This is a genomic window from Comamonas nitrativorans (assembly GCF_042654765.1).
GTDB lineage: Bacteria > Pseudomonadota > Gammaproteobacteria > Burkholderiales > Burkholderiaceae_C > Comamonas > Comamonas nitrativorans.
This window is the reverse complement of sequence record NZ_JBHSEW010000001.1, coordinates 201972-254729: the sequence shown is the minus strand read 5'-3', so window position 1 is coordinate 254729 and position 52758 is coordinate 201972. Positions and strand designations below refer to the sequence as shown.

Sequence of the window (52758 nt, the reverse complement as noted above, 5' to 3'; positions counted from 1 at the left end):
AGACGCCGAGAGCTTGCAGGGTTTCGTAGTGGCAGACACGGTTGCGTCCGTTTTCCTTGGCGTAGTACAGCGCCTCGTCGGCCTGGCTCAACAACTGTGTGGGCGAGGGGGCGTGCATGTGGGCGCCTGAAAAACCCAGGCTCACGGTGATTTTGCCGATTTGCGGAAATTCGTAGTTTTGCACCGCCTGACGGAAGTGTTCCAGGGCAGTAAAAGCGGCGTCCAGCGTCATCGCCTGCAGCAGAATGACAAATTCTTCGCCACCGAAGCGGAACACCCGGTGCTGCGAGCCGAAGCTGGAACGCAGCAGATTGGCCACCAGGATCAGCACCTCGTCGCCAAAAAGGTGGCCATAGCGGTCATTGACCTGCTTGAAATGGTCGATATCGATCACCACCAGCCAGGGTTGCTGTCCCTTGTCCGTGTGCTTGCTGGCGTTGGACAGCCGCAGCAGGTGCTCGTCGAAGGTCTTGCGGTTGAGCAGACCGGTCAGGGCATCGCGCTCGCTGTAATCGAGCAGGCTCTGGTAGTTGCGGTAGACCTGAAAAATGGCCAGCAGGATATCCAGGTCGTGGCTGGAAAATTCGGCCGACTGGGTGATTTCGATGCACACCCGGGCCTGTTCGCGCATCCAGACCGGCAGCCACAGAATGTATTGCCCGGTGCAGGCCTGCCAGGCAATGCGTTCACGTTTGGCGGCCAGCCCTTCCTGCAAGGCGGGCAGGGTGTTGAGTGCCACGCGCTGCGGGTCGTGCAGAAAATCGACATCGGTATTGACCAGCTGCCCCTCTTCCAGCCAGGTACGAGGGCGCACCCAGTACTGGTCTTCGAAGGGATGAATCTCCAAAGCACGCACTTGCGTGATATCCGGCAGTTGCAAGAGGGTGGATAGGACAGAAAATTCCAGGCGCAAATGGTCACGCTGGCCTGTCATGTGTACCAAGTTCTGCAGAATATCCATGGCAAGAATGCTTTCGCTGGTGTCGTTGTAAAGGGTCTAGCGTTTGCGAAACACCAGATCCCATACCCCGTGACCAAGCCGCAGACCACGCTTTTCAAATTTTGTCGTGGGTCGGTAGTGGGGGCGAGGCGCAAATCCGTCGGCGCCATTGGTCAGTTGGGGTTCGGCACTGAGCACTTCCAGCATTTGTTCGGCATACGGCTGCCAGTCGGTTGCGCAGTGAATGTAGCCGCCTTGGGCCAAGCGGGATGCCAGTTTGGCCAAAAACGGTGCCTGAATCAAGCGGCGTTTATTGTGCTTCTTCTTGTGCCACGGGTCGGGGAAGAAGACGTGAATGCCGTCCAGGCTGGCCGGCGGCAGCATATGCTCGATGACCTCGACAGCATCGTGCTGCAGGATACGGATATTGCCGATGCCCTGCTCGCCGATGCGCTTGAGCAAGGCGCCCACGCCGGGCTCGTGTACCTCGCAGCACAGAAAGTTGTCATCCGGGCGAACCTGGGCAATGTGGGCGGTTGCTTCGCCCATGCCGAAGCCGATTTCCAGAATCAAGGGAGCGGTACGGCCAAAGGCAGCTGCCGCATCCAGGGGGGCTGCCTGGTAGGGCAGGACGAACGCTGCGCCCAGTTCGGCAAATGCCTTGGCCTGACCGGTGGTTACGCGCCCGGTGCGGCGCACGAAGCTGCGGATGGTCTGAGGATGCGCCACATGGGCCGGGGCCGCACCGGGCATGGCAGGGGAAGGAGGAAATTGGTTTTCAGTCACTTGACGATTGTATGTAGAGTGCCAGGCGTTGACCCAATGATTGAGGGCGTCGCCAGGGCATAACTGCGATAAATCTCCAGGGGGTGGGGGCAACCCCAGGAAACTGGCGGCTGCCAGCAATGTTGCCATGGCGTTGCCGGTATCGGCAGCCGGCGCACCGTGTTGCTTGGAAAGCTTCTCGCCATTGGCCATGGTGACCAGGGGCGTGTGCAAATAGCCGGGGGTGGGGTAGCCCAGGGCGCTTTGCAGCAGGAGTTGGCGCGGCGTGTTGTCGCTCAGATCGGCGCCGCGCACGATCTGGGTAATGCCCTGGTCGGCATCGTCCACCACGACGGCCAGCTGGTAGGCCCAGAGTCCGTCGGCGCGGCGCACGACGAAATCGCCGCTGACTTCGGCAGGGCGCTGGGTTTGCCAGCCCTGGCGGCGGTCATACCAGTGCAAAAGTCCGTCTGCGTTCAAGAAAAAAGGAGCTGTTTGCGTAGTCTGTATCTGGCGTGATGGCCAGTTTTTTATGAATTTTTCCAGATGAAAGCGCCAACTGCGCGGCGACTTGCCGTGCAAGCCGCTACGGCAGGTCCCGGGGTAGGGGCGCTCCTGGTGGCGTTGGTGGACACGGCCCTGGGTTTGCCACGCCTGTTCCAGGTCCTTGCGCGTGCAGCCGCAGGGGTAGGCCCAGCCTTGGTCGAGCAGAACCGCCAATGCCTGCGCGTACAGCGCATGCCGTCGGGATTGCCAGACGGGGGGCGCATCGGGATGCAGGCCCAGTTGGGCCAGCTGCTGCAGAATGAAACGGTCGGCCCCGGGGGCGCAGCGTGCCGGGTCAATGTCTTCAATACGCACCAGCCAGCGCCCGTGGTGGGCGCGGGCATCCAGCCAGCTGGCCAGTGCCGCAGTGATGGAGCCTGCGTGCAGGGGGCCTGTGGGGGAAGGGGCGAACCGCCCACAGTATGGGGCAGACATGGGGTGGGGAGTTAAACCGCTTCGCGCTTGGCCAGCGTCGATTTCACGCGTGTTGCCAGCTGGGCAATCGCCAGGGCGGCAGGGCAGCCGGGGCTGGCTTGCAGCAGCAACTGGCGGCGCATCACGGCGTCACGTACTGCCGGATCGGCGGGGATGTCCCCCATATGGATCAGGCGCATGGGCAGGCCCGATTCGGTACTCACAAAGCGGTTGAGTACCTGTTGCAGTTGCCCGGTGATGGCCCGCCCGTCGCCAGGACGGGCAGCCTGGTTGATGACCAGGCGCATGTTGTGGCGCTTTTGTTGTGTGGCCAGAACCTTCATGGCGGCATAGGCATCGGTCAGCGAGGTCGGCTCCGGCGTTGCAACCACCAAAATCTCTGTTGCCAGCGAAAGAGAGAAAAGCACCACGTCGGAGATGCCGGCACCCGTATCGAGCAGCACCACGTCATAGTGCGGGGCCAGGGTGTCGATGGTGTGGATGAGCTGGTTGCGCACCTCGGGCGTCAGGCGCGAGTACTCGACCATGCCCGAGCCTGCCAGCAGGGCGTGAAAGCCGCCAGGGGCCGTGACCACGGCTTCCTGCAAGGCGGCCCGCCCCGTAAACACGTCGTGCAGGGTGATTTTGGGATAGAGGTTGAGTACAACGTCCAGGTTGGCCAGTCCCAGGTCGGCATCCAGAACGAGCACGCGCAGTCCCTGGCGGGTCAATGCGGCGGCCAGATTCGCCGAAACGAAAGTCTTGCCCACGCCGCCCTTGCCGCTGGTCACGGCAATGATGTTCGGGTGGGCGCTGGGGCGCTTGATGGTCGCGGTGCTCGCAGGCATATGGTTGGGAGGGGATGCAACGTCACTCATTGGGTTATCGCTTTCACTAGACGTTACCTGGAGACATGCTGGAGATGGACTCGGCAGCGGCACTTGTCGGCATGATCAGGCCGCTGAAGAGCAGGTCTTTTTCTTCGGCGGTGACGGTGCTGTCTGGTTGCGGTTCGATGCACACGCGGTTACGTCCTAGATTTTTGGCTTGGTAGAGTTGCTGGTCGGCGCGTTCTATCCATAGTTCATTGGTGCTGCGGATCCATTGCAGCGCATAGGCCCCGCCAATGCTGACGGTCAGCGGCAAGGCCTGACCCGGACTCGCATAAAACGGCTGGCTGGCCACCATCTGGCGGATGCGGTCGGCAACATTCTTGCCATATGCAGGCTGGCAGGCCGGCAGGACGATGGCGAACTCTTCGCCGCCGTACCGGGCCAGAGTGTCCATCGGGCGCACACATTCTTGGAGCAACTGGGCTACATGCTGCAAGGCCAGATCGCCGACGTTATGACCGTAGGTGTCATTGACGGTCTTGAAGTGATCGATGTCCACCATGAGGAGCAAGGCGGCATCGCCAGAGCGGGCCACGCGGTCAAGCTCACCTTCCAGCACGGTCATCAACTGGCGCCGATTGGCCGTGCCGGTCAGTGGATCGCGCAGCGAGACGTTGCACAGGCCATCGACCACTGCCTGCAAGTAAGCCACGGGATCGCCCTGGGCATCGGGCAATTGTCCGCAGGCATCCCGCCCTAGCAAGGCCAGGGCTTCACCTAGCTGCAGACGGTCAATGCAGGAGGCCAGTGAAGCAGTGGGGAAGGGGGTGGTCACAGGTATCCGAAGTTCAACGGCAAAGATGGCATCAAGTGTAGCAGTCCGCCTTGATTTTTCTAGGGGCCTCAGGCCTGAAAGGCCCAACGCAAGCCCCTGGAAAAGCAGGTGATGGCACGCCTTATGCGCGTATTAGCGGTGCCGGGACTTCATGGCGCGTTCAACTTCACGTTTGCCCTCGCGCTCTTTGATGGTGTCGCGCTTGTCGTGTTCGGCCTTGCCTTTGGCCAGGGCAATTTCGCATTTCACCAGGCCATCCTTCCAATGCAGGTTCAGAGGGACGAGGGTGTAGCCCTTTTGCTCCACTTTGCCGATCAGGCGCCGGATTTCGGCCTTGTGCATGAGCAGCTTCTTGGTGCGGGCCGCATCGGGGCTGACGTGGGTGGAGGCGGTTTTGAGTGGCTGGATCAGGCAGCCGATTAAAAACAACTCGCCGTTTTTGATCACGACGTAACCATCGGTCAGCTGGACTTTGCCGCTGCGCACAGCCTTGACTTCCCAGCCGTGCAGGACAACGCCGGTTTCGTACCGTTCTTCAAAAAAATAGTTGAAAGCCGCTTTTTTGTTCTCGGCAATTCGGGAGGGGGAGTTGGGTTTCTTTGCCATGGTCTTTCCAGCGAAAGTGCTGCAGGTCTCGGGCTCTTTCTACAATCACGCTTTCGCCAAGCTTGCAATTCTAAGTTTCTCCAGCCCTTCCCAAGGGAGGAAAGCCCTTGCGTGATAAAAAGGTCTTCACTCCGTCTGCCCATGAAATCTGTCAATAAGTCGGTACTGATCTGGTACAGCCCCGAGGAAATGTTTGCGCTGGTGCGTGATGTTGCGCACTATCCGGAGTTTTTGCCCTGGTGCTCGCACAGCCAGGTTCTGGAGGAAAGCGAGCAAGGCATGACGGCCGAAGTGGGCATGTCCATGGCGGGTTTGCGCAAGGCCTTTGTCACACGCAACCAGTATGACGGGCACAGCAAAATCAGTATGCGCCTGGTGAAGGGGCCATTTTCCCGGCTGGAGGGCAATTGGCGGTTCCTCCCCGTGGGCGATGGTCAGCAACGGGCGTGCAAGGTTGAGTTGCAGTTGGTGTACGGTTTCGACAGCGTGGCCTTGGCGGCGCTGATCGGGCCGATCTTTGATCGTATCGCCAACAGCATGGTCGATGCCTTTATCCAGCGGGCGGAAAAAGTGTATGGCTGATGCGCAGATACTGCTCTGGCGTTCGCTTCAGGCCGGTCAGGTGGAGGAGCTGGCACTGGCACTGCCCTTGCCGGCCACCGTGGCGGATGCAGTCCGGATAGCGGGCTGGCCTGCCGCTGAAGTGTGCGGTATCTGGGGGCGGGTTTGTGCCGCCAATACGCTTTTGCACGATGGGGACAGAGTGGAGCTGTACCGCCCTCTGACCGTCGACCCCAAGGTTGCCCGGCGGGAGCGCTTTATTCAGCAAGGTGCGCGGGGAGCGGGCTTGTTTGCAGCCCGCCGGCCTCATAGCAAAGCGGGTTACTGATCAGTCTTTGGGCAACGGGCCGCAGTCGCGGGCCATGATTTCCCGTACGCGGCGGATATCTTGCTGGCGTTGCAGATCGCTCATGGTCGTACGCTGACCATCCGGGCTGATTTGGGCCAGTGGCACGTCGGCCTGCAAGGTGCGCAGGGCAGTCTGGGCACGGTTGCAGTTTTCCTGGCGCTGTTGCAGAAGTTTGGCCTGTGCTTCTTTTTTCTGCTTTTCTTCGGCGGCCTGGCGGGCCGCCTCCTGTTTTTGCTGCTGCAGGTCCTGGGGTGTTGCTTCGCTGGGTGCCGGGGGCGTCGTCGCGTCGGGCTCGGCAGGAAGTTCGGCTTTGGGCAAGCTGACCGGGGAAACGGTGTGGGCCCATGCCGGCGCTTTCAGAATGTTTTTCTCTGGAATATGTACCGGCGGCGGGCGGTCGCTGTAGGTGTTGCGGCCATGTTCATCGATCCATTGCCACTGGGCAAAGGCACTGGTGGCAGTGAAGCAGGTCAAGCAGGCAAACAGGGCAAAAGAGACTCGCATTTCCATGCCATCCAGTGTAGCGGGGGATGGTTGTGCCGGTAGTGGTTTTTTGTTTGTTCCATGCAACGGTAAAAACCCACGGCTACAATTTACCTTTTGGAGCCAACCCTATGCGCCTTCTTGGAAAAGCACTGACTTTTGACGACGTCCTGCTCGTTCCCGCCTACTCCGAAGTCCTGCCCAAGGACGTTTCCCTCGCTACCCAGTTTACCCGCGACATCACCTTGAACCTGCCCCTGGTGTCCGCTGCCATGGATACCGTCACCGAGGCCCGCCTGGCGATCGCCATTGCCCAGGAAGGCGGCATCGGGGTGATTCACAAGAACATGACGGCGCAGGAGCAGGCTGCCGAAGTGTCCAAAGTCAAGCGCCACGAGTCCGGCGTGGTGCATGACCCGGTGGTCATCACCCCTGAACATACGGTGCTGCAGGTGTTGCAACTGTCCGAAGAGTTGGGGATCTCCGGCTTTCCGGTCTGCGATGGCGGCAAGGTCGTAGGCATCGTCACCAGCCGCGACGTGCGCTTTGAAACGCGTTACGACGTCAAGGTGCAGCAGATCATGACGCCGCGCGAAAAGCTCATCACCGTCAATGAAAAAGACGGTACCAGCCCGGCAGAAGCCAAGGCGCTGCTCAACAAACACAAGCTCGAACGCCTGCTGGTGGTGAACGACGCTTTCGAACTGAAGGGCCTGATTACCGTCAAGGACATCAACAAACAGACCATTTTCCCGAACGCCGCCCGTGACAACGCGGGTCGTTTGCGCGTGGCTGCCGCCGTCGGTGTCGGGGCTGGCACGGAAGAGCGTGTCGACCTTCTGGTCAAGGCCGGGGTCGATGCCCTGGTCGTCGATACCGCCCATGGTCACAGCAAGGGCGTGCTGGATCGCGTGCGCTGGGTCAAGCAAAACTATCCGCAGGTACAGGTCATCGGCGGCAATATCGCCACCGGCGCGGCAGCGCTGGCCCTGGTGGAAGCAGGCGCCGATGCCGTCAAGGTCGGGATTGGCCCGGGTTCCATCTGCACCACCCGCATCGTTGCGGGGGTGGGCGTGCCGCAGATCATGGCCATCTCCAACGTGGCCCAGGCGCTCAAAGGCACGGGGGTGCCGTTGATTGCCGACGGCGGTATCCGTTTCTCCGGCGATATCGCCAAGGCGCTGGCTGCCGGGGCTTCCGCCATCATGATGGGGGGGATGTTTGCCGGTACGGAAGAAGCACCGGGCGAAGTCATCCTGTACCAAGGCCGTAGCTACAAGAGCTACCGTGGCATGGGGTCGATTGGCGCCATGCAGCAGGGTTCGGCGGACCGCTACTTCCAGGAATCGACCACGGGCAATCCCAATGCCGACAAGCTGGTGCCCGAAGGCATCGAAGGCCGTGTGCCCTACAAGGGTTCGATGGTGTCCATCGTTTACCAAATGGCCGGTGGCGTGCGTGCGGCGATGGGCTACTGCGGTTGCAAGTCCATTGCGGAAATGAACGACAAGGCCGAGTTTGTCGAAATCACTGCGGCCGGTATCCGCGAATCCCACGTACACGACGTGCAGATCACCAAGGAAGCCCCCAACTACCGTGCCGATTGAGCCGGATTGGACTTTTTAATCCAATGGCCCGTTGCCCGTTGTTGGACAACGGGCCATTGCCATTCTTTTCATGATGGATTGCTATGCAACACGACAAAATTCTGATTTTGGACTTTGGCTCCCAGGTCACCCAGTTGATTGCCCGCCGTGTCCGTGAAGCGCATGTGTACTGCGAAGTGCATCCCTGCGATGTCGGCAGCGACTGGGTGCGCCAGTTTGCGGCCGATGGCCGGTTGAAGGGCATCATCCTCTCCGGCAGCCATGCCAGCGTGTACGAGGTGGACGACAAGGCGCCGGACGCCGTGTTCGAGCTGGGCCTGCCCGTGTTGGGCATTTGCTACGGGATGCAGACCATGGCGAACCAGTTGGGCGGCAAAGTGCAGGGCAGCGACAGCCGTGAATTTGGCTATGCCGAAGTGCGTGCCCACGGCCACACGGCCTTGCTGAAAGACATTGCCGACTTCACCACGGCAGAAGGCCACGGCATGCTCAAGGTCTGGATGAGCCACGGCGACAAGGTGACCGAACTGCCCCCGGGCTTCAAGGTCATGGCCTCCACGCCGTCCTGCCCGATTGCCGGCATGGCCGACGAATCGCGCCGTTACTACGCCGTGCAATTCCACCCGGAAGTCACGCACACCGTGCAGGGCACGGCCATGCTCAACCGCTTCGTGCGCGAGATCTGTGCGGCCAATGCCGATTGGGTGATGGGCAATTACATCGACGAAGCGGTGCAGAAAATCCGTGAGCAAGTCGGTGACGAGGAAGTCATCCTGGGCCTGTCCGGCGGGGTCGATTCCAGCGTGGCGGCGGCGCTGATTCACCGCGCCATCGGTGACCAGCTCACCTGCGTGTTTGTCGATCATGGCCTGCTGCGCCTGAACGAAGGCGACATGGTCATGGACATGTTCGAGGGCCAGTTGCACGCCAGGGTGGTGCGTGTCGATGCCAGCGACCTGTTCCTGGGCAAGCTGGCCGGCGTCACCGAACCAGAGGCCAAGCGCAAGATCATCGGCGGACTGTTCGTCGATGTGTTCAAGGAAGAAGCCGCCAAGCTCAAAGCCAGCGGCCAGGGCCACAAGGGCGCAACCTTCCTGGCGCAAGGCACCATTTACCCCGACGTGATCGAATCGGGTGGCAAGAAAGCCGTCACCATCAAAAGCCACCACAACGTTGGCGGCCTGCCCGAACAACTGGGCCTGAAATTGCTGGAGCCGCTGCGCGACCTGTTCAAGGACGAAGTGCGCGAACTGGGCGTGGCCCTGGGCCTGCCGCGCGAGATGGTCTACCGCCACCCCTTCCCCGGCCCCGGTCTGGGTGTGCGCATTCTGGGCGAGGTGAAGAAGGAATACGCCGACCTGCTGCGCCGCGCCGACGCCATCTTCATCGAAGAACTGCGCAGCCATGTGGATGAGGCCACCGGCAAGAACTGGTACGACCTGACCAGCCAGGCGTTTGCCGTCTTCCTGCCCGTGAAAAGCGTGGGCGTGATGGGCGATGGCCGCACATACGACTATGTGGTGGCCTTGCGTGCCGTGCAGACCAGCGACTTCATGACGGCGGATTCGGCGGAGCTGCCCTATCCGCTGCTGAAGAAAGTGGCGGCCAGAATCATCAATGAAGTGCGCGGCATCAACCGTGTGACTTACGACGTATCGACCAAGCCGCCTGCGACGATCGAGTGGGAGTGATTTTGCTTCTAGCAATGTCGCGCAGAACCAAGCAATAAAATCTCGTAACGCCCTGATTCGTCGGGGCTTTTTATTTTTTGTCTGGCATTGGCGGGCAGCGGTAAGCAGATACCAGCAAGTTAAATTGATGGTGCTTTTAATGGTATTGTTTCGTATGTGTACCATCAACGGCGCTTCGTACCATCGGATAGATTTTGCACCGATGATGGTATCAAATTTGACTAACTTTATGATTTTCAAAGGAAAAAACGCCAAAAAAAGGCAGTTTCCAATGATGGTATCAGTGCGCGGGGGGAGTGATGCTTACAGACGCAAAGCTGCGGGCGATAAAGCCAAGTGATAAACCGTACAAACTTTCTGATCGGGATGGTCTGTATGTGACGGTGCTGACCAGTGGCAGCATATCGTTTCGATTCAACTACAGGATCAACGGGCGCCAAGAGACGTTGGTGCTTGGAAAGTACGGGGGGAGAGGGGGGATTTCGTTGTCCGAGGCGCGCGAGTTGCTTGCGGAGGCGAGGAAGTCCCTGGCTGCCGGCAGATCGCCTGCAAGGCAGAAGGCCAGGGAGAAGCAACGGATGGAGGATGCTGGGACGTTTGGCGAGTGGGCGGAGAAGTGGCTTACGGGCTACAAGATGGCCGAATCCACGCGGGACATGCGCCGCTCGGTGTATGAGCGGGATGTCGCCAGTGCTTTTGCCAGGCTGAAGCTGCCAGAAATAACGCCAGAGGATATCAGGCTGCTGTGCGGGAAGATCGTCGATAGGGGAGCACCTGCAACGGCGGTTCATGCGCGCGAGATTGTGTTCCAGGTCTTTCGCTATGCAACTGAGCGCGGGTATGAGCACCGAAACCCAGCGGAAGACATCAGGCCAACTTCCATCGCCAGGTTCCAGCCCAAGGATAGGGCGCTGTCACCTGAAGAAATCAGGCTGATGTACGGATACCTGGAAAGGGTGTCCACGGTGCCCACAAACAAGCTGGCCGTGAAGCTCTTGCTGCTGACCATGCTGCGCAAGTCTGAGCTGATCGAGGCGGTTTGGGATGAATTCAACTTCACCGATGCGACTTGGGTGATACCTGCTGAAAGGATGAAGAGGCGTAACCCGCACGTCGTTTATCTGTCCAGCCAGGCCCTGGACATTCTTGTGGCACTGAAGACATGCGCGGGAGGGTCAAAGTATGTCTTGCCGTCCAGGTATGATGCCGACGCCCCTATCAGCAAGGCAACGCTGAACCAGGTAACGACGCTGGCATACAGGATGGCAGAAAGGGAAGGGAAGCCGCTGGGTAAGTTTGGCCCGCACGATCTTCGGCGCACCGCCTCTACGCTGCTGCACGAGGCTGGCTACAACTCCGACTGGATCGAAAAGTGCCTGGCTCACGAGCAGAAGGGCGTGCGCGCCGTTTACAACAAGGCCGAGTATGCGGAGCAGCGGCGGGCGATGCTACAGGACTGGGCCAACATGATAGACCGCTGGGTTGCTACGCCGGCTGAAGGCGAGGGGCAGCAGGCAAGATAGCGGCCGTCTTTCTGGCTTCTATCCAGCGTTCAACTTCTTCCAGATCCCACGCAACCAGTCGCGGCGTAATGGAGAATCGGCGCGGGAAGTCTCCGCGCTTTTCCATGTCCAGAATGGTGCGCTCGGAGAGCGGGACGATTTCCAGCAATTGTTTGCGGTTGATGAGTTTTTTGCCGGGCGCACGCATGGCGTCGGCGGTAAGTTCGCGTGTTGTCATTTTTGATTTCCTAATTCATGAGAATGCGTGCCAATGCCAATCATTGCAGCTCGAAAGGCACTGGCGGCATGAGAGTTTCCGTATTAGGCGCGGCGCTCCATGAAGACCGCTTCATGTCCGAAATTGGCGGCAACCAGAGCCTCGGCTTGGGCAGGAGCGACGCTGTTGCCGCACATTCGCACCTGAGCCGTGATCGACAGGGGGATGCGGGGGATTAGGCGTGGATCGCCCGGCACCTGCACGCCGTCCTTGAACAGCAACTTCGGGTCGGGGATTTCGTGGATGATGTAGTTGCTGGGGAAGCTCTGCGCGCGGTATAGCTCGCGCGGCTTGAGCATTCGCAGGGTGATGTCCACCAGCACCCAGCAGATGCCGCCGTAGCTCATCAGCACCAGCTCGGCCGCCTCGGGGAACAGGTCGGGCAGGTGTTCATGCAGCAGGGCCGCGCACGCGCGCGCCTTCTCTCGGTGCTCGGGGGAGAGCGCCTCGGCGGGCACCTGGACGGACTGCACCAGCCCCATGCGTGCCTTGGTCGTCACCGTGGGCATGGGCTTGGCGCAGCCCGAATCCTGGCCGCCCTCGCTGTAATACTGGACGAGGTAGGCCGTCACCAGGCGCTGATTGCTGCCCGAGGCGGTGATCGTCGAAATGGGCGCGCTGGCCGGCCGCCCGTCGCCGTCGTAGAACCCGCCGTTCGCCTGCTCGAAGAAAGCCGATGCGAGCGCGCTGGGCACGCTGCTGGCCGTCACCGAGTTGAGCGGGGTTTCCAGGCTACGGACGCCACTGCTCCACCGCTTCGCGCCGGTGCTGCACGATTCCCCGTGCCCCATGTCGATCAGGTTGGCGACGACCAGGGCCTGTTCGCCTCGGTTCGCCCCCGTCACCGTCGGCAGCGGCTCGGCTGGCGTGGTGCCGGCACGGTCGCCGTGGTGCGTGAGGTGGGCCAGGTGCGCGGCAACTAGGGCGTGCTTGTTCGCCGTCACGACGGTGCCCAGCGGCGCCTCGATGTCCTGCGCGCGCGGCTGCTGGCCCTCGCGCTCGCCGTAGCCGATGGTGACAAGGTGTGCGCCTACCATTGCATGATGCGTGCCGCTGGCCGCCACGGTGGAGAGAGGCTGCTCGACGCTATGACCGCCCATGTGGGCGTCGCTGGTGCCGCGCAGCGGGGCCAAGGTCGGGGCCACGACGCTGAAGTGCCCTCCCTTGACCTGGGCGCAGACGGTGCGCAGCGGAGCATCCGCCGGCATCGTGCGCTGGTTGCTCGCGTTGGCGTGCTCCGTGAGGAACGGGGCGAGCGTGGGCGTCACGACCGCGCGGTGGTTCTCCGTGGTCAATGTGCCCATCGGCTGGTTGGCCGCCGTGGGCTTGCCCGAGTACGCCGGCCCGCCGGCACCGACGAGGAACGGCATCGACGGCATGGCGTCGATGGGGTGGATGCCGGCCTCGTTGCCGCAGGTCGGGCACGCGCCAGGGATTCCCTCATCTTCCGGCCGCCAGGACGGGAACGTGTTGCCGCAGGTGGTGCAGCAGAAATCGTGCGGCCGCTCGGCCGTCGCCGGCGGCGTGGGGAAGATCGGCTCGAACGGCCACGGCTCCGGGTTCGCGGCCAGCGGCGCGATCACGGGCTGGCCCAGCATGTGGTGGTTGCCGGTGGTGACGGTCGGCATGGGTTGGTCGATGCCAGCGCCGGGGTGGCCGCTGGTGTTCGTCACGATGAAGGGCCGCGCACTGCTCAGGACGTGGCGCCACAGGCCCTTGGCGACGCGCCGGCGGGTATTGGCCGCCAGCGGCTTCGGCCGGTCGAAGATGCTGGTCGCGGGCAGCCCGAAGTCGATGCACTCGGCCGCCGTTCTGTAGGGAGCCAGCATCCCGGACAGCACCTCGCGCGAGGTCGGATCGCCGTGCGTCGCATCCGGCCAGATGATCGGCAGGCCGTCGCGGCGCGCCACCAGGAACAGCCGCTTTCGGATAGTCGGTGCGCCGTTGTCGCACGCGCGCAGCTCGCGCCAATCCACCTTGTAGCCGTGCCGGCGGAGTTGCCGGACGAAGCTCTCGAAGGTCTTGCCCTTCTTCGCCGGATCGGGGTAGAGGTTGCCGTCGGCGCCGACGATGACCGGCCCCCAGGTTTGAAATTCCTCGACGTTCTCCAGCATCAGCACCCTGGGTTTCGTGAGCGCCACCCAGCGCATCCCCACCCAGGCCAGTCCCCGGATGTGCTTGGAAACCGGCGTGCCGCCCTTCGCCTTCGAGAAGTGCTTGCAATCGGGACTGAGCCACACCAGGCCAACCGGGCGGTTTCCCGTCACTTCGATGGGGTCGATGTCCCACACGCTTTCGCACAGGTGCTTGGTGTAGGGGTGGTTCAGCGCGTGCATCGCAAGCGCCTCGGGGTCGTGGTTGATGGCGATGTCTACGGGGCGCCCGAACGCGGCTTCCAGCCCGGTCGAGGTTCCGCCGCCGCCGGCGAAGTTGTCGATGATGAGTTCGCCGGGGAACGGCAAGGCGAGTTGCGGGCGCTGCATCTGGGCGGCTCCTTCAAAAACAAGGGGCGCTCGGTGGCGCCCCTGGGGTGTTGGAATTGACGGGATAGGCCCTGCGGGCCTGCACGTTGATGAAGCGGACGTGCGCCGCTCAATCAAAAGGGATGTCGTCGTCCATGTCGGCGAAGTCACCGGACGGCGGGGCCGACTGGGCCGGGCGCTGCGCCGGCGGCGCGTTGCGCGTGGCCGACCTGGCGGATTGACGGCTGCCGCCCTGTTGGCGCGGCGCGTCGCCGCCGTCGTAGTGGCCGCCTTCACCGCCACCTTCGCGGCCGCCGAGCATCTGCATCTGGTCGGCGATGATGTCCGTGCTGTAGCGGTCGGCCCCGGTTTCCTTGTCCTGCCACTTGCGCGTCTTCAGGCGGCCCTCGATATAGACCGATTTCCCCTTGCGCAGGTATTCGCCGGCGATTTCTGCCAGCCTGTTGTAGAAGACGACGCGGTGCCATTCGGTGTCTTCGCGCCGCTCGCCGGTGCCCTTGTCCTTCCAGGTGGAGGTGGTGGCGATGGACACGTTGCAAATCGCGCTACCGTCCGGCGTGTAGCGCACCTCGGGGTCGCGCCCGAGATTGCCCACCAAAATGACCTTGTTCACTGATGCCATGCTGTCTTTCCTTTTCTCGTATAGGTGGTCGCCTTCAGTGCGCGCGGTGCCGGCGCACGACCTCGGCGGCCAGGTTGCGGGCGGCCTCGTCGTGGGGAAGCCGCCCCGTGTCCATCATTCCGTTGCGCCAGCCGTGCCAGTAGGACTTGCTCTTGTCGCTGCCAGGCTCCGGCTCGCCGTGCAGGCCGGCGAGGTAGCCGGCCAGGCAGTCGGCGCCGTCCAGTGCGTCCAGCTCGCGCACCGACGAAAGCGGCTGGTATTCACCCATGACACTCTGCCTTGCGGCGGGCCTCAATGGCCGCGTCAATGGCGCTGCGAAATGCGATCAGGTCGGACGTGTCGGACAGCTCGCCCACGACCTGCCGCAGGGCATTGCCGGGAAGATGGCGCAGAAGGTGTTCCAGGCGTGCTTCGTCGCGCAGGGCGCTCGTCAGATTCGGGTGCAGTTCGAGCGTATCGGCGTCGGGGTCGATGATCTTGTTCTTGTCCCACAAGATCACGTAGCACATGCCACCGATCACTCGCCCGGCGAACCCCGGTGCCTTGTCCAGCAGGCCGTCCAGCGCGTCGTAAAGTGCCTTCAGGTGTTCTTTGTCGTCCGGGTCAAAGTAGTCCGGGGTGTCTTCGCTGGGTTCGCCCAGGACTGGGTAGTGGCCGCGCGACAGACTGTCCAGCAGCCCAATGAGGCTGCCGGCCGCCTCAATATCACGTTCGTCTGCTTTCGCCATCTTCATGGTCGTTCCTTTCTTGTTGCGGCGACCAGCGGCCGCCGAGTCGCTTAATCAGGTGGCGCACGCCGCGCCGGCGCTCGCCGGTGCCACGCACAACCCACAGGCCCGTGCCAGGCCAGAAATCGACGACTAGGCCGGCGGCCGACACGATCAGGTGTGCGCCGCCGTTCTTGGACTCGAAGGGGATGCCAGCGGCCGTCAGGTTCCCGGCCGAGGCGTCGCGGTTGCCGGCGCGCTTGCGCTGGCTGTCTTCTTTCAGCGCGGGTTTCATGTCACGCCAGTAGTCGCCCATGTCACCCATGTTTGGCCCCCTTGGTCGAGGTGATGCCCAGTTGCGCTTTCCATTCGGATGTCATGCGGTAATTGCGATGCGTAGGTGCCGGTAAGGCACACAAAGCCGCACCGGCCCCCTGGTACAGCGGCAAACCAATCGGGTTTTCCGTAGCGCTGTGCGTTGGTGCAGGATATTCAAAACCTTCCAGATCTCTGGCCGCCACAAAAAACAGCCGGCGTCTTTTTTGCGGTACGCCATAATCCGCTGCCATCAACTCTTGGTGCATTACCTGGTAGCCGATGGCTTGAAAGGATTTATAAATCTCTTCAATCATATTGGCGCTCTTGACCTGCGCCAAGCCATAGACATTTTCCATGAGCACAATCTTTGGCTGTAAATTCTGCACATGCCGAATATAATCGCGATACAGAATTCCCAATGGATCTTGGGTCGCCTTTTGCTTTCCTGCCACACTAAAGGGCTGGCACGGCGGACCGCCGATGATGACATCAGGTGCTCCGTGCATAATCATACGCACGGTTTCTGGCGATAATTTCGTAATATCCGCACGGTGAAAATTCCAGGATTTCCTATTTTCCTGGATGGTTGCTTCCACCCAAGGCTCTATGTCCGTGGAAAAACAGGTTTCAAAATTCACCCCCTCGCCTGAGGCCTGTTCAAAGCCCAAATCCAGCCCACCTGCGCCAGAAAAATACGATGCGATGCGTGCGGAGCCGGATACCCCTTGGCGCTGCAAATATTTTTTTACCTGCTGCGCCAACGCACGCGCCAATCCCACCGGCACGGCATTGCCTATTTGCTTCTGCACCTGCCCCAGCGTGCCCATGAACGCATAGTCAAGTGGAAAATCCTGCAAAACCGCTGCTTCCCGAGGGGTGATGTATCGATTTTCTGTTGGATGAACAAATTTATTGAAGATATAAGCGGTCACCGTCAGAGAAGGCTTGTCTCGTTCCAAACGAATCAGCCGCATATTCGGCCCCCCCGTTTTTTTATCGCCCATCCTGACAAAGCTTTCATGTTGCAGATGTTCGGGTAGGTCTCCCATCTTTCCACCAGGAGGCAGATGTTTCATTCTTTCCAGAACAATACCTGTGTACCTTCTGGTCGTATGGTTCGGCAAACTCATACCACCAGCTCCCGCAATACGTGGTCGTCCTTCGCCTTCCGACTCTGTCTTGTTCTCGTCTTTCATTGCGACCTCAATTCGTTAATGTGCTCCAGGACATCGCGCTCTGCGGCTTCCGTTACAGGGTGATGCCCCAGCGCGCGCCCGCACTGGCCGTCTTCCAGTGCGGCGTTATGCGTTGTCATCCTCGGCGTAAACCGTTGCTGTCCAGTACTGGCACGAAATCCGCGTGCCGTCCTTCTTTGTCTCGCTGTACCGTACTTCCCATTCGTGCATTGCTATTCTCCGTATTCAGTTCCGCATAACCCGGCGCTCAAACCGACCCGCCTTCAGCGGGCGGCTTACCTGGGGCGATGGTCAATTGCTCCACCAGCTCGGCGTGCTCTTTCTTCCATCGCTCCAGGGCTTCGTGGGAAAGGTTGATGATGGCCGCTGTCATGCTTCAGCGCCGGACAGGGCGGCTTGTTGCTTGGCGTCCTGAATTCGGCTCAAGTGCGTCAGGTAGTAGACGGCAGCCTCCACCTCTTCCGGTGTCAATACCTGCGGGTCGCGGTTGCGGGTTTCGTCCAGCAGGCCAATGGAGAAAATCAAGGAGCCATGCTTCGGGCCGTAGCCGTAGCCATGGTCTGATCGTTGGCCGTACCAGCGGTCGTAGCTCTTCGTGCTGAAGTGCTGTTCCCACAGTTTGCCGCCGCCGTGCAGGGATAATTCCTTGATGGCGTCATGCAGGGCGCTGGCGCGATCCTCCCCTGCGCTGGCGTAGCTGCCATGAACGCGCAACACGGTTTCTGCCATGGCAATCTGGTCGCTATCAAGGCCAGAGACAGACTCGTTTATGGACTGCCGAATCTTGGAGATTCGCTCCCGGATGGCGGTGCGGTTGGCGTTGTACTCGTCATCCAGGCTCTTCAGCGACTGCTGGGCGGCGTGTAGTGCCACATAAGATTCTGTCAGCCTGCTACTCTGCATGGCGCTCGCCTACAAGTCCTTCCACCAGGTCATCAATCAGCCGCGAAAGCTCGCCGCTCATCAAGGTGAAATCGGAATCGAATTGCTCGGCTTCGTCTTCGGTGGGGGAGCGGCCCTCTTGCAGCACGTCCAGCGGCACAATGCGCTTCAGCTCCATGCCGTCGGTGAGCATGAAAGAAACCTTATCCGCCCAGGTCAGCGCCATGCGGGTGCATTGCTTACCGGCTTCGACGTGGCGCCGGGCGTCGTCCAGCTCCACGGTTTCGCGGACATATCGCACCGCGCCGCCGCTTTCTGACGTGGAGCGCAGCTCGGTGTCGCTGTCGATGGTGAAGTTGGCTGGCGGTTCATCGCTGATAAGCCAGTTGGACATGGCTGCCGCCGGTGACACCTCGGTGTAGAGCGGCATGACGGGGAAGGGGTCAAGCGCCTTGGCAAGAGCGCCCATTACCTCATCGCTCTTTGCTGCCGTGGCCGTGTCGATCACCAGCCAGCGGTTCTTGATGTCAATCCACACGCGGGTGTCGCGGTACTGGCTGAATGCCTTGGGAAGCAGCTCATCGGTGATCTGCTCCTTGATTTCCTTCATCTGCCTACGGCCAGGTCGGTAGCCTTGCTGCTCTTCGACCTCTTTGGCGCGGGCGGCGGTGAATTGGTTGATGACGGTCGTTGGCAGGATCTTCGACTCCACGCGCAGCGTCAGCAGGTAGTTGCCGTCGATGGCATGCACCAGGCCGGATTCAGGGCGGGGTGGAACCCAGCCCATTGCCGTCATTTCAGTGGCGCCGCCGGGGCGAAACGCTGTTGCCCCCAGAGCATCCTCAAGGGCAGCGGCGTCCAGACTCCAAGCAGGTGAAAGCCGGAAGATTCTTAGGTTTTTGAACCACATGATGAATTCCTTTTGTTGGGCCTATTCGGCGTGGCCCGTGTTGATCTGCATAGGGGCGGATTCGACAATGGCGATGATTTCGCTCATGGCGTCGCGTGTGCTGATTCCGCCTTCGGCTTGGTGCTTCTGGATGGCGGCAGCGATCTGATGTAGAGCTGCTTCGGCAGCTTCGTTTCGCATGCCAGGCTTCGGCGGGCTGGCCTGGATGGCTTCGCCGCGCTGGTGCAGGAGCATGCAGAAGGCGGCCACGTCGCGCGGGTTGCCCTTGAAGACATGCGCCAGCAGCATGTCGGACAGGGCCTGGGCGCTGACCTTGGCCTTGTCTTCCCAGCCGCCGCGCCCCTTCGCGCGCGCATCCGCCAACTTGGCCTTCAGCTCGGCCGCGAAGCGATCTACCGCCTCGTCGTCGGGATGGGTGGCTTGGGTCATGCGACCACCTCTTCAGGGCGGAACTTCTTGAAGGGCAGGCTCTGGAGGTGCTGGCCGAAGAACGTGCCCAGCGACTCGGCGCCGATGAAGTCCGCGTACACCTGCGGTTCGACACCCGGGTAGTGGTAGATCGCGCCGGCGCCGCGCTGGAACGTCACGGCCAGCGTGCGCGTGGCTTCGTCGTAGCCGACGGCCTTGATCTTGTGCGACTCCACTTCCTTCATGGGGATGTGCTGGTAGTTGGCGGCGTCGTCAAAAGCTGCTGCGGGTGCTCGGGTTGCCATGTCGGTAGTCCTTTCAGGGTTGCGGGTTGTGGCCGGGGCGGCCTGGGTTACCGGCGCCGGCTGTCCGGCCTGCACGGTCTGGATGTGCCGCACCAGGGCGGCGCAGATGCGGGGGAAATCCCGCTCGCGGTACAGCTTTGCCGACTTGTCGGTGGCGACATGGGGAAAGCCCAGCGTCGCCAGCCCGTCGGCGGTCAGCGCGATGGGCGCCAGGCGCTCGTTGATCTGGCCCAGCTTCAGCGTTGCGGTGGAGAGGCTGCCGCCACCGCCGCCACCCATCGGGCGGCTGTGGGCCGCGCACTGGGGGCTGGCCGTGACGAGTTCCGCCGCCGGCGCTGCTGCCATGTCCACTCCCAGGAAGGCCGATGCGTCCGCGTTGCCAGGGAAGTAGCTCGCAAGACTGTCGGGGCCGGTGTTCTCCAGCGCCGCATTGGCCGGGTGCAGCGGCACGATGGCGGCGTCTTCCGCCTCGTCAAGCGAGCGTTGCTGGGCGGCCGCCGCGTCGCGGGCTTGCTTTTCCCTGGCCTCGCGCTCCAGCCGCTCGGCCTCCTCCTTGCGGATTTGCTCGCGCTGGGCTTCCAGTCGGTCGGCCTCTGCCTTCTTGTGCGCCTCGATGCGCGCCGTGATCGCCAGCTTGAAGTCGTCCAGAGGCTTGACCGCGAGCTGTTGCAGGTCGGCCAACAGCGCGCGGTGCTCGGCGGCGTTGGTGCTCACCCAGACCAGTTTCGCGCGCAGGTCGGCGGCCTTCTGATCGGCGGCGATCTTGCCGTTCGCCAAGGCCGTGTCGATCTTGTCCTGCACGCTCGCCAGGGTCTTCAGGCCCTTGATGACGGCCGCGAAGTCCGGCGCCGGCACGTCCAGGCGCAGGTCGGCAATTTCGCGTTGGAGTTCGGCCAGATGGTCGGCGAACGCCTTGCGGGCGGCCTCGATCTTTTCCTCGCGCCGCCGCTTTTTCTCGCTCTCCAGCAGCTTTTCTGCCATGAGGCGGTTGTCGCGCGTCAGCTTGTGCAGCGCATCCTTCGCGCGCTTCGCGGCATCGACGCCGGACACCTGGGCCAGCATCTGCGCCTCGGCGGCGTCGAGCGCATCCTCGGCGCGCTTCAGCGCCTTGATTTGCAGGTCGAGGTCGGCGAAGTCCTGGTCGGTCTGCGGCTCACGTATCAGGCGCTCGTCGAGAAACTGGCGCAGGGCCTGCTCGAACACCGTGAAGTTCTCGGCCACGGTCAGCGCGCCGGACACCTGCACCGACACGGCGGGCAGCGCCTGGACGGGTTTGGCGACGATGGCCGGCTTGGCCTCGGGCAGCACGTAGTCGGCCAGGTCGCGGTCGAACTGCGCCCAACCAGCGCGGATGCGGTCGAACCATTCCGGGTCGGGCCGGACTTCGACCCAAACGATGTTGCCGGGCGTGCCGTCGGAGACGACGAAGATCACGCGCGCGGCGCCCGTCACCAGCATGATCTGCTGGCACTGCGGCATGTGTTCCTCGGGCAGGATGCCGGCGCGCACCGATGCGGCCAGGGCCTCGTTCCATTGCTTGTGCTCGAACGCTGTGTCGTAGAGCATGGTCAGCCCGTCGCACGATGCCGACAGATTGCCGCCCTCGTCCTCGTTCGAGGTTGTCACCGGGTAGAGGTCTTCGCCGATGATTTCCTCGACCAGCGGCCGGGCCAGGGCTTCGACCTGGTGCCCGTAGTCGAGGATGTTCACCTGCACCCAGTCGGAGAACTCCTTCGGCGTGCCGGTGTGTTTGATGCGCAGCAGCTCGGAGCGGGTCGTTTTCTTCGATAAGCCGAGCATCGCGGCGGCTTCGCTGGCGCCGTGGTGGGTCAGGCGGAATGCTTGCCATTCCGGGCTGCCCTGGACAAGTTCGTGGATTTTCATTGCTGCGCACCCCCTTCAGTCGCCCACGACGCGATTTCCATCTTCTGGTCGTCGGTGAGCAGTTCCTTGGTCTGAATCATTGCGATCAGGTCGTTCACCGACTTGCCGCCCTCGATGGCCTTGCGCCACCCGGCTTTCTTCTTCTCGAAGGCTTCATCGCTGCACGTCGGCAGCGAGCTGCCCTTAGAGCCGTTGCCGGCGCCAGCCCCGCCGCCGGCATTGCCCGTGCCGCCGTTCTTGCCGGCCTGCTGTTCGGCCTTGTTCTCCATGACGCTCTTCCACGAGGATTCGCCGTCGCGGATGGCGCCATAGATGCCGCGCAAATTGACCAGCTCGGCGGGCGAGCAGGTGTCCAGCGTGTGGCCCAGGTATTCGGTCAGGTCGGCGGCCTTGACGCCGATTTCGCCGAAGGCATCGGCGATGCGCTTGCGCTCGGTGTCGGGGTCGCGCGCGGCTTCGTCAAGGCGGATGGCTTTGATGATGGCCTCGGCCTCGTCCTGCAAGTCGCCGGGGATGATGCGCAGGCCCAGGGTGCGAATGGCCTTGGAAATCTGCGCGGCGCGCTTGTTCAGCAGGTCGTCGTCGGTGGCGGGCACCGTATAGACGTTGCGGTTGTAGCTGTTCTTGCGAACGCTGATGTAGGTGCCGTCGTCGGACGGCTTCGACCGCTCCACCGTCTTCGTGACACGCACGTCCAGCGGGTAGGTCAAGTTCGATTCCAGGTCGGTGACGCTGACGCGGTGGATTTCCTTGCCCTCGTCCTCGAAGATCATGCTGGTTTCGACCAGCACGTTCGTCATGCAGCGCAAGGCCACCTCGACAAAGCGAATGCCCAGGCCCTCCACGCCGTCGCCGATGGGCTTGCGGTAGTAGGCGGACTTGTTGTTGGCGAAGCTGGGGCGCTTGCACTCCTTGAGCAAGTCCTGGCGCACCTGATCCCACTGGCGCGGGCGGCGCAGCGCCATCACGTAGCGGGCCTCGACAACGGCCTTGGCCTGGGCGGCCACGTAGGCCGATGCGGTTTCCTGGGCGGCCACGTAGGCCGATGCGGTTTCCTGGGCGGCCAGGGTCGAGCTGGTGCCGCCGAAGTCCTGGCGCACGGCCAGGGCCTGATTCACGGGGTAGTTCATGAGAGGGGTTCTCCGGTAGGTTTCGATCAGTCGGCCTCGCAGCGGCGGCAGCCGCGCCCACGGCACCGGCGGCACGCGCTGTCCGCTTCGGCGTCGATCTGGCGCTCCGCTTCCTTGCGGGCAATGGGTTCCCAGTAGCCGCGCGCCAAGCGCGCCAGCGCCTCGCCAGCCGCCGCCGTGTCGCCCTCGGCCAGAAGGCGGCAAAGCGGCTCGATCTGCGGGTCGCCCGTTTCGCAAAGGGCTTCGCAGAGGTTGGCGGGGTTGAAGGGCGTGAAGCCGGGCGCGGTCAGCAGCTCGGCGGCGCGTTCGTCGATGGCCGTGTCGCGGCCTTCGTCGTCGGGTGCCCTGGGGTCGTTGGGGTGGCCGGTGTAGGCCGGCCAGGTGGCCTCGTCGCCGGGGCCTGGGAGCGTGGCGAGGTTCATAGCGTCACCCCGGCCAGTTCCCAGGCCCGGCGGATGCCGTAGCCGCGTGCGCGGTAGTAGCGGTAGGCGGCGAGGCGCTTCTTCAGGCGTTTGAGGGCCTTCATTCGCGCATCGCCTCCACGCTGACCTTGCAAAACCCGAAGCGGTCGAGTGCATCCATGACCGCTCCGCAGGTGCTCTTGAACAGGGCGGTGTAGCTGTGCTGCTCGCCCGTCGCCGTTCTCACGCTGACCCGGCACTTGATGAGCCGGGCCGGCCGCGCGGCAGGCATGGCCGCCGCGCAGGCAGTTGTCGATGCGCTCATGGATGCGCTCCTTTCAGCAGGGGGAAATCGAAAGCGCCCCTGACGGGGCGCTTGGGGCGGCCCGCTCGGCGGGCCTGCCCCTGACATGACACAGGTCACAAAAGGCACTACACCTTTGCGAGACGGCCGCCGATGTTGGAGCTCGAGACCCCCGCGTCGCTGCCGACGTTGAGGTGGAAGAGGCCGGCGTCCCGGCCGTTGCCCCAAAGGCCGCCGTGGCAGGCTACGGCGTTCGGGTAGCTCCAGAAGTAGTCGCCGAAGGCCGATTCGTCGCGGTCGTCGCGCGTCGTGGCGGGCAGGAACACCGCGCCCAGGTCGAAACCGGCGTCGCGGTCGGTGGCGCGGCGGCGGAACCAGCCATCGCCCGGCGCCTCGACATCAGTTTCCACGTAGGTCTGGCTGCCGTCGGTGGCCCAGATGCGGTATTCGATGTCGGCATTGGTCTGCAAGCCATCGACCATCTGCCAGACGTTGCCCCACAGTCCGGTGATGCCGCGCCATGTGGCTTGAACGACCAGTTCATCATCGACAGGCTGGACGCCGCCGCCATCGACGTGCCCGCGCCCGATTGCGGCCTGGGCGTCGGGCGTACCCATTTCGATCAGGGCCAGCATTTGGATGGCCGCGAGCTGGTAGATGCTCCAGAGCATCCAGCCCTCGCCGCACGCGGCGGCGCGCGCCTGCATGGTCGGGAAGTTGATGGAGGTCAACGGCTTCAGGCCGGGCTGGCTGCCCAGCTTGTCGTCGCCGTCCGGCGTGCCCTGGAATTTCCCGACGTGGAACTGGGCCAGCTCGGCGCCGTGGTGACGGAACGCGGGGTGCAGCTCGAAGCCGGGCGCGGGTTCGGGGCTGACCCACAGCGCCTTCTTACCCGCGTGCTCGCCGGCGGGCACGGCGCCGGAGCGGTAGTAGAAGGCCGGCACGCGCACCAGGTGCTGGCCGTCGATCACCTCGTCGGCGATGCCGGCGTAGGTCGGGTGGGCGTCGAAGTCGCCGGCGGCCGGCGCGATGCTATTGCCCTCGGCGTCGATGCGCTGCCAGTTGCCCAGCGCCTTGCCGATGATGATGCCGATGATGTTGCTCATGAGGGTTCCTTTGTGGTTTGAGGTTTGCTGCTTGGTCAGGAAATGGGCGTTGGGCTGCCCTTGTCCTTTTTGTCGGCCAGGACGATGCGACCGCAGGTAACGGCCAGCACGCCCACGCCGGGGTTTGCTTCCATGTGCGCGTTCGCCGCGCGCGTTCCTTCATCGGTGTCAGGAAATTCCGCGACCACGATGAACGACCGCCCCATCAGAATGTGTCGTTTCATGGCTACTCCTGGCCGTGGCCGAAGTAGCCGGATGCAAATGGGTGGCCTGCCGCATCCATGTCCCGGTCGTAGCCGTCGTCCTGGGTGCAGCAGGCCTTGTGGGCCGCATGCTGGCCGGTGCGCTTCTCTTGCTTGATGGCCTTGCAGGACTTCGAGCAAAAGCGCGCCCAGCCACGTTTCACGTCGGCCGTTCTGGCCTCGAAGGTGCCGCCGCAGTTTTCACAACGGCGTTGGGTCATGCTGGGCATGGGGCCTCCTTGGGTGTTGGGTGCTTCGTTCCCGATGCGCTCGGGCGGGCGGTGCCGGGATTCCAACCGGCTGTAACCGTTGCTGCTCTTGGCCGTCTGCGCCTCACTCTCTTGCCCCGTGTACCGACTTTGCGGACTGGGAACGGCAGAGACACCGCGCACCGACCAGCCATGCCCAGGCGGTGCCATTTGTGCCGGACGAACACCCACAGGAGGGTGAGCAACATCGGCGGATTCGTTGTTAAAGAGCGGGTGCGTTGCCGGGGGTTGCCCGCCGTTGCGCGTGTTGATGGAGTGCATTACACCAAATGGTGAAGTTACTGTCAACACCATTTGGTGTAATTCGGGCAAAATAAAAGCCCGGCGACATGCCGGGCTTGCGGAGATGGACGATGGGGAACTGGTGGTGGGCGTGGTTCGCGGTGGCCGTGGGCCTGAACCTGGGGGCGGCGGCCTGGAATGTCTTGGCGGCTCGCCGTCACTTGCGCGCGGTAACGGCACAGGGGGCGGGGAAGCCGCCCGCAGAGGTGGCGGTCGGCGATCAGGCGACAAAGAATGGGGGGGGCGAGTGGTTGTGGGGGGCGTGGGAAGAAGCAAGGAAACGCGATCAGGCGGTGCTAGACGATCTGCGCGCCCGCACCGAAGCTATCACGAAGGAAGGCGCTGCCGCAGTTCTTCGAGAAGCGCGTTCGCAGTTGGCAAAAGAGATTGAACCTCTGCTTCTGACCATTCAGAAAAGAGCGCAAAGCCTTCAATGTCTTCACACCGACTCAGGAGGCGTGCAAGAGCTACTTGAGGATGTTCGGCTTCTGTCAGAAGCGATAGACAGAACGCCTTGAGTAGCGCGTTCTCACGCTGGAAGGTAGTGATGGTCGATTCATATTCGGCGCGCATCTCTGCTTGTAGTTGTCGCAGGATGTCCGCGATTTGCTCATTCATGTCTGTCCACCCATGCGCCTCATGCAGCCGACACCTGAGCCAGCTCAACGCGGTGCAGGACGATGGAGCGCATTTCTTCTTCCCATTCGGGGACAAGGCGCGTGCGCAATACCTTTGCCCATTCGCTCGCATCCCAATCGGTGGCAAGGTCTTCAACGTCCACCATCGGCAGCAGCAACACCACTTGCTCGTCGTCGTCCAGCTCGGCGACGGCCTGGAAGATCATTTGGTCGAGTTGCAGCATCGTGGCGTCGTACAGGCCGTGCTCGCTGCCTTCTTGCAGAAGAAGGGCCAGGAACGCGAGACCGTTTTCAATGCCCTCGCGCGGTTCTGGCGGCGGCGCGGCGCGGAAATGCGCGATCACCTTGTCGCACACGCGACGCTTCAGCTCCGCCCGGTCGAACTGGAGCCATGTGCGAGCAGCCGAACCCAGCAAGCGCAGACGATTGAAAAGCTCGTCGTTGAGGGTTTGTAAATCTCGATCCCCCTCTTCATCATCGCTGACGGTTCCGGCCGGGAGATGCAGATCGTCCCGGCGACTCATGATGAACCGGGTGTTGTAGGGCGGCTCATCCGGGGTGGCTTCGGCTACCACGACCTCGAAGGCTAGGCGCGGCGCGTCCGGGCCGGCGCCCAGCAGCAGGTACATCACGTCATGGTTGCGAACGTCGAACCAGTCGGGATGACCCGACGGCTCTTCCGGGGAAACAAAAAAGCAGAATAAATTGTCTTGGGTTATGGTGCCTTTGTTGGCTTGCAGCGCATATCCATTGCCAACAAATGTGTATTCGGATTTGTTTTTCTTCGTTTTCCTGAATACTTGGCAGCTAAAGCACTCATCGTGGTCATAAATATTTTCTGGCATAGAAAGCATCAATTTCACCTTACTGCCAGAATACGAGATAGACCGCTTCAAATACCGGAGCTAATTTTTCCTGTCCGGCAACCGTCTTATATTTCGTGTTCGAGATGTAGCGCCCAACAAGATCGAACCCGCCTTCTATCTTTGCGCCATCGAAGTAGTATTTCTGCAATTGATCTGGAATAATCACAGCGAAATAGTCAGTGCTTTCGCCCATTCCGCGCGAACGGCGCAGGGCATTGGCAAGCAACTCATTGTCCTGTGAAGACGAAAGGGCTGCGAGGAATTCCGGCTTATCCCCGGCCATCTTTATTTTGCCATTCATGTAGTACATGGCGCCGTCGGGTCTGATTTTGGGCGCGCTGGCGAGCGATCCGCCGTGCTCGGCGTTGTAAACGATGGTCGCTTCTTTCAGGTTGCTCGGCTTGACTTGGCCCGCCTTGAGCGCGGCCACCCTTGCGGCCTCGGCTTGTTGTTGCTCAGCCGCTCGGCGCTCTTCTTCCTGGCGAACTGTAATTCGCTTTGCTTCGGCTTCCCTTTTTGCCTCTTTGACCTGATCGAAATATTCGCGGTACTGAGATTCGCAACTGGCGTAGCACGGCGCATCTAACTTATTGGTACTAGCACGCAAGTCAGAGCAGAACGATTCTATGGTCGGCGTTTTTGCTGGATTGATGTCGTTTAGCAATCTTATTGCCCATGAATTCGCCCGTTCTTCTTGTCCTCCGCTGCATGTGTTTCCCGCCTTGAAAAACAACGAGTCCCCGGATTTGCCGTGTGCGATTGGCGCTGGCGCAGAATTCCCACTAGCGTTCTTGGTCATTTCATTGATCGCCGCACCCAGTAATTCATCAAGCGGCCCGGCCATTACCGCCGGCGGGGCGAATGCCACGGTCAACGCCAAAAAGCGAGTGAATTTCATGCGATTTCCTTTCCATCAGACCACACAAGCCGCAACCTAGGCTGCGGTTTTCTTTTTTCTCTCGGGCATCCATTCCTTGATGTCAGCCAGCAACCCGTCGATGAACCGGCTTGCCGTCTGATTCATCCAGGGCGGCGCTGGCTGCGCCACGCCAAGGACAACATCAACAAGAGCTTTTGTTTCTTCGGTCGCGTGCTCGTAGGCAACCCTGATCCGCTCTGAACCGGTATCAGTCGTACTTTTGAAATCCTGTGACGGCTCCATTGCAGCCAAAGGCTTAGTGTCATGAGTGGGAGCCTCGTCCCCGCTCTTGGAGCGCTCAACATCAAGCCATCCAGTTGGCTTTTCGGGCGAGAGTTTCTTTTCTATGGCGCGAGCAACCTTTTCTCCGAAGGATTTTCGACCAGCAAGCATGTCGTTGATTTGGCGGTCGGGCTTCCCGCATTTGCGGGCGACAACCGAGAGGCCCTCTGATTGGACAAGGCGCTGCAAGTTTTTCCGGCGGGTGTCTGCAATATCCATCTGGACATTACAGCAGCTTGTAACCATTTGGTGAATTCCCTAAGCGGTGTTTGGTGTTGAGATTCATACACCGTTTGGTGTATGCTGCGCGGCATGGAACTGAAAAACTTCATCAAGACCTTGACGGCAGAAGAACGGGAGGGGTTCGCGTCGAGATGCGGCACCACCTACGCCTTCCTACGGAATGTCGTCTACGGCCACAGGCGCGCAGGCGAAAGCCTCTGTATCAACATCGAGCGCGAATCCGCTGGTTCCGTGACGTGCGAAGAGTTGCGCCCTGACGTGGATTGGGCGTACCTGCGCGGCACCAGTTCGGCCACCACCAAGGAGATGCCCCATGCCTGAAGCCAAGGTAGCCGTCGGCACGCCCACCGAAGACGCGCAGCAGCGCGTCGGCGTTCCGGCCGTTTCGCCAGAGTCCGCTCATTCCCAGCCCGACGGTCTGTCCGGCGAGCCAGAGGGGTGGGCGCCCGCACTGATTCAGATCGGGCCTCTCGATGTCTAAACCCTGGGCCGCGTCTATGGATGCAATGGCACGACTTCTGGGTCTGCTTCCTGATGCCCAACCATGTCCCACGCAACATGAAACGCCACAAGCGTTTGCTCCGGGTATGGCTGCGCCAACAGGTGAGAAAGCGTTTCCTGCTTCTGAAAGTTCAGTGCAGAAAGCAGTGCGGCCTGATCTGGGTTGGTCGATATGAAAGCCCGCGTCACCGATCCGATGGCCGCAAGCGCACCCATCAAGAAAGCCTTGTTGTCCAACTCTTCGTTCATGTCTGCCCCTTTCGATGGCTGTGGTTGTGTAGGAGCTTCCATTGTCCTGAGAGAGCGGGCGGGCATCCCTACTGTTGCTGGCGTTCATGGGATGCCAGTTTCTAAAAAAGCAGCCTACGAAGGTAGGCGAATCTGAAAGGGCGTTCGTCATGCGCAGACCGATCAAGCATTCACACCGCGCGTTGTTCCTGGCGCTCCAGGCCGACGCCAAGGAATACCCCGGCGGCGTCCGCGCCATCGCGGAAGCGATGGGCATAAACGGGAACACGCTGGCGAACGGCATCAACCCCGACCACGACGCGCCGCCGCCCAGCTTCGGCGTCATCCTCGAAATCGTCATCGTGGCCCAGGCCCGGCGGACTGTGTTCGCGCTGGCGCATCTCGTCGGCCAGGTGCCGATGGACTTTGAGCTGGAGCCGCGCGAGCCGGCCGAGGCGGTGCGCCTGTTCCTGTCGCTGGTGTCGTCGGCGTCGGAGCTGCTGGGCGTGGGTTCCGAGGCTGCCAAGGACGGCCGTTTCTGCGCGGATGAGCGTCGCGCCCTCGAACCCCTGTTGCTGGCGCTGATGAAGGCCACGGGCGAACTGCTGCAAGCCATTCGCGGGGGTGCGCTATGAACCAATGCGACCGACTGCTGGAGCGGCTGAAGCGCGGCCCCATCACGCCGCTGGAGGCGTGGAGCGAACTGGGTATCTATCGTCTGGGTGCGCGCGTCTATGACCTGAAGGAACAGGGGCACGACATCGCCAAGGATCTGGTTGCCGTGCGCAATCGAAACGGCGAAGAGTGCCGGGTGGCGCAATACAGGCTGGTGCCAGCCGCCGAGCGGAGGGCGTCACGATGAAGCACGACGAACTCGCTAACGACCTGGCGCAGCACCTGCGCGAAAGAACGGGGCGCATTGTCTGGACTGATATGCAGCTCGGCCCGGTAGGTTCCCCGCGCCCCGACGCCTACAGCATCGAGCCGTCGTTCACGAAATTCAGGCCCATGGCTTATGAGGTGAAGGTTTCGCAGTCGGATTACCGGCGCGACATCACGGCAGGGAAGTGGCAGACCTATCTGCCGTTCGCCGCCGGCGTGATTTTCGCTGTCCCTGCTGGTCTGGTTGAACGATCGGCCTTGCCCGAAGGCTGCGGGCTGATTGTCCGCAATGCGGATGGATGGCGAACCATCAAGGCGCCGACCTTGCGGCCTATCGAGACGCTGCCACATACGGCATGGGTCAAGCTGTTCATCGACGGCATGAGGCGCGAGGTTGCCCGCCTGCTGGCCGAGAAGCGCCCGGAACTGGCAGATGAGTGGTCGATGCGTCGCAAGATCGGCCAGCGACTTGGCAACGATGTGCGCAATGTTCTCGACGACAGGGCGACCGCAGAGAACCGCTACAAGCATGAGACGCAGCGCCTGCTCGATGTCACGGAAGGAATTTCCAAAGAAGTCAGGGAGCAAGAGCAGCGGATACGGCAGCGCATGGAAAGGGATTCTGCCGCAATTGACGCGGTGCGTGCCGAGCTGGCCCAGGCCCTGGGGCTGCCGGCCAATGCCAACGTGGGCCGCATACAGATGGCTGCCGCCGAGCAGGCGCTTCGCTTGTCGCAGGACGGCGAAGTGCAGGGCTTGCGGCATGCGCTGTCAATGACCCAGCGGGCGCTTTCAGAGGCACTGTCTGTGCCTGCCCTAGCTCTTGGAGGGCAGGCGACATGAATGTTTTGTTTGAAACTGGTGCCGCTGGTTCCGAGGCCACATCACACGACTGGCTGACTCCGCCGGAGATTCTGGCTCCCCTTGGTGAATTTGATCTTGACCCCTGCGCCAGCGAGTTTCAGCCGTGGCGCACGGCAAAGCAGCAGCTCACGATCCGCGACGATGGCCTGGCGCATGAATGGGCTGGTCGCGTCTGGTGCAACCCGCCATACGGCCCGCATGCGGCTGAATGGCTGGCGCGGTGCGCAGCCCATGGCGATGCGATTGCCCTGGTGTTCGCCCGTACCGAAACCGCGTCCTTTCACGAGCACGTCTGGCCCAAGGCCGACGCGCTGCTGTTCCTGCGCGGGCGAATCAAGTTTCACCTTCCTGGTGGGCGGCGGGCAACCAGTAATGCTGGCGCGCCGTCTGTTCTGGTCGCGTTCGGCAAGGCCAACGCTGACGTTCTGGATTCCTGCGGCTTGGCGGGTGCATTCGTACCGCTGCGGGAGGCCAGGGAATGACGGAACAAATCAAACACCTGTCGGCTGAAGCGGTCATGGCGCCGTTCGTTGGCCGCGACCGCCTGACGAATCGTGAGTTGTTCGGCCAGCTTGCGCTACAGCTTGACCTGCCGGAGAGCGTTCTTGATGCCCGTTCGCCTGTTGGCAAGTCGGGCAAAGAGTGCAACCTGTTCGAGCGCAAGGTGCGCTGGCATCAGCAGACGCTGAAGCGCCTGGGTGTCCTGGAGCGAGTGGATCGAGGAACCTGGAGGTTGAGCGGGGAGGCGCAAAAAGAGCTGACGCCCGCGCCCAAGCGTTCCGTCCTGCTGGCCTTTTCAACGGGCTTGGGGTGCGCCCTGTGGGCAAGTGCGGAAGACGTTTTCAGCGGCCTGGGGGAAGAAATAACCCTGGCCTTCACGTCGCCGCCGTACCCGCTGGCAAAGCAGCGCGCATACGGCAACGTTGACCAATCGGCCTATATCGACTGGCTGCTACCGATCATGGAGCCGGTCGTAAAGAGCCTGCGGCCAGGCGGGAGCATCGTTCTGAACGTCGGCAACGATATTTTCATGCCCGGTTCCCCAGCAAGATCGCTGTACGTTGAGCGGCTGACGCTGGCTCTGCACGACAGCCTGGGGCTTCACCTCATGGAGCGCTTTGTCTGGCACAACCCGACGAAGCCACCCGGCCCCGTTCAGTGGGCGTCCATCAAGCGAGTGCATCACAACACGGCCTACGAGCATGTCCTGTGGTTCACCAATGACCCAGAGCTGGTGCTGGCCGACAACCGCCGGTGCCTGCAAGAGCACAAAGAGAAGCACAGGCGCTTCGTGGAGTCTGGCGGCGTGAAGCGGTACGCAAGGAACACCGGCGGCGCATACACGCTGCGAGAGGGCAGCTTTGGCGCGCACACCGAGGGCGCAATAGCCCGGAACGTGCTGACTATCCCGCACCGATGCCCCGACCAGCAGCCTGCGCGTGATTTCGCCTCTGCCAATGGCCTGCAAGCCCATCCGGCGCTGATGCCGGTGAGGCTGGCGGAGCACTTTGTTCGATTCCTGTCCGAAACAGGAGATTTGATTGTTGACCCGTTCGGTGGCTGGGCCACAACGGGCCGTGGCGCCGAGCTGAATGGCAGGCGCTGGCTTGTCACCGAACGATGCCGGGAATACCTGATGGCTGCTGCGCAGCGTTTCAGGGATGCGCCTGGCTTCTATTCGCCGATGGAGTGCAGCAATGCGTGATTACTCAAAGGTCGGCCCGAAGTTCTGGATTGGAGCCACTGGCAAGCGGCTGCGGACAGCGGGCGTGGAGGCGCAGATCGTCGCCATGTACCTGCTGACCAGCCCACACGCCAACATGCTGGGCCTGTATTACTGCCCTGAAATGTTCATTGCGCACGAGACTGGATTGGGCTTGGAAGGGGCTTCAAAGGGGCTTCAAAGGGCCATCGAAGCGGGGTTTTGTGAGTATGACGAGGCTTCGGAGGTGGTGTGGGTGATCGAAATGGCTTCGTACCAGATCGGGGACGCACTCAAACCCAATGATTTGCGTGTAAAGGGGGTGCAGAACGAGTACGGATCACTGCCCGATAACCCTTATTTGGTGCGGTTTTACGAGAAATACAAGGACGCTTTCTGCATGTCCGTATGCAGGGGAAAACAAAGCCCCATGGAAGCCCCTTCTAAGCCCCTACGAAGCCAAGAACAGGAACAGGAGAAAGAACAGGAACAGGAGAAAGAAATACAGGGCGCTTCCGCGCCCCGCACCCCAGATTCCGATTCTGCCGATGGCGTCGTGGCTGAAAACCCGGACGCCCCTGCTGCTGACGGCGAAACCCGTCCGGGGGCTGGGCCTGCCGGACAGGTCGCCGGACAGGTCGGCGATGGCGCGGGTAGCCCTGCCGACGACAGCTTGCCGCGCGCCCTGGGCGTCCGTGAGCTGGTGGCAGAGGGCGTCGAGCGCCAGCACGCGCTGGACTGGCTGAAGGTGCGCAAGGAGAAGAAGGCCCCCCTGACGCCGACCGCATGGGACGACGTGAAGGGCGAAGCCAAGAAGGCCGGCCTCACACCTGCCGAGGCGGTGAAGGTGTCCGCGACGAACTCGTGGCAGGGCTTCAAGGCGAAGTGGTACGCCCGCCTCCAGCAGGAAGGCCAGTCCATGCCGCCGCCCACGCGCAGCACCGCCCACGGCGGATTCGATCAACGCGATTACGGAACTGGAGGCCGCCTGTGAAAGCCATCGCCGACCTGGGGTTGCATGCCCCGCCCAAAACCCAAATCGCCGTGTGCGAGAAGCACGGCGAGTACGAGAGCCGTTGCTTCCTGAGCAATGTCTGGACGAAGTGCCCGGCGTGTAGCGCTGAGGCTGTCGCCAAAGAGCGCGAAGCCGAAGAAGCAAAGGTGCGCGCCGAGCGCATGGCCGCCTGGCAGCGCAAGATCGGCGACGCCGGCATCCCCGAGCGGTTCCGCGACCGTCGGCTGGAAACCTACGTGGCCCGCACCGAGGGGCAGCGCCGCGCCTTGGCGTTCGCCCGGAGCTACGCCGACGGCTTCGACGCTGCCCTGAAGACCGGCCGCTCCGCGCTGTTCATCGGCAAGCCCGGCACGGGCAAGACGCACCTGGCCGTGGGCATCGGGTTGCAGATCATGGAGCGCGACAGCCGTAGCGTGCTGTTCATGACCGTCATGCGTGCGGTGCGCCGGGTGAAAGACACCTGGGGGCGCAACAGCACGCAAAGCGAGAGCGAGGCCATCGCGTCGCTGGTGTTCCCCGACCTGCTCATCCTCGACGAGGTGGGCGTCCAGTTCGGCAGCGACGCCGAGCGGCTGATTCTGTTTGACGTGCTCAACGAGCGGTACGAGAAGCGCCGTCCGACGCTGCTGCTGTCGAACTTCACCCGCGACGAGGTGCAGGCGTTCCTGGGCGAGCGCATCTTCGACCGCCTGCGCGAAGACGGCGGCGAGTTCATCCCGTTCGACTGGGAGAGCCACCGGGGAGGCATGGCGTGATCGAGACGATCTTCCTGGCCGTCGTGGGCGGCCTGCTGCTGGTGGCAGGCCTGCTGGGCCTCGTCGTGTCGGCCCTGGCTGCCGCGTACCGCCGCGAGCGCGACGAATGGGAGGGCGACTGATGGACGTGGTGCTGGTCAAGACCCCCAACGGCGCGCTGGCACCGGCCGACGAAGAAGCCCGCGCGCTGATCGAGAAGCTGAAGGCCGGCCAGGGCGTGCGCGCCACCATCCGCCGCGCCCGCAACGTCAAGTTCCACCGCAAGGCGTTCGCCCTGTTCAAGCTGGCGTTCGACGTGTGGGAGCCGGTGACGCCGCTGGAGTACCAGGGCCTGCCCGTCGCCAAGGACTTCGACCGCTTCCGCAAGGACATGACCATCCTGGCCGGCTTCTACAAGGCCGTTTACAACGCGCGCGGCGAGGTGCGGCTGGAGGCGGAAAGCCTGTCGTTCGCCGCCATGAGCGAAGAGCGGTTCGAGACGGTGTTCCGGGCTGTGCTGACCGTGGTGTGGAACCGCGTGCTGAAGGCCGCCGGCTACGCCAGCGAGGAAGAAGTCGAGCGCGTCGTCAATGAGCTGATGAGGTTCGACCAATGAAGCGCGCCGCCACCGCCGCCGAGAAGCGCCACATGGGCCGCGTGGCCGCCCTGGGCTGCATCCTGTGCGATCACCTGGGCTTGGGCGCCACGCCGGCGCAGGTTCACCACGTCCGCGAAGACCAGGGCGGCGCCCAGCGCGCCAGCAACTACCTGACCGTGCCCCTGTGTCCCGAGCACCACACCGGCAAGACCGGCCTGCATGGGCTGGGCACCAGAGCCTTCGAGCGCACCTACGGCCTTTCCGAACTCGACCTGCTGGCCCTGACCCTCGAACGACTGGAGGGCGGATGCCGATAGCCCAGAAGACCGTCCGCTGCATCGACTGCGCCCACTACCGAATGAAGGACGCCGGGCAAATGGGGCGTCTCGGTTTCGGTCTGTGCGCCAAGAGCACCAGCACGGCCACGTTCGAGAGTTCGACGTATCCCCGGCAGTGTCCGATGTTCGGCCCGGCGGCTGAAAACGTGAAGGCTGCCAGGCTGGACTGGCTCAACGGGTGCAGGGGGTGACGATGGCGAACGCATTGCGATGGAGCGAAGAGCAGTTGGCCGCCCACCTGCGCCGTAACCCGGCGCCGGAGGCCGCACCGTTGCCCCAGGCCCAGCCGGAGGCGGCCTGCACGTACACGGCGCCCACGGAAAACCCGGCCATGAACAAGACAGAGGCCGAATACGCCGGGATGCTGGAAGCCCAGCGCCTGGCCGGTTCGGTTCTGGCGTGGCAGTACGAGGCTGTCACGCTCAAGTTGGCGCACAACACCCGCTACACGCCTGATTTCATGGTTGTGGCGGCTGATGGCGCCCTGGAGTTCCACGAAACCAAGGGCGGTTTCATTCGTGAGGATGGTTGGTTGAAGCTGAAGATGGCGGCATCCATGTTCCCGTTCCGTTTTTTTCTGTGCCAGAAGGCGGCAAAGAAGGATGGTGGCGGCTGGTCGATAAAGAGGATTTAGGAATGGCAGAAAGAAAATCGGCACCCAACACGCGCATGGAGCAGGCGGCAGCGGTGAGAACCATCGGAGCGCGGATGCGGCAGGCCAGAGAGCTGTGCAACCTGTCGCAGAGCGCGGCGGCCAAGCGCCTGGGCTACAGCAACAGCTCGAAGCTGTCCAAGGTGGAGGGGGCGACGGACACCAACAGCGTACCGCTGTGGCTCATCACGAGGGCCGCCAAGGTGTACGACGTGTCCGTGGATTTTCTTTTCGGCGTGAACGATGACTGGGAAACCGGCGCGCGCATGACGCAAGAGCGCGAGGTTTCCGCCTGGTTGTGGGAGGCGATGGAAAAAGCGCGGCTGCGGGACGTGGCGACTCTGAAAAAATTACACGACAAGCTCGAAGCCATGGGGGAGTCCACCGCGATGATGCTGGAAACCACGGGCGATGCTTCGGCGGCGCTGGCCCGGTTCATCGAACTGAACCCAGGATTCGAGGACATGCCGGGCGGCGCGCGGCTGATGAGTTCCGTCGGGCGGGCGAACGGCGCGGCAAAGGGGGTGAAGGTCAAGCTGGAGCGGTTCAGGATGGAATGCAAGATGGCCGCAAGCGATACCCTACAGCAAAGCCTGCCCCTGTGGGATGAGGATTGATTGTATGGCAGCAAGACCAAAGCTGACGCCCGAAGAGTGGGCGAAGGCGCGAAAGCACTGGGAGAGCGATTCACGCGACGGATACGCATGGCTGATTGCCGAGCTGGAGTTGCCCGTGTCGGGGCCAGCCGTGCGCAAGACGGCGTTGCGTGATGGATGGACGAAGGCGGAAGGGGCGGTAGCGGCAGAGAAGCCAGAGGCACCAGCCAAGGTAGAGGCCAAGCCAGCCACCAAGAGGGCGGCAGCAAAGAAGGTAGCAGCGAAGAAGGTTGCCGCCAGGGGCGCCAGCACCCAGATAGCCGCCAAGCAAGCAAGCAAGGTTTCCAAGGTTTCCGAGAACCATAAGGTTTCCGAAACCATGAGCAAGGCGAAAACCATAGAAACCTTGCCCACGACAACTTTGGACTCTCTGGAGGAAGACCCCGACCAGTTTGGGGTGCTGGAAGACCTGACCGATATGCAGGAAGTTTTCGTCCGGGAATACATGGTGGACTGGAATGGCACCAAGGCCGCAATCAGGGCAGGGTACAGCCCGAAGAGCGCATCAGAGATTGCTTACCAGCTCCTACAAAAAACTCCAGTCAGGGATGCGATACAGGCGCTGGCGTCAGTGCGCGCCCGCCGTCTTGGCATAGACGCGGACGGGGTGATGATGATGTGGGCGGCCATCATCGAGCTGGACGCCAACGAGCTTTCGCAACTGCGCCGGGTGTGCTGCCCGTACTGCCATGGAGAGAACCATGAGCGCCAGTACACGCCGTCTGGATTGGAGGGTGCAAGGCTGAAGCATGAGCGGGAGCGTCAGCGCCGCCTGAAGGCTGACCAGAACGATGACATCGGCGACTTCCCGGAATATGAAGGGGAGTGGTACGACAAGCGCCTGCCGCCAGCCGAGGATTGCCCGGAGTGCCACGGCGAGGGAGTGGAAGAGGTCTGGTTTGCGGATACGCGCCACCTGTCGCCTGCTGCCCGTCTGGCGTACTCCGGCGTGAAGGTGGGCCGTGATGGCATTGAGGTGCTGACCATGAGCAAGGAGAAGGCAGCGGACAACCTTGCCCGCGCGCTGGGGTTGTTCAAAGACAAGGAGGCTGATGTCAACATCAACATGGTTGCCAGTGAAGACCTGTACCGCGTGTTCGATGAGAAGATGCAGGCCGCCCGCGAGCGCCAGGCGCGAATCATGGAAGAGCGCGGCATGCTTAATGATGGCCGGGGAGGGGGCGAGTAGGAATGGCCCGCCGTAGAAAAAACCGGAACCTGCTTGAAGATCCCCGCTACGGTGATTTCGTGGAGCGTTACCACGCCGACCCGCTGCGCTTTGCCGTTGAGGTGACGGGGTTCCTGCCGAGCGAAGACCAGGAAGCGCTGTTCCAGGGAATCACCGAGCCGAACGCCAAGGTGTCCGTGGTGTCCGGCACCGGCACCGGCAAGACGGCGGCGTTCGCCCGGATTGCCCTGTGGCACCTGCTGTGCTTCCCGCTGGCCTTCTATGAGGGCAAGGTGGAGATCGGCAGCAACACGTACATCGGTGCGCCGTTCATCCAGCAGGTGGCTGATGGCATTTGGAAGGAAATGCAGGACGCCAGGGTGGCTATCGGCAACGGGCCGCATGCCTGGATACTGGATTTCTTCACCATCACGAAGACCCGCGTCCACGTCAACGGGTACGCCGATCAGTGGTTTGTGACCCAGATCGCCATGAAGAAGGGCGAGGCCATCGGGGTAGCAGGTAAGCACCGCTACTGGCAGCTCATCATCATTGACGAAGCCGCTGGCGTGCCGGACGAGTATTTTGACGTGATCGACGGCACCCAGACCCAGCCGGGGAACCGCACGCTCATGGCGTCCCAGGGCGCGCGCAACGCCGGGCGTTTCTACGACTCGCACCACACCTTGAAGCTGGAGAACGGTGGGAGCTGGCTGGCGCTGCGCTTCAATTCGGAGCTGTCGCCGTTCGTCACGACCAAATGGCTGCGGCAGCGGGAATCGGAGAGCGGCGGCCGGCATTCCGTCGAGTACCAGATTCGGGTGTTGGGCCTGTTCGCGCAGTCCAGCAGCAACGTCCTGATGACGCGCGCCGACATCGAGACGGCGTTCCAACCCCGGAAGATCATCGGCGACGACGAGCCTTTCGGCCTGGTGGTGCTGTCCGACGTGGCCTTGGGCGAGTACCGCGACGACTCGGTGGCCATCGTCGCCAAGGTGATCGGCGACGCCGACCACGGCCCGGACGCGCGGCGGGTGGAGTTCATCGAAATCCCCATCGCGGCGAACGACAAGAACGAAATCGACCTGGCTGGCGACTTGGTGAATCTGGTGGGCAAGCTGTCCAACGCCACCCTGTACGTGGATGCCGGCGGTGTGGGTGCGACCGTCTGCAAGCTGATTGAGCGTTCGGGGGCCACGGTGACGCGGGTGAACTGGGGCGCCCCGTGCTTCAAGAACGAATACAAGGCACGGTTCTACAACCTGCGCGCCTGCGCGATGGTGCGCTTCCGCGATGCCATCCGCCAGGGCCGCGTGGTGCTGCCCCAGAACATCTCCAAGAAACTGCGCGAGAAGATCATCGACCAGGGTTCCCGGCTGCCGTATCACTTCAGCGAGGCTGGCGGCCTGCGCTACGTCATGGAGAGCAAGGAGAACATGCGCCGCGACGGCATCAAGTCGCCTGACTTGATCGACGCCATGAGCTTCATCTTCTTGGAAGGCGCGACCTATATGGTGGCCGGTGGTGCGGCCAGCGTCGCCACCAGCCTGACCGAGACGGTGCTGGAGAAGGCCGAAGGGCTGTTCGCCGACGTGTGACCACGGCCAGGGCCGGAAAACGGCGCGCTTTCGCCCCCTGGGCGGCTCCTACCATCCTCCGAAGAAGGAGGTTCCTATGCAAACCAAGGTCATCACCTACAACCTGCGGGAGCGGGGCCGCCAGTTCCGAGGCAAGGAACGGAATTTCAACATCCGCGCCATCTGCGACGCCATCAACGGCCCGGCCTGCCAAGAGCGGGTCAAGAACCGCGACATGCTTGGCTACTACGGGCACTGGCCCCGCATCAAGTTCGGCATGAACCCGGCCGAGGGCGGACTGGACGACGGCCGCCCGTCGCTGGTGGAGCCGGCCCTTGTCACGACCCTGCTGCGCGCCAGCCCGGACGGCACTATCGAGCATCAGGCCGAGTTCCTGAACAACGACCCCGGCCAGGTGGCGGCGAAGCTGTACGCCGGCCGCGTGGGCGGCTTCAGCTCGGCCATCGACCAGCACCGCCCCGAGTTCTTCGGCTTCGACTACGTGCTGGAGCCGAACTATTCCACGAACCGAGGCTACACCCTGGACGACGTGCGCGACATGACGCTGGACGACATCGAGGCGGCCATCTACGACGAGCAACTGCGCGGCGTGTTGCGCCTGCTGGATTCGGCGAATGCGGAGCGCGACACGGCAAGCGAGGTCATCGAGCACCTGCGCGCGGAGAACGAGCAACTGCTGTCCATGCTGGCCGCCAAGGGCATCGACGCCGGTGCGGCGTTGGACGCCGTGGCCGTGGCGCCCATCGCCGTTTCCATCGACCCGGTGGAGCGGATGCGCCGGGATGCCGCCGCCTTCCGTGGCGCCGCGTCCCTGCCGCAGTTCGTCGAGCCGCAAAGCAACGCCGACCCGGCCGAGCATGTGCCCCTGTACGGCCGCTTGCTCGGCCAGTTCCTCCGCCGGTAAGCGCCCATGCTCCAGCCCGTCAAGATCGCCCTCGGCCAGTTCATGGGCCGCTACTTCGCTTCCATCGTGCCGACCACGAAGCCCCTAGAGGGCTTTGTCGCGCGCCCGCTCGCCAAGGCCATCGCCTGGGCGCCGGCGCGCATGATCGACGCGGCGGAGGAAATGCTGTCCCTGTGGCTGCGCTCCGACTTGGAGAACGCGCCCACGACGCCGCCCGAGTTGCCCGCGATCATCGTGGCCGTGGCGAAGGACTACACGCCGACCGGGCGCGACTACACCCGCCAGGTGGCCGACCGCCAGATGGTCATGATTCCCGATGACCCCAAGGAGCGGCTGTTCGGCCTGCGTGCCGTGGCGGGCGACGTGCGCGCGCAGGTCGTGGTGTTCGCCACGGATGAGCCGTCGGCGCACTCCTTGGCGGCGCAGTTCCTGCTGTTCCTCGACGAGACGGAGAACCGCCGGTTCGAGGCGTCCTACCGCTTCGCTGGGCTGGATACAGCTTGGCCGGTGCAGGTCGAATCGCCGGACATGCCGGCCATGTCCATCGCCACCGACGCCAAGAACCTGACCATCCTTGCCATCGACCTGACCCTGCGCGCGGAAATCCCGCTGTTCGATGCTCCAAAGGCTGGCGAGCCGAACGACGGTAAGGGCGAGCCTGGCACGGACGACCCCGCAGGGTATCCGCTGGTGCAGACAGTGCATGTGGAAAGCGCCGAGGCCGGCGGCAAGGGCGGCAAGGCCGAAATCCGGCCCTACGAGGTGTCCGCCGACGATGGGGGTGCGCCGTGATCCAGATTCAGGCCACCTTTACCGGGTACGGCGGCCGTCCGTGCTCGCTGTTCTCGGTCTATGACCCAGACGCGCGCGTGCTGGTGGTTGGCGCCGAGGCCGACTATCGGGCCGAGCGCCGCGAGGGCTGCATCGTCCTGACCAATGTGCCGGACATCGCCCGCGACGGGCTTTTCACCGATTCCGACCTGATGCCGGGCATTGCCGCCTTCTACTCCCTCAGGGCCGGCGTGGCGGCCGACGGCAAGAGCGCCAGGCTGGTATTCGGCGACCGCGCCGCACGCGCGAACCCCGAGCAGTCCATCGAGCGCGACGGCATCGACACCAACGGCCCCAAGTACCGCTTGTCCGACACCATCACCTGCGGCCAGATCGCCGCGCTGGCGACGTGCCTGCACGCGACCCGCTCCGACACCGTGGAGCGCACCGTCAAGCTGGCCGAGTCGTTCCGGCACCTGCTGGGCGGCGGAATCATGACCATCTGAAGGGGGATGCCATGATCGACAAGGACACCCGCGCGGCCAAATCCTTCTACCGGGAGGTGCGCAAGTTCGCGGAGAACACCAAGCCGTGGGACACCACGGCCATCTTCTACGAGACGAAGCCGGACGAGATGTACGACCTGACGCTGGTTTCCCAGCGCGTCTATGGCCGGCGTGACGAGTTCCTGGCCGTGATGGCTGCTGCGGGCCTGGATACCGTCGATCAGCCCCTGCCGCAGAAGCGCATCGCCCTGCCCAACGAAGGGCAGCTCATCGACATCAAGCGCCGTGCGGGCTTCGAGTCCATCGACGACCTGCGCGAGAACTTCGCGCCCACCTGGGCGGAGGCGTAGGCATCAAATATCGGAAAACGTAACGGTATCGACATTTTCCAGACCCATAGGATGGCTGAATGAAAGAGAAAATCATCGGCGTCTATGCCATCCAAGCCCCTGACGGGCGGCTGTATATCGGCTCATCCGTGGATGTGGAGAAACGATGGGGCGAGCACAAGTCGCGCCTCCGGCACGGGAAGCATGACAACCCCATCCTTTCCCATATCGCCGCCGCGACTGGTGTGGATTCGCTTCGCTTTCGACTGTTGCTGCGGTGCTATCTGGACGAACTGAGGGCCTGCGAGCAGGCTGCCATTGACCGGCTGAAGCCCGCCCTGAATATCCTTCCCACTGCCGAGCGCCTGCTGACTGAGCAGTGGAAGCGTCCCGACTTCCGCGCCAGAAACACCGCACGCGCAGCCAAGCAGAACGCGGAGCTATGGAGCGACTCTGCCTTTGTTGAGAAGGCCCGTGCAAGGGTTGTGGTCATGCAGACCGCCGAGGTCAAGGAGAAGGCGGCGTCTTCCCGTCGTCGCGCGATGAAGGAGCGTGGGCAGGCATATCGAAACGTAGCCGAGGCGTCAGCGGCGACCCTGAAAAAGCTGCACGCTGACCCTTCTTTTGCCGCCGCTCATTCGGAGCGGATGCGGGAGAACATGAAGCGGTTGAGCCAAGACCCGGAGTTCCAGCGCAAGCGCAATGAGGCGGCCAGGGCGCGGCACCAGAAGAAAATTCGCTGCATCACCACGGGCGAAGTGTTCCCCAGCAGGGGGGCGGCCGCCAAGGCGAAGGGCATCAGCGAATCGGTCATCAGCAAACAGCTTCGCGGGCTGCCTACCCGCTCGGGGCTTGAATGGGAGTACCTGAATGGCTGATTGGTTCGGCAAGGTCAAGGGCCACGTAGGGGAAGCGAATCGGCGCTTCGATGCTGACGCCAAGCAACGTGCGGAAGCCGAGGCCGCTGCGAAATCCACCATCCTGACTGACAAGATGCTTCAGTCGGGGCAGTGGGACTCCGGCAAGGTGTTGTTCACCACGCTGAACGGTGGCGTGACTCAAATCACCGCCAACGAACTTGCCACCTTCCGGCACAACATGCAGATCGCCAAAAAGCAGGCGGGGTTTGCGACCGGGAAAGGCATCACGGCGCGGCAGGTCATCGACCTGGCATCGGCGAAGCCATTGGTGTATCTGTCCGACAGGTCGGACGGGGCAAGAAGCGACATCGACCGGGCGCGCAAGGAAATCACGATGGGCGTGCCGGTATCGGCGCTCCATGATTCCGTGCGGTTCATCACGAACGCCGGCGGCTCGACGCCGGGCGTGACGCGGCACCATGTCACGATTCAGTTGATGGAATTCCGAAATGCGGTGGATGCCATCATCGCCTCTGGCGGCGACTCGGCCGCCGTGCGCAGGGAAGCCAACAAGATGCGCAAGGGTGGGCTGAAATTCGATTGCAGTTGCGACCGCCATAGGTACTTCCTGCGCTATGTGGCCACCATTGGCGGCTTCAATGCAGGGCGCGATGAGACAGGCTTCCCCAAGATTCGCAATCCCGGCCTGAAGGGAGTGGCATGTAAGCACGTCCTGCGGGTCATGACCGAGCTGGAATCGTCCAATTCCGTCTTGCGGTTCCTTGAGCGGCATTTGCAGGGCGTGTCAGCTTACAAGGCAAACACCACAGTCAAGCAGACGGAGGCCGAGGAAGCTATCCAGTCCAAGGCCCCAGCGCGAATCAAGACCAGCGAGCAGAGAAAGGCTGAAGCCGCGAAGGCACGCGACCGGCGCGCCAGCAAACGGGCGGCATCAGCGCCGAAGGCCAGACCGCCAAAGAAAATCGACCCCTATACGCGCCGCATTGAATCGGCACTCAAGGGCGGTTCTCTGACCCCAGATCAAGTTTCCCAAATGCGTTCATGGGGATGGAACGACAGACGAATTGCCAATGCTGCGGAGTGAAAAACCATGCTGAACAACGTACCGACCGGGATCAACCGCATGGCGCGCAACGTCGTCATGAACCACCCGAACACCATGAATTGCGAGGTGTATCGCAAGACCATCACCCGCACGGCGCCGGATTCTGTCGCCGGCGCGCCGACGATGGGCGGCCTGGGCGTGCTGGATTCGATGGACGAGGAACAGTACGAATACACCTTCCTCGGTTACGGCCACGCCATGCCGGCGGATGGCGGCTTCGCGCCCGCGCCGATGGTCAAGCGCGGGGATGCCAACATCGGCTCCGGCGACGAGTTCCGGTTCCTGATCGAGCCGGAAGAACCCTCCGGGCACCCGGACTGGTTCGACGTTCGCAACCATGACGTGATGTACCTGCTGCTGGGAACAGGGCCGACACCGCCCAAGCTGGCGTTTGAGGTTGTCGGCATCGAAACCACGTCCAACATCCCGCCCTATACGACGCGCTACATCACCAACCGCCGCAACGATCTCGACTTGGTGACGCCGGGCGACTACGAGGATGCGCAAGGCGGGTAGCAAACCCGGAAAAAGCGCCGTCTGGCGCCTTCGTGCCCCTTTGAGAATAGCTGGCAGTCGGCTACCAGCCGGCGTTCCAGTGTTTGAACTTCTCCGAAAGGACACGAAACCATGACCAAGCGCATCCATCAGGATTACTTCAAGCGCGAGACTGCCGAAGTAGCCCAATTCGTCGATTCTCTGAAGGAAAACGCCACCAAGGGTGGCACCTTCGATTCCGCTGCCGCCACCGATTTCCTGGCGACGGCCACCAGCCAGAATACGGGCGTCAAGGTGCCCGAAACCCTCCAGACCGTGCTGGACGAGGCGAAGGGCGACGATGCGGCCGCTCTCGTTACTCGCGCTGTTCTGGACGGCGTTGCCGTCTATGAAGCCCAGCACGGCACTCCGGCCCCGGCCGACGTGATCGAGCTGGCGATGCACTCCGCCTACGCCACGACCGAAAGCGCCCGCCGCAAGTTCAGCCTGGACTCGGCCACCTCGGCACACCACGACCAGCTTTCGCTGCAACCGAACCGCGCCGTTGTCGCGATTTTGGCCGCCCTGGGCGAGGCCATCCCGTTCGCGCACTATCTGCCTGCCGACATCGGCTCCAACGAGGCCCGCCTGGCGATCATGACGCACCAGGCCGGCAACACCTTCGGCTCCTACGCCCAGGGCGCGCTGCTGGACGGCGTGGATTCCGGCGACGCCTACATCAGCTCCAGCCGCGTGCATACCTCCATGCCGGCCGCCGCTGGCGAAACCACCCCTGGCGCCGTGGCGGGCAAGATCACCGCCATCCAGGCCACCGCCGACACCTGCGACCAGGACGCCGCTGCCCTGAAGCTGCTGCGCGGCCGCAGCATCGTCTATGTGGATGGTCGCGTGGCCGCCCGCGAGGTCGATTCCGCCGGCAGCGGCAATTCGGCCGTGTCCGGCACCATCATCGTTGCCGGCACCAGCTACGCCATCGGTGGCACGATCAACACCGACACCGGCGTCTATGTGCTGACCACGACCCCGGCCCTCCCGGCCACCGTGCCCGTGGTGGTCGAAGGCTTCATCGACTTCGAGCGCACGCCCGAGCTGACCCCGACCATCATCTCGGCGGTCAATACCTTCTCGCTGTTCGCCAAGCCGTGGCGCGTCACCACGCACCAGACCATCGACAGCCGCACGCAGATGGCGAACGAACTGGGCCTCGACCCGTACAGCGAAAGCGTCATCGCCATCCAGGCGCAGTTCGCCAACGAGCGCCACTACGACGTGCTGCGCAAGGGCGTTCGCCTGGCCGCGCTGAACACCGCGACCTTCGACTTCGGCGCCGCGCAGACGCACGTCGATAGCGGCCGCTTCGGCGTGTGGCCCGAGCTGGCCTACCCGCTGAGTGTCGTGTCGCAGAAGATGGCCGAGGACACCATGAATCATGGCGTCACCCATCTGTACGTCACCAAGCGCGTGGCCGCGCAGTTCCTGGGCCTGCCCAGCAACCTGTTCCAGCCCTCCGGCATCGCGCCGCGCCCCGGCATCTACCGCCTGGGCCGCCTGTTCGGCCAGTACGACGTGTACTACACGCCCAAGGGCCTGAACGAAACCGCGACCAGCGCCCAGATTCTGGCCGTGGGTCGCGCCACGGACGTGACGCGCAACCCCGTGGTGCTGGGCGACGCCGTTCCGCCGACCGTCATCCCGCTGGCTGTGAATGCCGACCTGCGCCAGGGCGCCGGTTTCTACGCCCGCAACTTCACCGCTGTGAATCCGCACGACCCCTCGGCGCGCGGCTTCGCCCTCATCAACGTCACCAACATGTAAAGGACGGATGGAGCCATGACCCGCACTGTTGAACTGGGCGCTCCTTCCCTGACCGGGAAGGACGCCAACGACCTCGTATCCGAGGTTTTCGCCGATGCCGCTTATCCCCTGAAGGTGGTGGTGCAGAACCACATGCCCCAAGACGTAGTGTTTCCCGAGGTCGAGGGCCTGTTCCTTCGCCACGTCGCCAACGCCAAGGACAGCCAGAAAACGGTCGTGATTGCCGACGCTGATCTGTTCCAGCGCCTGGCGTCGAGCGTCGAGCAGATCGCCGAACTGAGCCGCTGCGAGCTGGCGCTGACCATCTCGGAAGTGGCCGCCGCCGACACCGGGGCGCCCGCCGGCGACAGCACCGACACCGCCAAGAAGCCGTCCGATGGACTGACCTACGACCAGCTCAAGGACGCGCTGAAGGCCAAGGGCATCGAGTTCGCGGCCAACGCCAAGAAGGCCGACCTGGCCGCGCTGCTGGATGCCGCGCCCGCCGAGGCCGCCACCGACGCCAGCAACGGCACGGACGGCGCCGCCGACACCGGCGCGAACGCTTAATCGAGGGGAGAGGCCATGAGTACCGCTTTCGTGCGACAACTGGGTTCGGAATCCGGCGTGCAGCTCAACCCGCTGCGCGACGCTTCCGAAATCCCGACCACCGACAACTCCGATCAGGTGTTCGCCATCATGATGCGGGCCACCCGTGGCCGCATCGACAAGCCGTTCGCCGTTGATCGCGGCAACGTGTTCAAGAAGCTGGGCAGTGGCGAACAGGTGCGCCTGTCCGCGCTCAACGAGGCGTGGGTGCATGTGGTGGAAGCCCTGAACAAGGGCGCCTACCAAGCCATCGTCCAGCGTCTGAGCACGTCGGCCGCAACCATCAAGTACGCCGTCGTGGCGGCCGAGATGAGCACCGGCGAAACCCCGGCCCCGACCGGCAATTTCACCTTCACCGTGTCCGAAGACCTGCCGGCCACGCCGTACCTGTTCGCCGTCAAGCACTTGGAATGCTTCAACGACGGCATCGTGCTGGAGTTCCGTGCCGAGGAAGTTACCTCCGGCGGGCTGCCGGCCGACAACGACAAGCTGACCCTGCGCTTGCGCGACAAGGATGGCAACCTGCTGTACGAGTTCTACGGCTCGCTGAAAAACGACGCCAAGGACGACTATGGCAACTCGGCCTACCTGCCCGACGTGGCGCTGGCGCAGACCGACGCGGTGGAAATCACCACGGGCGTCACCGGCGCCTCGGCCGTGGTCGACTCCGATTCTGTCGCCTACGGCTACGACGCCAACGGGCAGCAGAAGTGGGCGAAGTCCGGCACGATGGTGTGCTTCACCGAGGGCGGCACGGCGTACACCACCCAGGACTACATGGCGGCGCGCGACAAGCTGCAATACACGCAGTTCGATTACGCCTACATCTCGTCTGGTGGCACGCAGGCCCCGGCCCTGCTGGCGCAGCTCGCCCAGCTCGCGTTCGACACGAACCGCCAGCTCCGTTTCGGCATTCCGGGCAACCTGGCGCCGGAGGCGGTCGTCGCGTTCGTGAATCAGCTCAACATGGGTGCCAGCCAGACCGCGCACCTGATGCACGCCTTCTGGGCGCCGCTGAAGAGCGACGACCCGACCGGCATCAACCCGCACGGCTACTTCGGCACCGAGACGCTGAACATTGCCTACGGCTGCGGCCGCAACGCCCAGAAGAACGCCAAGGGCTTCGCGCCGAAGAACTACCCCATCGCGGGCCGGGAATGGCCGCTCCAGCGCACGCGCATCGTGCAGACCTACTCGCCGACCAATCAGGAACTCAACCTGCTGGCGCGGGCGAAGATCAACCCGGTCATCTACGAAACCTACACGGGCGGCGGCCGCTACGTTTTCCGCGATTCGCTGACCTGCGCGCTGGTCGAGTCGAGCCTGAAGAAGCTGATCGCGGTGGCGGACATGTCCACCAGCATCGACGAGTCCGTGACGCGCGCGGCCAAGGACTTCCTGCAACTTCCGATGGACGTGTCCGTGAAGAAGATGCGGGACTTCCTGACCACGCTGTTCGAGGGTGCGCAGGCGTCCGGCTGGCTGGCACCGTCCAACGACCCGCAGATGAACGGCGCGGCCTGGGCCTACGACGTGCGCCCGAACGAGCAGCGCCCCTATGACGCGATGGACGTGTCGTACTGGCTCCGCTACGACGGCACGAACCGCCAGACCTTCGTCACCCAGACGCTGACCAAGTAACCCATCACCGAGAAGGACATCAACATGAGCATGAGCGAACTGTTGCGCGGGGCGATGAAGCGCCGCGAACCCGTCAAGGTGCTGGACTCGACCGGCGACGCGCCGGCGCTGTCCGGCGCCGACGACTACACCATCCGCGACATCTCGCTGTCGGCCATCGCGGCCGTGCAGCAGTGGGCGGAAACCGACGACCTGGACGACGGCGAAAGCTACTCCGACCGCCTGCTGGCCCTCTTCGTGGGCATCGCCGACGCCAACCACGACGGCGACATCACCGAGGACGAACAGGGCGTGCTGGAAGTGGCGCTCAACTCAGCCTGGGATTACCTGGTCAAGGCTGGCGTCACCGAGGAAGACGCCGGCGCGCTGCTGAACGACTGGGACGATGACGCGGCCGACCGCGTGCGCGACCTGGTGGCCTCTGTGCTGCCGGATGGCGACGACGAGGCCGGCGCCGAGCTGGACGGCTTCGTGTTCTCGGACGACGACAACGCCCCGGCGCTCGACGCGGTGTATCGCAAGACGCTGGCCGTGCGCGGCGGGAAGAAGGTGCGTATCAACAAGCGCGTCTCTGGCACCGTGCGCCTGTCGGCCAAGCAGAAGCTCGCCATCCGCAAGGCCCGCATGAAGAGCCATTCCGCCGGCGCCATGATGCGCCGTCTGAAGTCGATGCGCCTGCGTCGCAAGGCTGGCCTGTAACCGCTGCTCCGAGGGGGACTTGGGCGCTGCTGTGCTGTTGACGGTAGCGCCCTTTTTTCGATATGGCGACCATTCCATCCATCGGCCAAGCGGCCACCTTGGGCGCGAACGCCCTGACTTCCATCTGGGACGGCCTTTCTCCGCACCTGATCGCTACCTTCTACGAGGTAGCGAAGACGGGCGATGACGCCTGGGATCGCATCGAGGGCAAGACCGACCCCATTGCGGTCATGGCGCCTCTGACCGACGCCAACCTGGAGATGGTGCTCAACTGGCAAAGCCCGTTCGAGCAGGCCGGCCCGGAATCGAAGGCGCCGGCGCTGATGGCGATGCTGCAATCCGGCGCGCTCCAGCCTGTGGTCGATGCGGTCATGGGCAAGTCCAAGGAAGGCACCGCGCAGCAGAAGTCCAACGAGTTCCTCAAGCAGTTCGAGGGGCGCACTGGCATCACGAAGCTGAACAGCACGCAGGTGTTCAACGGGATGCCGCCCGTCAAGATCACGGTGACGGTCTTGTTCAGGGCCTGGCGCGACACTGCCAGCGAGGTCGAGGCCCCGTTCAACAAGCTGATGGAGTGGGCCTTGCCCATCGAGCTGTCGAAAGACGGTTCCGTGCTCGCGCGCGCGGCGGAGACGGCCAAGGGCGACATGGGCTATGTCGAGGCACTGATGCCGTCGAAAGCCCCGACCCGGATTGCCCTGAAATACAAGGGCCGCATCTTCTCGCCGCTGGTGATCGAGTCCATCGGAATGCCGCTCAATTCCCCGGTGGATGCGAATGGGCGCTTCGTCCAGCTCGCCGTCCCCATGACTCTCTGCACGCTGACCGCGCTCGACCGCAAGGACTGGAGCAATTCGGCGGTCGTTTCCATGTAGGAGCACCCACCGATGATTCACTTTCCCCTGCTGCGCACGCGACGCCTGACGGTGCAACTGCGCGAGCTTTCCATCAGCGAGTCCGTCGCCGTCGCAGGGATGCCTGCGCACTTCTCGGAGGCCGAATGCACCGCGTTCTTGCGCGCCGCTGTCCAATCCGCGCAGGGTATCGACGACCCGGCCGGCTGGACGGTGCAGGAGCGCATGTTAGCCGTGGCGCACTACCTGGCGGCCACGGCCGAGGACGGCCCTGACTTCGCCCTGGGCGAGGGCCGCTATTCGGACTACCTGGACGGCGCGAACGACATCCAGACCCAGACCCAGCAGGTCGAGGTGGGCGAGGTAGGCGGCGATGCCTGGAGCATCCGTCACCTGACCGGCTCGATGGCCGAATCCATCGAGCGCATGGCGGGCGAGGTACTGGACGCCTCGGGCAATCCGCTGTCTGGCCGACTGCATTGGATTCTGGGTGCGATGGCCGCGCAGATGGTGCGCTCGGGCGAAAGCGTGCCGGGCGCCGACCTGGCGGAGGGCGCGTTCGACGAGTTTCTGGTGGCGCGCATGAAGATCATGAGCGCCTTCCCCGAAAGCGACTTCTCCGCGCTGATGGCTCTCTACTTCGCCGGCCGCGAGAAGCTGCACCACCTGTTCAAGATCGAGTTCAGCAAGGACGGCATCGTGGCTATGCCGAAAGGAGGGGCGGCAGCGAACCTGCCGCCGGCCCGATTTCCGGTACGTTCCTGTCTCTCCCGTGTCGCGCTTGAACTGGTCGGAAAACCTGCTGAATCTGGCCTCTAGCCTCACCCTATATTCCTCAACATCCCTGGCCGACGCATTGCAAATGCAGCCAAGCACGGTCAGGAAATTCTTTGAGGGCAAGCCGTTCGACGACTGGAAAAAAGGAAGGGAGTCCGAATTGAAAACGCAGGCGGCAATTGTGAACCGACTTAACGACGTTATCCGCGCCTGCGGCATCGTCGCTAAGACCATTGCGAGGACTCCACGATGACCGAGAGAACATCCCAGCACGATGAGCACTGTTTGCCCACCGATGTTGTTTCCGCCCGTGCGGCAGACCGTGCAGTGAAGAAGGTCTTCGCCATTCTTGGTGTCGATGTCGATAGGCCGGAGAGTGTCGAGGAATTCCGCGCCGATCTTCGCTTCGGCAGGAAACTGCGCAAGATCGCCGACCACGGAACCCTGGCCTTCATCGGCGTGGTAGCGGCAGCGCTGGCTGCTGCGGTGTGGGCCGGAATCGTCTCGAACATTTCTGGGGGTAAATGATGAATTTCGACATTGCGTTCGAGCGCCTGATTGGGCACGAGGGCGGTTATGTGAACCACCCGGAAGACCCCGGCGGCGAAACCAACTGGGGCATCACGCTGCGCACCGCGCGCGAGGCTGGCTACACCGGCTCCATGCGCGACCTGACGCGCGAGCAGGCCAAGGAAATCTACCGGGTGGCCTACTGGGGACGTGCCAAAGCGGAACAGTACGACGGGGCCGTCGCCTTTCAGGTGTTCGATGCCGCCGTGAATCATGGAATCGGCCAGGCCATCCGCTTCCTTCAGCGCGCCGTAGGCGTGGCTGACGATGGCGCGATTGGCCCGGTGACGCTCGCAGCGGTGCGCGCCATGTCTGTGACGGACGTGCTCGCGCGCTTCAATGCGGAGCGCCTGGACTTCTACACGAAGCTCTCGACCTGGCCGACGTTCGGCAAGGGCTGGGCGCGGCGGGTGGTGGGCAACCTGAAATATGCGGCGGAGGATGCGTAATGGACTGGAAAGACGTTGCTGGGGTCGTCGGTAAGGCGGCCCCCATCCTGGGCGGCATCCTGGGCGGGCCGGCCGGCGCCGCCGTGGGCAGCCTTGTTGCTACGGCGCTGGGCACGGATGCCACGCCCGACGCGGTTTCCACCGCGCTGCTGGGCGACCCGGACGCGGCCGTCAAGCTCAAGGAGCTGGAGGTCAATTCCAAGGTGCAGCTCCAGCAACTCGCCGTGAGCGCGGAACAGAACCGCCTGCAAGCTGCCGCCGCGCAGTACGCAGCCGAGGCGTCCGACCGCGACAGCGCGCGCAAGCTGGCCGCGCAGCAGCCCAAAGACTGGGTGCGCCCGTCCATCACCGTCCTGTTGTTGCTGGGTGCCGGCGGAATCGTGTTTTTCGTGTTCTCCGGCATGGCCGACACGCTGCTGCGCGACGCCACGGCGAGCCTGACCATCGGCACCATCGTGGGCTACTGGTTCAACGAACTGAAGCAGGTGCTCGCGTTCTGGTTCGGCACCACGGGCGAGTCCCAACGCACGAACGCCGAGGTGCGGCAGTTCGCGGTTTCGCCGGGCACGGTGACGGTCGAACCGACCCCGCCGCACAAGTAGCCGGCTGGCCGGCGAAACGGCTGCCATCCCTGCCGGCAGCCGGAAAACTGGGCCAGGAAACGCGACAGCCGGGCCATAAAGTGCAGGGGTGAATCCCATCACACCGAACCGAAAGGACACGAAATGACTGTTTCCAATGCCGCCTATCTCAAGGGCTTCTATGACCAGACCCGCGCCATGGGCGCCAAGGTCATTTCCAGTGACTTCACCTTCGAGATTGAAGGCTTTGAAGGCAATTTCCTGCTGTGCAAGCAGGCACCGTGGCCCGAGCTGTCTTCGGCAGGTGAAATCGAAATCCCGACGCCGCTTGGCGCCACGATGTGGCAGCCGCAGCAACTGAAGGTTGCCCAGCAAGGGCAAATCTCCATGTTCGAGACGATTGCCGGCAATATCGACCAGATGCTGGTCAACCTCATCACGCGCGGGGGCACCTACGCCAGCGGCGGCGCCACCTTCAACGCCAAGATTTACGAGGGCACGCCCCAGAAGTTCCTGCGCGCCAAGCGCATCGTCGATGCGTTCATTCAGATGGACGTGCCTGACCGCGACTGGGAGAACCGCTCGCAGCCGCTGACCTTCAGTGGCACGCTGTTCTACCACTACTTCGGCGAAATCATCGCCGGCAACTCGGGCGACTACCGGTAATGGCGAAGCTGGCCGACCTGGCGCAGACCTTCGCCACGCAAGAGCGGCCGGCCGGCAACCTGCTGGACGATGAAACGGTGCTGGCGCAGGCCGTCGCGGCGACCCGGATCTATGCCGGGTTCGCCGCATTGCGCGCGCACGAGGGCGCCGACCCCGTGCCCGACATCGACGGCGACACCAACATCACCACGTCCGAATGGGCGCTGATTCGGCCCCTCTTCATGCTCTACGCGGAGCGGGAGACGGCCTTGCAGCTCGAAGCCTCGCGCGGCATGGGCATCGACCCGTTCGGCCGCTCGGCCAGCGAAATCGCGGCCGAAGTCGCCCAGGCCGAGGCCGACATGCCGCATAGGGCCTTCTGCCAGCCCATCATCACCGTGTAGGG

Annotated in this window: 68 protein-coding genes and 1 pseudogene (1 of these 69 cut by a window edge); 39 read left to right on the top strand and 30 right to left on the bottom strand. The window is 63.0% G+C overall.

Annotated features, from left to right (window positions below; translation table 11 throughout):
• The 6 genes and pseudogenes from ACFO3A_RS01255 to smpB form a co-directional block, all read right to left on the bottom strand.
• Positions 1–961: the 5' portion of a GGDEF domain-containing protein gene (locus ACFO3A_RS01255; RefSeq protein WP_377723236.1), read on the bottom strand. 47 nt of this gene lie to the left of the window's left edge; the window shows 961 of its 1008 coding nt (coding positions 1–961); it begins with the start codon at positions 959–961; the stop codon falls past the left edge of the window.
• A 36-nt stretch (positions 962–997) separates the two neighbouring features.
• Entirely contained in the window at positions 998–1693 is a 696-nt protein-coding gene (gene trmB / locus ACFO3A_RS01250; protein WP_377723698.1) for a tRNA (guanosine(46)-N7)-methyltransferase TrmB, read from the bottom strand.
• Positions 1694–1732: 39 nt separating this feature from the next.
• Positions 1733–2686 (bottom strand): annotated as a pseudogene (gluQRS, locus tag ACFO3A_RS01245) (tRNA glutamyl-Q(34) synthetase GluQRS); the annotation flags it as partial.
• A gap of 11 nt (positions 2687–2697) precedes the next feature.
• Entirely contained in the window at positions 2698–3543 is an 846-nt protein-coding gene (locus ACFO3A_RS01240; protein WP_377723235.1) for a MinD/ParA family protein, read from the bottom strand.
• A 16-nt stretch (positions 3544–3559) separates the two neighbouring features.
• Positions 3560–4333, bottom strand: a complete 774-nt coding sequence (locus tag ACFO3A_RS01235; RefSeq protein ID WP_377723233.1) for a GGDEF domain-containing protein — start codon at positions 4331–4333, stop codon at positions 3560–3562.
• Between the two features lie 132 nt (positions 4334–4465).
• Positions 4466–4939 carry an SsrA-binding protein SmpB gene (gene smpB, locus ACFO3A_RS01230; protein ID WP_377723231.1) on the bottom strand — a complete coding sequence of 158 codons (474 nt, stop codon included), beginning with the start codon at positions 4937–4939 and terminating at the stop codon, positions 4466–4468.
• A gap of 141 nt (positions 4940–5080) precedes the next feature.
• Here smpB and ACFO3A_RS01225 point away from each other — a divergent pair, with 141 nt between their 5' ends.
• Positions 5081–5521 carry a type II toxin-antitoxin system RatA family toxin gene (locus ACFO3A_RS01225; RefSeq protein ID WP_377723229.1) on the top strand — a complete coding sequence of 147 codons (441 nt, stop codon included), beginning with the start codon at positions 5081–5083 and terminating at the stop codon, positions 5519–5521.
• Entirely contained in the window at positions 5514–5828 is a 315-nt protein-coding gene (locus ACFO3A_RS01220; RefSeq protein WP_377723227.1) for an RnfH family protein, read from the top strand. Before ACFO3A_RS01225 ends, ACFO3A_RS01220 begins: the two co-directional genes overlap by 8 nt.
• On the opposite strand, the gene ACFO3A_RS01215 is transcribed toward ACFO3A_RS01220, so the two are convergent.
• On the bottom strand, positions 5829–6353 hold the full coding sequence (locus ACFO3A_RS01215) for a DUF4124 domain-containing protein (protein WP_377723226.1): 525 nt from the start codon (positions 6351–6353) through the stop codon (positions 5829–5831).
• 110 nt (positions 6354–6463) lie between these two features.
• Here ACFO3A_RS01215 and guaB point away from each other — a divergent pair, with 110 nt between their 5' ends.
• The 3 genes from guaB to ACFO3A_RS01200 all read left to right on the top strand — a co-directional run bounded on the left by guaB (position 6464) and on the right by ACFO3A_RS01200 (position 11153).
• The gene (gene guaB / locus ACFO3A_RS01210; RefSeq protein ID WP_377723224.1) at positions 6464–7939 is read left to right on the top strand and encodes an IMP dehydrogenase; all 1476 of its coding nucleotides are present in this window, start codon (positions 6464–6466) and stop codon (positions 7937–7939) included.
• Positions 7940–8022: 83 nt separating this feature from the next.
• Positions 8023–9630, top strand: coding sequence for a glutamine-hydrolyzing GMP synthase (gene guaA, locus ACFO3A_RS01205; RefSeq protein ID WP_377723222.1), 1608 nt, complete (start codon positions 8023–8025; stop codon positions 9628–9630).
• Between the two features lie 299 nt (positions 9631–9929).
• On the top strand, positions 9930–11153 hold the full coding sequence (locus ACFO3A_RS01200) for a tyrosine-type recombinase/integrase (protein ID WP_377723220.1): 1224 nt from the start codon (positions 9930–9932) through the stop codon (positions 11151–11153).
• On the opposite strand, the gene ACFO3A_RS01195 is transcribed toward ACFO3A_RS01200, so the two are convergent.
• The 22 genes from ACFO3A_RS01195 to ACFO3A_RS01090 all read right to left on the bottom strand — a co-directional run bounded on the left by ACFO3A_RS01195 (position 11116) and on the right by ACFO3A_RS01090 (position 27782).
• Positions 11116–11370, bottom strand: a complete 255-nt coding sequence (locus ACFO3A_RS01195) for a helix-turn-helix transcriptional regulator (protein WP_377723219.1) — start codon at positions 11368–11370, stop codon at positions 11116–11118. The two genes, ACFO3A_RS01200 and ACFO3A_RS01195, sit on opposite strands and share 38 nt — an antisense overlap.
• An 83-nt stretch (positions 11371–11453) precedes the next feature.
• Positions 11454–13892, bottom strand: coding sequence for a DNA cytosine methyltransferase (locus ACFO3A_RS01190; protein ID WP_377723217.1), 2439 nt, complete (start codon positions 13890–13892; stop codon positions 11454–11456).
• A gap of 109 nt (positions 13893–14001) precedes the next feature.
• Positions 14002–14514 (bottom strand): single-stranded DNA-binding protein, encoded by a 513-nt coding sequence (gene ssb / locus ACFO3A_RS01185; protein WP_377723215.1) that lies wholly within the window; start codon positions 14512–14514, stop codon positions 14002–14004.
• A 34-nt stretch (positions 14515–14548) separates the two neighbouring features.
• Positions 14549–14782, bottom strand: coding sequence for a hypothetical protein (locus ACFO3A_RS01180; RefSeq protein ID WP_377723213.1), 234 nt, complete (start codon positions 14780–14782; stop codon positions 14549–14551).
• A complete protein-coding gene (locus tag ACFO3A_RS01175; RefSeq protein ID WP_377723211.1) occupies positions 14775–15248 on the bottom strand; it encodes a hypothetical protein in 474 nt (157 codons plus the stop codon). The genes ACFO3A_RS01180 and ACFO3A_RS01175 overlap by 8 nt, the downstream gene beginning before the upstream one ends.
• Positions 15220–15546, bottom strand: coding sequence for a hypothetical protein (locus ACFO3A_RS01170; protein ID WP_377723209.1), 327 nt, complete (start codon positions 15544–15546; stop codon positions 15220–15222). The genes ACFO3A_RS01175 and ACFO3A_RS01170 overlap by 29 nt, the downstream gene beginning before the upstream one ends.
• A complete protein-coding gene (locus tag ACFO3A_RS01165) occupies positions 15539–16735 on the bottom strand; it encodes a DNA (cytosine-5-)-methyltransferase (protein WP_377723207.1) in 1197 nt (398 codons plus the stop codon). The genes ACFO3A_RS01170 and ACFO3A_RS01165 overlap by 8 nt, the downstream gene beginning before the upstream one ends.
• 247 nt (positions 16736–16982) lie before the next feature.
• On the bottom strand, positions 16983–17108 hold the full coding sequence (locus ACFO3A_RS01160) for a hypothetical protein (RefSeq protein ID WP_377723206.1): 126 nt from the start codon (positions 17106–17108) through the stop codon (positions 16983–16985).
• Complete coding sequence (locus ACFO3A_RS01155; protein ID WP_377723205.1) at positions 17105–17608, bottom strand: hypothetical protein; 504 nt, start codon at positions 17606–17608, stop codon at positions 17105–17107. The genes ACFO3A_RS01160 and ACFO3A_RS01155 overlap by 4 nt, the downstream gene beginning before the upstream one ends.
• Before the next feature lie 19 nt (positions 17609–17627).
• Positions 17628–18527 (bottom strand): recombination-associated protein RdgC, encoded by a 900-nt coding sequence (locus ACFO3A_RS01150; protein WP_377723203.1) that lies wholly within the window; start codon positions 18525–18527, stop codon positions 17628–17630.
• Between the two features lie 21 nt (positions 18528–18548).
• Entirely contained in the window at positions 18549–18956 is a 408-nt protein-coding gene (locus tag ACFO3A_RS01145; protein ID WP_377723202.1) for a hypothetical protein, read from the bottom strand.
• Complete coding sequence (locus ACFO3A_RS01140) at positions 18953–21124, bottom strand: KTSC domain-containing protein (protein WP_377723201.1); 2172 nt, start codon at positions 21122–21124, stop codon at positions 18953–18955. The genes ACFO3A_RS01145 and ACFO3A_RS01140 overlap by 4 nt, the downstream gene beginning before the upstream one ends.
• Entirely contained in the window at positions 21121–22254 is a 1134-nt protein-coding gene (locus tag ACFO3A_RS01135) for a hypothetical protein (RefSeq protein ID WP_377723199.1), read from the bottom strand. Before ACFO3A_RS01135 ends, ACFO3A_RS01140 begins: the two co-directional genes overlap by 4 nt.
• 26 nt (positions 22255–22280) lie before the next feature.
• Positions 22281–22676: a hypothetical protein gene (locus ACFO3A_RS01130; RefSeq protein WP_087778537.1), complete on the bottom strand. Its 396-nt coding sequence runs from the start codon at positions 22674–22676 to the stop codon at positions 22281–22283.
• A 100-nt stretch (positions 22677–22776) separates the two neighbouring features.
• Complete coding sequence (locus tag ACFO3A_RS01125; RefSeq protein WP_205184121.1) at positions 22777–22980, bottom strand: hypothetical protein; 204 nt, start codon at positions 22978–22980, stop codon at positions 22777–22779.
• Between the two features lie 107 nt (positions 22981–23087).
• A complete protein-coding gene (locus ACFO3A_RS01120; RefSeq protein WP_377723196.1) occupies positions 23088–24065 on the bottom strand; it encodes a hypothetical protein in 978 nt (325 codons plus the stop codon).
• A gap of 35 nt (positions 24066–24100) precedes the next feature.
• Complete coding sequence (locus ACFO3A_RS01115) at positions 24101–24289, bottom strand: hypothetical protein (RefSeq protein ID WP_377723194.1); 189 nt, start codon at positions 24287–24289, stop codon at positions 24101–24103.
• A gap of 2 nt (positions 24290–24291) precedes the next feature.
• Positions 24292–24537: a hypothetical protein gene (locus ACFO3A_RS01110; RefSeq protein ID WP_377723192.1), complete on the bottom strand. Its 246-nt coding sequence runs from the start codon at positions 24535–24537 to the stop codon at positions 24292–24294.
• Between the two features lie 648 nt (positions 24538–25185).
• Entirely contained in the window at positions 25186–25476 is a 291-nt protein-coding gene (locus tag ACFO3A_RS01105) for a hypothetical protein (protein WP_377723189.1), read from the bottom strand.
• Positions 25477–25495: 19 nt separating this feature from the next.
• On the bottom strand, positions 25496–26341 hold the full coding sequence (locus tag ACFO3A_RS01100; RefSeq protein WP_377723187.1) for a hypothetical protein: 846 nt from the start codon (positions 26339–26341) through the stop codon (positions 25496–25498).
• A gap of 19 nt (positions 26342–26360) precedes the next feature.
• A complete protein-coding gene (locus ACFO3A_RS01095; RefSeq protein ID WP_377723185.1) occupies positions 26361–27260 on the bottom strand; it encodes a hypothetical protein in 900 nt (299 codons plus the stop codon).
• Between the two features lie 36 nt (positions 27261–27296).
• Positions 27297–27782 carry a hypothetical protein gene (locus ACFO3A_RS01090; RefSeq protein WP_377723183.1) on the bottom strand — a complete coding sequence of 162 codons (486 nt, stop codon included), beginning with the start codon at positions 27780–27782 and terminating at the stop codon, positions 27297–27299.
• A 93-nt stretch (positions 27783–27875) separates the two neighbouring features.
• On the opposite strand from ACFO3A_RS01090, the gene ACFO3A_RS01085 reads away from it, so the two are divergent.
• Both ACFO3A_RS01085 and ACFO3A_RS01080 read left to right on the top strand, forming a co-directional pair.
• On the top strand, positions 27876–28127 hold the full coding sequence (locus ACFO3A_RS01085; RefSeq protein ID WP_377723181.1) for a transcriptional regulator: 252 nt from the start codon (positions 27876–27878) through the stop codon (positions 28125–28127).
• Positions 28120–28287: a hypothetical protein gene (locus tag ACFO3A_RS01080; protein WP_377723179.1), complete on the top strand. Its 168-nt coding sequence runs from the start codon at positions 28120–28122 to the stop codon at positions 28285–28287. The genes ACFO3A_RS01085 and ACFO3A_RS01080 overlap by 8 nt, the downstream gene beginning before the upstream one ends.
• Positions 28288–28301: 14 nt before the next feature.
• Here the strand turns inward: ACFO3A_RS01080 and ACFO3A_RS01075 are convergent, their stop codons facing one another.
• Positions 28302–28556, bottom strand: a complete 255-nt coding sequence (locus ACFO3A_RS01075) for a hypothetical protein (protein ID WP_377723177.1) — start codon at positions 28554–28556, stop codon at positions 28302–28304.
• Between the two features lie 149 nt (positions 28557–28705).
• Between ACFO3A_RS01075 and ACFO3A_RS01070 the strand changes: the two genes are divergently transcribed.
• The 32 genes from ACFO3A_RS01070 (at position 28706) to ACFO3A_RS00915 (ending at position 52756) form a co-directional block, all read left to right on the top strand.
• Positions 28706–29170 (top strand): phage regulatory CII family protein, encoded by a 465-nt coding sequence (locus ACFO3A_RS01070; RefSeq protein WP_377723175.1) that lies wholly within the window; start codon positions 28706–28708, stop codon positions 29168–29170.
• Positions 29167–29397, top strand: coding sequence for a helix-turn-helix domain-containing protein (locus ACFO3A_RS01065; protein WP_377723173.1), 231 nt, complete (start codon positions 29167–29169; stop codon positions 29395–29397). The genes ACFO3A_RS01070 and ACFO3A_RS01065 overlap by 4 nt, the downstream gene beginning before the upstream one ends.
• Complete coding sequence (locus ACFO3A_RS01060) at positions 29394–30260, top strand: MmcB family DNA repair protein (RefSeq protein ID WP_377723171.1); 867 nt, start codon at positions 29394–29396, stop codon at positions 30258–30260. The genes ACFO3A_RS01065 and ACFO3A_RS01060 overlap by 4 nt, the downstream gene beginning before the upstream one ends.
• Entirely contained in the window at positions 30257–30763 is a 507-nt protein-coding gene (locus ACFO3A_RS01055; protein ID WP_377723169.1) for a DNA N-6-adenine-methyltransferase, read from the top strand. Before ACFO3A_RS01060 ends, ACFO3A_RS01055 begins: the two co-directional genes overlap by 4 nt.
• On the top strand, positions 30760–31986 hold the full coding sequence (locus ACFO3A_RS01050; RefSeq protein ID WP_377723167.1) for a DNA methyltransferase: 1227 nt from the start codon (positions 30760–30762) through the stop codon (positions 31984–31986). Before ACFO3A_RS01055 ends, ACFO3A_RS01050 begins: the two co-directional genes overlap by 4 nt.
• Entirely contained in the window at positions 31979–32977 is a 999-nt protein-coding gene (locus ACFO3A_RS01045) for a hypothetical protein (RefSeq protein ID WP_377723165.1), read from the top strand. The genes ACFO3A_RS01050 and ACFO3A_RS01045 overlap by 8 nt, the downstream gene beginning before the upstream one ends.
• On the top strand, positions 32974–33753 hold the full coding sequence (locus ACFO3A_RS01040) for an ATP-binding protein (RefSeq protein WP_175854408.1): 780 nt from the start codon (positions 32974–32976) through the stop codon (positions 33751–33753). Before ACFO3A_RS01045 ends, ACFO3A_RS01040 begins: the two co-directional genes overlap by 4 nt.
• Positions 33750–33875 (top strand): hypothetical protein, encoded by a 126-nt coding sequence (locus tag ACFO3A_RS01035; protein ID WP_304589946.1) that lies wholly within the window; start codon positions 33750–33752, stop codon positions 33873–33875. The genes ACFO3A_RS01040 and ACFO3A_RS01035 overlap by 4 nt, the downstream gene beginning before the upstream one ends.
• On the top strand, positions 33875–34348 hold the full coding sequence (locus ACFO3A_RS01030; protein ID WP_175854406.1) for a DUF1367 family protein: 474 nt from the start codon (positions 33875–33877) through the stop codon (positions 34346–34348). Before ACFO3A_RS01035 ends, ACFO3A_RS01030 begins: the two co-directional genes overlap by 1 nt.
• Positions 34345–34647, top strand: a complete 303-nt coding sequence (locus ACFO3A_RS01025) for a Ref family recombination enhancement nuclease (RefSeq protein WP_087778505.1) — start codon at positions 34345–34347, stop codon at positions 34645–34647. The genes ACFO3A_RS01030 and ACFO3A_RS01025 overlap by 4 nt, the downstream gene beginning before the upstream one ends.
• A 214-nt stretch (positions 34648–34861) precedes the next feature.
• Positions 34862–35302, top strand: coding sequence for a hypothetical protein (locus tag ACFO3A_RS01020; RefSeq protein ID WP_377723162.1), 441 nt, complete (start codon positions 34862–34864; stop codon positions 35300–35302).
• A gap of 2 nt (positions 35303–35304) precedes the next feature.
• Positions 35305–35937 carry a helix-turn-helix domain-containing protein gene (locus tag ACFO3A_RS01015; RefSeq protein ID WP_116802394.1) on the top strand — a complete coding sequence of 211 codons (633 nt, stop codon included), beginning with the start codon at positions 35305–35307 and terminating at the stop codon, positions 35935–35937.
• A 4-nt stretch (positions 35938–35941) separates the two neighbouring features.
• Positions 35942–37165, top strand: coding sequence for a terminase small subunit (locus ACFO3A_RS01010; protein ID WP_377723159.1), 1224 nt, complete (start codon positions 35942–35944; stop codon positions 37163–37165).
• A gap of 2 nt (positions 37166–37167) precedes the next feature.
• A complete protein-coding gene (locus ACFO3A_RS01005; RefSeq protein ID WP_377723157.1) occupies positions 37168–38742 on the top strand; it encodes a hypothetical protein in 1575 nt (524 codons plus the stop codon).
• Positions 38743–38818: 76 nt separating this feature from the next.
• Positions 38819–39646 (top strand): hypothetical protein, encoded by an 828-nt coding sequence (locus ACFO3A_RS01000; protein WP_151124939.1) that lies wholly within the window; start codon positions 38819–38821, stop codon positions 39644–39646.
• A gap of 6 nt (positions 39647–39652) precedes the next feature.
• Positions 39653–40438, top strand: a complete 786-nt coding sequence (locus ACFO3A_RS00995) for a hypothetical protein (protein ID WP_377723155.1) — start codon at positions 39653–39655, stop codon at positions 40436–40438.
• Positions 40435–40923 carry a hypothetical protein gene (locus ACFO3A_RS00990; RefSeq protein WP_377723153.1) on the top strand — a complete coding sequence of 163 codons (489 nt, stop codon included), beginning with the start codon at positions 40435–40437 and terminating at the stop codon, positions 40921–40923. Before ACFO3A_RS00995 ends, ACFO3A_RS00990 begins: the two co-directional genes overlap by 4 nt.
• An 11-nt stretch (positions 40924–40934) precedes the next feature.
• Positions 40935–41273 (top strand): hypothetical protein, encoded by a 339-nt coding sequence (locus ACFO3A_RS00985; RefSeq protein ID WP_377723151.1) that lies wholly within the window; start codon positions 40935–40937, stop codon positions 41271–41273.
• A 59-nt stretch (positions 41274–41332) separates the two neighbouring features.
• Positions 41333–42130 carry a GIY-YIG nuclease family protein gene (locus ACFO3A_RS00980; protein ID WP_136346931.1) on the top strand — a complete coding sequence of 266 codons (798 nt, stop codon included), beginning with the start codon at positions 41333–41335 and terminating at the stop codon, positions 42128–42130.
• Positions 42123–43217 carry a hypothetical protein gene (locus ACFO3A_RS00975; protein WP_377723148.1) on the top strand — a complete coding sequence of 365 codons (1095 nt, stop codon included), beginning with the start codon at positions 42123–42125 and terminating at the stop codon, positions 43215–43217. The genes ACFO3A_RS00980 and ACFO3A_RS00975 overlap by 8 nt, the downstream gene beginning before the upstream one ends.
• A 6-nt stretch (positions 43218–43223) precedes the next feature.
• On the top strand, positions 43224–43754 hold the full coding sequence (locus tag ACFO3A_RS00970) for a hypothetical protein (protein WP_136346933.1): 531 nt from the start codon (positions 43224–43226) through the stop codon (positions 43752–43754).
• Between the two features lie 111 nt (positions 43755–43865).
• Entirely contained in the window at positions 43866–45548 is a 1683-nt protein-coding gene (locus ACFO3A_RS00965) for a hypothetical protein (RefSeq protein ID WP_377723146.1), read from the top strand.
• A 15-nt stretch (positions 45549–45563) separates the two neighbouring features.
• The gene (locus ACFO3A_RS00960) at positions 45564–46097 is read left to right on the top strand and encodes a HeH/LEM domain-containing protein (RefSeq protein WP_377723144.1); all 534 of its coding nucleotides are present in this window, start codon (positions 45564–45566) and stop codon (positions 46095–46097) included.
• Positions 46098–46112: 15 nt separating this feature from the next.
• The gene (locus ACFO3A_RS00955) at positions 46113–47777 is read left to right on the top strand and encodes a hypothetical protein (RefSeq protein ID WP_377723143.1); all 1665 of its coding nucleotides are present in this window, start codon (positions 46113–46115) and stop codon (positions 47775–47777) included.
• A gap of 24 nt (positions 47778–47801) precedes the next feature.
• Positions 47802–48476: a hypothetical protein gene (locus ACFO3A_RS00950; protein WP_377723141.1), complete on the top strand. Its 675-nt coding sequence runs from the start codon at positions 47802–47804 to the stop codon at positions 48474–48476.
• Positions 48477–48538: 62 nt separating this feature from the next.
• Positions 48539–49351: a hypothetical protein gene (locus ACFO3A_RS00945; protein WP_377723139.1), complete on the top strand. Its 813-nt coding sequence runs from the start codon at positions 48539–48541 to the stop codon at positions 49349–49351.
• Between the two features lie 12 nt (positions 49352–49363).
• Complete coding sequence (locus ACFO3A_RS00940; protein ID WP_377723137.1) at positions 49364–50149, top strand: hypothetical protein; 786 nt, start codon at positions 49364–49366, stop codon at positions 50147–50149.
• Positions 50150–50356: 207 nt separating this feature from the next.
• Positions 50357–50635: a hypothetical protein gene (locus ACFO3A_RS00935; RefSeq protein ID WP_377723135.1), complete on the top strand. Its 279-nt coding sequence runs from the start codon at positions 50357–50359 to the stop codon at positions 50633–50635.
• Positions 50632–51126 carry a glycoside hydrolase family 108 protein gene (locus ACFO3A_RS00930; protein WP_377723132.1) on the top strand — a complete coding sequence of 165 codons (495 nt, stop codon included), beginning with the start codon at positions 50632–50634 and terminating at the stop codon, positions 51124–51126. Before ACFO3A_RS00935 ends, ACFO3A_RS00930 begins: the two co-directional genes overlap by 4 nt.
• Positions 51126–51728 (top strand): hypothetical protein, encoded by a 603-nt coding sequence (locus ACFO3A_RS00925; RefSeq protein ID WP_377723129.1) that lies wholly within the window; start codon positions 51126–51128, stop codon positions 51726–51728. The genes ACFO3A_RS00930 and ACFO3A_RS00925 overlap by 1 nt, the downstream gene beginning before the upstream one ends.
• A gap of 123 nt (positions 51729–51851) precedes the next feature.
• Positions 51852–52373 carry a hypothetical protein gene (locus ACFO3A_RS00920; RefSeq protein ID WP_377723127.1) on the top strand — a complete coding sequence of 174 codons (522 nt, stop codon included), beginning with the start codon at positions 51852–51854 and terminating at the stop codon, positions 52371–52373.
• Positions 52373–52756 carry a hypothetical protein gene (locus ACFO3A_RS00915; RefSeq protein WP_377723125.1) on the top strand — a complete coding sequence of 128 codons (384 nt, stop codon included), beginning with the start codon at positions 52373–52375 and terminating at the stop codon, positions 52754–52756. Before ACFO3A_RS00920 ends, ACFO3A_RS00915 begins: the two co-directional genes overlap by 1 nt.
• Positions 52757–52758 lie beyond the last annotated feature (2 nt).

Coding starts and splice junctions, on each gene's coding strand:
- trmB (WP_377723698.1), bottom strand. CDS start 1,693: ATGCCCGGTGCGGCCCCGGCCCATGTGGCGCATCCTCAGACCATCCGC.
- ACFO3A_RS01240 (WP_377723235.1), bottom strand. CDS start 3,543: ATGAGTGACGTTGCATCCCCTCCCAACCATATGCCTGCGAGCACCGCG.
- smpB (WP_377723231.1), bottom strand. CDS start 4,939: ATGGCAAAGAAACCCAACTCCCCCTCCCGAATTGCCGAGAACAAAAAA.
- ACFO3A_RS01225 (WP_377723229.1), top strand. CDS start 5,081: ATGAAATCTGTCAATAAGTCGGTACTGATCTGGTACAGCCCCGAGGAA.
- ACFO3A_RS01220 (WP_377723227.1), top strand. CDS start 5,514: ATGGCTGATGCGCAGATACTGCTCTGGCGTTCGCTTCAGGCCGGTCAG.
- ACFO3A_RS01215 (WP_377723226.1), bottom strand. CDS start 6,353: ATGCGAGTCTCTTTTGCCCTGTTTGCCTGCTTGACCTGCTTCACTGCC.
- guaB (WP_377723224.1), top strand. CDS start 6,464: ATGCGCCTTCTTGGAAAAGCACTGACTTTTGACGACGTCCTGCTCGTT.
- guaA (WP_377723222.1), top strand. CDS start 8,023: ATGCAACACGACAAAATTCTGATTTTGGACTTTGGCTCCCAGGTCACC.
- ACFO3A_RS01200 (WP_377723220.1), top strand. CDS start 9,930: ATGCTTACAGACGCAAAGCTGCGGGCGATAAAGCCAAGTGATAAACCG.
- ACFO3A_RS01195 (WP_377723219.1), bottom strand. CDS start 11,370: ATGACAACACGCGAACTTACCGCCGACGCCATGCGTGCGCCCGGCAAA.
- ACFO3A_RS01190 (WP_377723217.1), bottom strand. CDS start 13,892: ATGCAGCGCCCGCAACTCGCCTTGCCGTTCCCCGGCGAACTCATCATC.
- ssb (WP_377723215.1), bottom strand. CDS start 14,514: ATGGCATCAGTGAACAAGGTCATTTTGGTGGGCAATCTCGGGCGCGAC.
- ACFO3A_RS01180 (WP_377723213.1), bottom strand. CDS start 14,782: ATGGGTGAATACCAGCCGCTTTCGTCGGTGCGCGAGCTGGACGCACTG.
- ACFO3A_RS01175 (WP_377723211.1), bottom strand. CDS start 15,248: ATGAAGATGGCGAAAGCAGACGAACGTGATATTGAGGCGGCCGGCAGC.
- ACFO3A_RS01170 (WP_377723209.1), bottom strand. CDS start 15,546: ATGGGTGACATGGGCGACTACTGGCGTGACATGAAACCCGCGCTGAAA.
- ACFO3A_RS01165 (WP_377723207.1), bottom strand. CDS start 16,735: ATGAAAGACGAGAACAAGACAGAGTCGGAAGGCGAAGGACGACCACGT.
- ACFO3A_RS01160 (WP_377723206.1), bottom strand. CDS start 17,108: ATGACAGCGGCCATCATCAACCTTTCCCACGAAGCCCTGGAGCGATGG.
- ACFO3A_RS01150 (WP_377723203.1), bottom strand. CDS start 18,527: ATGTGGTTCAAAAACCTAAGAATCTTCCGGCTTTCACCTGCTTGGAGT.
- ACFO3A_RS01145 (WP_377723202.1), bottom strand. CDS start 18,956: ATGACCCAAGCCACCCATCCCGACGACGAGGCGGTAGATCGCTTCGCG.
- ACFO3A_RS01140 (WP_377723201.1), bottom strand. CDS start 21,124: ATGAAAATCCACGAACTTGTCCAGGGCAGCCCGGAATGGCAAGCATTC.
- ACFO3A_RS01135 (WP_377723199.1), bottom strand. CDS start 22,254: ATGAACTACCCCGTGAATCAGGCCCTGGCCGTGCGCCAGGACTTCGGC.
- ACFO3A_RS01130 (WP_087778537.1), bottom strand. CDS start 22,676: ATGAACCTCGCCACGCTCCCAGGCCCCGGCGACGAGGCCACCTGGCCG.
- ACFO3A_RS01125 (WP_205184121.1), bottom strand. CDS start 22,980: ATGAGCGCATCGACAACTGCCTGCGCGGCGGCCATGCCTGCCGCGCGG.
- ACFO3A_RS01120 (WP_377723196.1), bottom strand. CDS start 24,065: ATGAGCAACATCATCGGCATCATCATCGGCAAGGCGCTGGGCAACTGG.
- ACFO3A_RS01115 (WP_377723194.1), bottom strand. CDS start 24,289: ATGAAACGACACATTCTGATGGGGCGGTCGTTCATCGTGGTCGCGGAA.
- ACFO3A_RS01110 (WP_377723192.1), bottom strand. CDS start 24,537: ATGCCCAGCATGACCCAACGCCGTTGTGAAAACTGCGGCGGCACCTTC.
- ACFO3A_RS01105 (WP_377723189.1), bottom strand. CDS start 25,476: ATGAATGAGCAAATCGCGGACATCCTGCGACAACTACAAGCAGAGATG.
- ACFO3A_RS01100 (WP_377723187.1), bottom strand. CDS start 26,341: ATGCCAGAAAATATTTATGACCACGATGAGTGCTTTAGCTGCCAAGTA.
- ACFO3A_RS01095 (WP_377723185.1), bottom strand. CDS start 27,260: ATGAAATTCACTCGCTTTTTGGCGTTGACCGTGGCATTCGCCCCGCCG.
- ACFO3A_RS01090 (WP_377723183.1), bottom strand. CDS start 27,782: ATGGATATTGCAGACACCCGCCGGAAAAACTTGCAGCGCCTTGTCCAA.
- ACFO3A_RS01085 (WP_377723181.1), top strand. CDS start 27,876: ATGGAACTGAAAAACTTCATCAAGACCTTGACGGCAGAAGAACGGGAG.
- ACFO3A_RS01080 (WP_377723179.1), top strand. CDS start 28,120: ATGCCTGAAGCCAAGGTAGCCGTCGGCACGCCCACCGAAGACGCGCAG.
- ACFO3A_RS01075 (WP_377723177.1), bottom strand. CDS start 28,556: ATGAACGAAGAGTTGGACAACAAGGCTTTCTTGATGGGTGCGCTTGCG.
- ACFO3A_RS01070 (WP_377723175.1), top strand. CDS start 28,706: ATGCGCAGACCGATCAAGCATTCACACCGCGCGTTGTTCCTGGCGCTC.
- ACFO3A_RS01065 (WP_377723173.1), top strand. CDS start 29,167: ATGAACCAATGCGACCGACTGCTGGAGCGGCTGAAGCGCGGCCCCATC.
- ACFO3A_RS01060 (WP_377723171.1), top strand. CDS start 29,394: ATGAAGCACGACGAACTCGCTAACGACCTGGCGCAGCACCTGCGCGAA.
- ACFO3A_RS01055 (WP_377723169.1), top strand. CDS start 30,257: ATGAATGTTTTGTTTGAAACTGGTGCCGCTGGTTCCGAGGCCACATCA.
- ACFO3A_RS01050 (WP_377723167.1), top strand. CDS start 30,760: ATGACGGAACAAATCAAACACCTGTCGGCTGAAGCGGTCATGGCGCCG.
- ACFO3A_RS01045 (WP_377723165.1), top strand. CDS start 31,979: ATGCGTGATTACTCAAAGGTCGGCCCGAAGTTCTGGATTGGAGCCACT.
- ACFO3A_RS01030 (WP_175854406.1), top strand. CDS start 33,875: ATGGACGTGGTGCTGGTCAAGACCCCCAACGGCGCGCTGGCACCGGCC.
- ACFO3A_RS01025 (WP_087778505.1), top strand. CDS start 34,345: ATGAAGCGCGCCGCCACCGCCGCCGAGAAGCGCCACATGGGCCGCGTG.
- ACFO3A_RS01020 (WP_377723162.1), top strand. CDS start 34,862: ATGGCGAACGCATTGCGATGGAGCGAAGAGCAGTTGGCCGCCCACCTG.
- ACFO3A_RS01015 (WP_116802394.1), top strand. CDS start 35,305: ATGGCAGAAAGAAAATCGGCACCCAACACGCGCATGGAGCAGGCGGCA.
- ACFO3A_RS01010 (WP_377723159.1), top strand. CDS start 35,942: ATGGCAGCAAGACCAAAGCTGACGCCCGAAGAGTGGGCGAAGGCGCGA.
- ACFO3A_RS01005 (WP_377723157.1), top strand. CDS start 37,168: ATGGCCCGCCGTAGAAAAAACCGGAACCTGCTTGAAGATCCCCGCTAC.
- ACFO3A_RS01000 (WP_151124939.1), top strand. CDS start 38,819: ATGCAAACCAAGGTCATCACCTACAACCTGCGGGAGCGGGGCCGCCAG.
- ACFO3A_RS00995 (WP_377723155.1), top strand. CDS start 39,653: ATGCTCCAGCCCGTCAAGATCGCCCTCGGCCAGTTCATGGGCCGCTAC.
- ACFO3A_RS00985 (WP_377723151.1), top strand. CDS start 40,935: ATGATCGACAAGGACACCCGCGCGGCCAAATCCTTCTACCGGGAGGTG.
- ACFO3A_RS00980 (WP_136346931.1), top strand. CDS start 41,333: ATGAAAGAGAAAATCATCGGCGTCTATGCCATCCAAGCCCCTGACGGG.
- ACFO3A_RS00975 (WP_377723148.1), top strand. CDS start 42,123: ATGGCTGATTGGTTCGGCAAGGTCAAGGGCCACGTAGGGGAAGCGAAT.
- ACFO3A_RS00970 (WP_136346933.1), top strand. CDS start 43,224: ATGCTGAACAACGTACCGACCGGGATCAACCGCATGGCGCGCAACGTC.
- ACFO3A_RS00965 (WP_377723146.1), top strand. CDS start 43,866: ATGACCAAGCGCATCCATCAGGATTACTTCAAGCGCGAGACTGCCGAA.
- ACFO3A_RS00960 (WP_377723144.1), top strand. CDS start 45,564: ATGACCCGCACTGTTGAACTGGGCGCTCCTTCCCTGACCGGGAAGGAC.
- ACFO3A_RS00955 (WP_377723143.1), top strand. CDS start 46,113: ATGAGTACCGCTTTCGTGCGACAACTGGGTTCGGAATCCGGCGTGCAG.
- ACFO3A_RS00950 (WP_377723141.1), top strand. CDS start 47,802: ATGAGCATGAGCGAACTGTTGCGCGGGGCGATGAAGCGCCGCGAACCC.
- ACFO3A_RS00945 (WP_377723139.1), top strand. CDS start 48,539: ATGGCGACCATTCCATCCATCGGCCAAGCGGCCACCTTGGGCGCGAAC.
- ACFO3A_RS00940 (WP_377723137.1), top strand. CDS start 49,364: ATGATTCACTTTCCCCTGCTGCGCACGCGACGCCTGACGGTGCAACTG.
- ACFO3A_RS00935 (WP_377723135.1), top strand. CDS start 50,357: ATGACCGAGAGAACATCCCAGCACGATGAGCACTGTTTGCCCACCGAT.
- ACFO3A_RS00930 (WP_377723132.1), top strand. CDS start 50,632: ATGATGAATTTCGACATTGCGTTCGAGCGCCTGATTGGGCACGAGGGC.
- ACFO3A_RS00925 (WP_377723129.1), top strand. CDS start 51,126: ATGGACTGGAAAGACGTTGCTGGGGTCGTCGGTAAGGCGGCCCCCATC.
- ACFO3A_RS00920 (WP_377723127.1), top strand. CDS start 51,852: ATGACTGTTTCCAATGCCGCCTATCTCAAGGGCTTCTATGACCAGACC.
- ACFO3A_RS00915 (WP_377723125.1), top strand. CDS start 52,373: ATGGCGAAGCTGGCCGACCTGGCGCAGACCTTCGCCACGCAAGAGCGG.